This is a genomic window from Flavobacterium sp., assembly GCF_044360715.1.
Classification (GTDB): domain Bacteria; phylum Bacteroidota; class Bacteroidia; order Flavobacteriales; family Flavobacteriaceae; genus Flavobacterium.
The window spans coordinates 57,672-115,342 of the sequence record NZ_JBIKJY010000004.1 but is presented as its reverse complement, the minus strand read 5'-3'; the positions used below and the strand labels follow the sequence as shown (position 1 = coordinate 115,342).

Genomic DNA, 57,671 nt, shown 5'->3' with positions numbered 1-57,671 from the left:
GTTTTTTTAGGTTAATTAAATAAATAGTGTAAAAAAAATTTAATCTATTTTGATTTTAAGATTCTATTGAAAATTATTTTTTCTAATTTTCTGTTCCCAGTTCCAAGCGCTTTCCATTGCCTGATCCAAAGATGATGCTGTTTTCCAGCCCAAGATAGTATTCGCTTTATCTGTACTGGCATAAGCCATGGTAACATCTCCTTCTCTTCTGTCAACAATTTTATAAGGAAATGGTTTTCCGCTTACTTTTTCAAAGCTCGATATCACTTCAAGAACGGAGCTACCAATTCCTGTTCCCAAGTTGAAAATTTCAACTTTATCTTCATTTTTATTTTCTAAAAGACGTTCTAAAGCCACTACGTGTGCCTTCGCCAAATCGACTACGTGAATATAATCTCGAATACAAGTTCCATCAACAGTTGGATAATCGTTTCCATACACCATTAATTCCTTCCGCAACCCAATACCAGTCTGCGTAATGAATGGAACTAAATTCTGTGGAACACCAATTGGTAATTCTCCTATTTCAGCAGACGGGTGCGAACCAATTGGATTAAAATATCGCAATAAAATAGCGTTGATAGAACTCATTTTTGCAACATCACTTATAATTTCTTCACCAATTTGTTTGGTATTTCCATAAGGAGACATTGCGGGTTTGATAGGTGCAGATTCATCAATAGGCATTTCATCCGCCTGACCATAAACCGTACAGGAAGAACTGAAAATAAAGTGGGCTTCTGTTTTTTCTTGTAATTCTTGTAATAAATAAATCAGAGAAGCAATATTGTTTTCATAGTATAACAGTGGATTTTTAACGCTTTCACCTACAGCTTTTGAAGCTGCAAAGTGAATCACACTGCTCACATCATTGTGTTTTTTAAAAAAAGTTTGTACCGATGCTTTTTCCCTTAAATCTAATTTTTCAAATTGGGGTTCTTTACCAGTAATGGCTACAATACCTTTTAAAACAGATTCAGATGAATTGGAAAGATTGTCAATAATTACAACATCAAAACCTTTATTTTGTAATTCTACAACTGTGTGTGAACCGATAAATCCTAAACCTCCTGTTACTAATATTTTCATGTCTTATTTACTTTTATAATGTACATCAGATAAATCTCTTAACATTTTAGCGCTTTTTTCAGCCGTAATGTCTCTTTGAGATTCTCCCATCATTTCATATCCTACCATAAATTTTTTAACTGTTGCCGAACGCAATAAGGGTGGATAAAAGTGCATGTGAAATTGCCATTCTGGGTGAAGTTCCCCATCGGTTGGCGCTTGATGAATACCAGAAGAGTAGGGGAAAGAAGTCTCAAAAAGATTGTCGTATTTTATAGTTAATAATTTAAGAATACTAGCATAATCTTCAATTTCATCAAGAGTAAAATCTGTAATTTTTGTGATAGGACGCTTGCAAATAATCATCGTCTCAAATGGCCAAATGGCCCAAAAAGGAACTAAGGCAACAAAATTATTATTTTCAATGACAACGCGCTCTTTTAGTTTTAATTCTTCATTTAAATAGTCAATTAAAAGATTGCTTTTATTTTTATCAAAATAAGCTTTCAAACTATTTTGTGTTTTCTCTACTTGGGTTGGTATAGATGATTGTGCCCAAATTTGTCCATGTGGATGTGGATTGCTACACCCCATGACACTTCCTTTGTTTTCAAAAATTTGAACATAATTAATATAATCAACATTGCCCAAATCCGTATATTCACGTTGCCAAGTTCGAATAATTTCTTCGATAGTTGACAAATCCATTTCTGGCAAAGTGATATTGTGTTTTGGTGAAAAACAAATCACTCGTGAAATTCCTCTCTCTGGTTTTACTTTAAAGAAAGTAGCTTCCTTGCTTTCTTCAAATTCAATTTCTTCTTTTTTTAAAGCTGCAAAATCATTTTCAAAAACAAATGAACTAAGATACTTTGGATTCACTTCTCCATTAGCACGAACATTGCCCGGACACAGATAACAAGTTGCATCATATGTTGGTCTTTCATCATTAGCAACAGTTTCCTTTTGACCTTGCCAAGGACGTTTTGCTCTGTGTGGAGAAACCAAAACCCATTCGTTTATGAGCGGATTAAACCGTCGGTGCGGATCTTCGTAGATATCAAATTTTTTCATTATAAATTAGTTTTTATATAGTGAAGTTCCGTTAGAAACTTTTACATCGTATGTTATTAAATCTATTTTGAAATGTTCAGCATACAATGTGGTAAATTTCTCTTTTATTTTACTTTCACTTCCCTTTTTTACTAAATTGATGGTGCAACCTCCAAAGCCACCTCCCATTAACCGGGATCCAATTACATCCTCTTCGGCTTTTGCCAAATCTACCAGATAGTCTAATTCCGTGCAGCTTACTTCATAATCTTTAGACAATCCTTGATGGGTTTCAAACATTAATTTACCTAATGTTTCAATATCGCCTTTGTCGAGCGCAGTACAAGCTTGAATGACACGTTTTATTTCTTTTACGGCATATAAACTTCTTCTAAAGACATTATCCGTCATTTTAGATTTCAAACCAATTAATAATTCTTCATTACAATCTCTAAAGCTATTAATTTCAGGATAATTTTCATTTATAATACTTAATCCTTCTTCACATTCTATTCGTCTATTATTATATTCGGATGTAAATAATGAATGTTGCAAGTTACTATCAAATAAAATTAAAGAATAATTGGCAAAATCAGCATCGTGGTAAGTATAATCCAAAGTACGACAATCAATCTTTATTACTTTGTTTTCCAATCCCATAATACTAGAAAACTGATCCATGATGCCGCAATTAATTCCAACCCAGTGCTCAGCACTTTGCCCCATTAAAGCCATATCGATTGGTTTTATATCCAAATTAAACATTTTATTAATCCCAAATAAAAATCCACATTCTAAGGCTGCCGAAGAAGACAAACCAGAACCAATAGGAATATTACTACTAAAGACGCAGTTAAAACCGCCTATTTTGTATCCTTTTAATTTTAATTGAAATAAAACACCCCGTAAATAATTAGTCCAAACGATATCGCTAATTGTTTCTTCTTTTGTAACGTCTATTTTTAGTGATTCATTCAGATCAATCGCATGAATTTTTGCGGTATTTGAATTGTTTTTTTCGAATGCAAAACAAACTATTTTATCAATAGCTGCGGGTAACACATAACCATCATTATAATCAATGTGTTCGCCAATAATATTAATTCTTCCCGGGGAAAGAACTATTTTATCGGGTACATTTCCAAATTTAGCTTTAAAAAAATCAGTTGTGTCTTTAATTAAAATCGCATTCATTATTTATAATTTGTTTTTTTTTATTTAATTTCTTGAAATTTATACCTAGTCTTATGTTGATATACTTCATCTTTTCTCAAAACAGAGTCAGGAAAATGATCGTGATTAGGTGCGTCAGGAAAATTTTGAGTTTCAAAACAAATCCCGCTCAAATTGTGATAATCTGTATTTTCCTTTCCTTTTATTTCATTATTACAATTTCCTCCCACATAAATATGCACAGCCGGTTGATTTGTATAAACCAACATTTCTAAATTATTTTTAGGGCTGAAAAGTGAAGCCGAGAATTTCTCACCATCATTCAAAACAAAAGTGGAATCTATTTTTTGAGGGCATTTTTTAGCTTGGTTAAAATTAAAAGGGTTGTTTTCTAAATTCAGAAATTGACCCGTTGGAATAGTATGTTCATTGGTTTCCAATATTTTATTGGAATTAATTGACAAATCCTGTTCAAGAATAGTGGAATTATGACCATCAAGATTAAAATAACTATGATGTGTCAAGTTTATTATTGTATCCTCCGATGAAGTGGCAACGTACTCAATAATCAATTCATTTTCTTCCGATAAAGTGTAGGTCAAATCTATCGATAAATCACCAGGGTAATTTTCTTCCCCATCGGGACTGAAATAACTTAACGTTATAGATGGATTTTCCCCTTCATTAACATTTTTAATCTCCCATTGTTTTTGGCTAAAGCCAATATTTCCACCATGCAAGGAGTGCCCATTATTATTGTTATTTAAATCAATCGATTTGCCGTTCAATCTAAAAGCACTATTATTAATTCTGCCAGCAAAACGCCCTACCGTGGCTCCAAAATACGGCGCACTATTTATATTAAAGGAATTTAAATAGGCTTCCAAAGTATCGAAACCCAAGACCACGTCAATAAAATTGCCATTTTTCAAGGGTATTTTTAATGAGGTTATCGTAGCACCAAAAGTGATAACATTCAAGTGCATTCCGTTTTTATTGGTTAAATCACAGGATTTGACTGCAGTTCCATCAGGTATATGCCCAAAGAATTTAATTTTAGAACTAGTATTTAAAAATGAATTCATAATGCTCTTCAAAAATTTATATAATTCAAATATAATTTAAATATCATTATTTTACACACTAGTACCTACCAGTTTATGTATATTTGTAAAATTTTTAATTATGAAATTTATTAATATTCAAAATAATCTAGGCATACCTAAGTATAAACAAATTATTTACTCTATTGAAAAAACTATTGTAAAAGGACTTTTGAAAAAAGATGATAAACTTCCATCTATAAATAAAGTATGCCTTGAGTTTTCTATTTCCCGTGATACCGTGCTTCTGGCTTATGAAGAATTAAAAAAGCGAGGTATTATATATTCTATTCTTGGTAAAGGCTACTATATAAAAACCATTGAGGTAAAAGTAAAAAAAAGGATTTTTTTACTTTTTGATGAGCTTAATATTTTTAAGGAAGATCTTTATAATTCTTTTATAGAAAATATTGGAATGAATACTCAGGTTGATATTTTTTTTCATCATTTTAATCTTCAAGTTTTTCAAAAACTAATTAATGACAGCAATGGAAACTACACTAAATATATCATTATGCCAACAAATTTAGATGGGGCGGCTGCGATAATAAAAACCCTACCAGTTGACGATGTTTATATATTAGACCAAACAAATAATGAGTTAAAATCATTTCCTGCGGTATATCAAAATCACAAGAAAGATATTTATAATGGCTTAGAAAGGGGTAAAACTAAATTAAACAAGTACGAAAAACTAAACATGATTTTCCCGGGCTTTAGAGAACCCGTAGGAATGAAAATTGGCTTCAAAAAATTCTGTGAAGACTTCGGATTTAGCTATATGGTTATTACTGAGTTTAAAGACCGTAAAATAATAAAAGGCGAAGTTTATATAATTCCTGACGACAGGGATTTAGTAAAAGTGATTGAAAAATCCAAGTTACAAAATTTAATTCTTGGTGTAGATTTCGGAATCATATCTTATAACGAAACTCCATTAAAAAAAGTGGTCGAAAACGGCATTACAACGATATCTACAGATTTTGTAGCGATGGGAAAAATTCTAGCCCAAATGATTTTGAATGGAAAAAAGGAACAAATAGAAAATAAAAGCAACTTGATTATTCGTCGCTCTTTATAATAATACCTTAAGTTTAACCAATAGAAATTTTATCATCCACAACTAATTCTAAGGCATATTTTTAGCAAAATCAGCTAAGAATTTTAAGATTGGGTTTGAGAATAAGTCAATAGGGTCCATTGTCGTACCAAAAACCTCTAAATTTCTTTAGAGGTTTTTTGGGCTTCATAAAACATCAAAAACTGCTCATAATCTCTTAGCAAATTGTTCGAGATGCTGTCTGAAAGGGCTACTAAGCAAGCCATTCAAAATTGAGTGGCTTTTTTTATGTAATTAATTCAATAATAAATGATTATGTTTTGGTGTTGTTTTGATTTTTCTTGTGAAATTAAAGAATAAATCACTACTTTTGCACTTTTATTTTCAAAATTATATGACTACACAGAAAATTATTGGGTACAGAAAGTTACTTAATGTTACCAGAGATGCAACATTAAAAGAATTAAAAACAATATATAGAAATAGTATGAAGGAAGATCATCCTGATACTATTGCAGATCCAGTTGAACGTTTAGCAGCTGAAGAAAGAAGTAAAAACATTATTGAAGCCTACCACTTTTTAGTAAGTATCGCTCCAGAAACAAGAGAGAAAGTTAAGGCCGAATACTTAGCTACAACTACAACTTCACAAATTGCCGATTTTTATATGGACAAAGGTGTTTTGTATATTAGCTTTGCAGATGGAAGTAAATTCGAATACTTTGGTGTGCCAAGAAACACATATGTGAAAATGGTAAACGCTGAATCACCTGGTCGTTTTGCTCGTCGTCACATTTATAACGAATTCACTTACCGTAGCGCTAGTAAATTAGTTGCGGCAGAATAACTTTCTAACATAATATTGTAAAAAAAGCCATTCCAAAACGAGTGGCTTTTTTATGTACCTTTGTAAAAAATAAAATATATGTCGCATAAAGCAGGTTTTGTAAATATAATCGGAAACCCAAACGTTGGAAAATCTACCTTAATGAATGCTATGGTAGGCGAGAAGTTGTCTATCATCACAAGTAAGGCACAAACCACACGTCACAGAATTTTCGGAATTGTAAATGATGAAGACTATCAAATCGTGTTTTCTGATACACCTGGGATTATTAAACCCGCTTACGATTTACAAACCAGTATGATGGATTTTGTTAAAAGTGCTTTTTCTGATGCCGATATTTTAATCTATATGGTTGAAATTGGAGAAAAAGAATTAAAAGACGAAGACTTTTTCAACAAAATTATCAATGCTAAAATTCCAGTATTACTTTTGTTAAATAAAATTGATAAATCCAATCAAGAATTATTAGAAGAACAGGTACAAACTTGGCAAGCAAAGGTTCCAAATGCAGAAATTTTCCCAATTTCGGCTTTAGAAAACTTTAATGTAAAAGAAGCGTTGAACAGAATTGTAGAATTGTTACCAGTTTCACCACCATATTATCCAAAAGATGCGTTAACTGATAAACCAGAACGTTTTTTTGTAAATGAAACCATTCGTGAGAAAATTTTATTAAACTATGATAAAGAAATTCCGTACGCAGTTGAGGTGGAAACCGAAGAGTTTTTGGAAGACGAAAAAATCATAAGAATTCGTTCTATCATTATGGTAGAACGCGATACACAAAAAGGAATTATTATCGGACATAAAGGTGCAGCCCTAAAAAAAGTAGGAATGCAGGCTCGTGCCGATTTAGAATTGTTTTTCGATAAACAAATACACATTGAAATTTTCGTAAAAGTGAATAAAGATTGGCGAAATAACGCCTTTCAATTACGAAGATTTGGATACAACCAAAAGTAATTACAAATAATTAGTTTACAGAATTTAGTAGTTAGTTTGGAGCAATGCGTTTTGTATTACTTACAAAAACTCCTAACTATTAACCCTAAACTCGCAACTTTTAAACTATCTTTGCACAAAATATAAGAATAATGAATAATATTGTAGCCATAGTAGGAAGACCAAATGTAGGAAAATCTACGCTTTTTAATCGTTTAATCCAACGTAGAGATGCCATTGTCGACTCTGTGAGTGGCGTTACGCGTGATAGAAATTATGGAAAAAGTGAGTGGAATGGAAAAGAATTTTCTGTAATTGATACAGGTGGATACATTAAAGGTTCTGATGATATTTTTGAAGGCGAAATTAGAAAACAAGTAGAATTAGCAATAGATGAGTGCGATGCCATTATTTTTATGGTAGATGTAGAAGAAGGCATTACGCCAATGGATGATGAAGTGGCTAAATTATTACGTAAGGTTACTAAACCAGTTTTATTAGCCGTGAACAAAGTTGATAATTCGAAACGTGTTACTGATGCGTTAGAGTTTTATAATTTAGGATTGGGCGAATATTTCACTATAGGCGCTATGAATGGAAGTGGAACAGGTGAGTTATTAGATAAATTAGTAGAAGTTTTACCTGAAATGCCAGAAGCCGTTGAAGATGAAAATCCATTACCTCGTTTTGCTGTAGTAGGTCGTCCAAATGCTGGAAAATCCTCTATTATTAATGCCTTAATAGGTGAAGATAGATTTGTGGTTACAGACATTGCTGGAACTACTCGTGATGCCATTGATACCACTTATAATCGTTTTGGTTTCGAATTTAACTTGGTAGATACTGCCGGAATTAGAAGAAAAGCGAAAGTAAAAGAAGATTTAGAGTTTTATTCTGTAATGCGTTCGGTACGTGCCATTGAGCATTCTGATGTTTGTATTTTAGTGATTGATGCCACTCGTGGTTTTGAAGGACAAGACCAAAGTATTTTTTGGTTGGCCGAAAAAAACAGAAAAGGAATTGTAATTTTAGTTAACAAATGGGATTTAGTGGAAAAAGATACTATGACCGCAAGAGATTACGAACGTAAAATTCGTGAGCAAATTCAACCGTTTACAGATGTGCCAATTCTATTTGTATCTGCATTAGAAAAACAACGTTTATTAAAAGGATTAGAAACTGCTGTTGAGGTTTTTGAAAATAGAAAACAAAAAGTGCCAACATCAAAATTCAACGATTTAATGTTGCCAATTATTGAAAACCAACCGCCACCAGCACTAAAAGGGAAGTATGTAAAAATTAAATATTGTATGCAATTGCCTACTCCGGTGCCACAATTTGTATTTTTTGCCAACTTACCGCAATATGTAAAAGACCCATACAAACGTTTTATCGAAAATAAATTGCGAGAAAACTACAATTTTAGTGGTGTCCCAATAGATATTTACTTCAGACAGAAATAAAAAAAACCGATAAGTGATTATCGGTTTTTTTGTATTAGAACCTCTCAAGGTTTTATGTTTTTTAAAAGTTTTTAAACTGTACACTAAAAACGGCCAACTGATTACTAAATCTACCAACTTCCACCTGCACCTCCACCAGAAAATCCGCCGCCGCCAAATCCACCACCAAATCCTCCGCCAAATCCACCACCAGATGATGAACCACCGCCAAAACTACCGCCGCTTCGACCCAAACTACTTAATATAATAATATCCATTAAGTCGGGACCGCCAAATCCTCCTGAATTGCCGCCGTTTTTTCCTTTGTTTTTAGAGGCTATGATTAAGAATACTATTACACCAATAATTATAATAAGCATCGGTATACCACTTCCTTTTTCTTTTTTTCGTTCGCCTTTGTATTTTCCTGTTAAAACTTTAAAAATGGCATCAGTACCTTTGTCTAATCCATTATAATAATTTCCTGTTTTAAATTCCGGAATTATAACATTTCTAACAATTTCACCAGTCATACCGGCTACAAGTAGTACTTCGGTTCCATAACCTGGAGAAATCCAAATTTTACGATCGTTTTTTGAAAGCAAAATTACAATTCCATTATCTTTTTCAGCATCTCCAATCCCCCAAGCTTCTCCCCAATTTGGCGTTAAAGTTTGGATATTGTCTCCGTTTAAATCTTCAATAATAATGGCAACAATTTGTGTAGAAGTGGAATCAGAATATCTAACTAATTTTTCTTCTAATTGTGTTTTTTCAACGTCAGATAAAAGTTTTGCATAATCATAAACTGAAGTTTGTAAACTGGGTTTTTCAGGAATTGTAAATTGTCCTAACGAAAATTGAGAAAACAATAAAAAAGCAAAAAAGGCAATACAACTACTACTTTTTAGAATTTGGAATTTAAATTTTCGAATTTCCATATTAACCTTTTGAAATTTCATTAGACAATTCATTTGTGTCGGTTTCATCATCATATGGAAAATGTTTTTTCAATTGTATGCCAGCTTCTAAAATCCCTTTAATTAAACCTTCTTTATATTGTCCAGCTTTGAATTTCTCAATCACTACATCTTTAGTAGAATTCCAAAAATCGGGTGCTACTAAATCATTAATACCTTTATCACCAAGAATTGCAAAACTCTTTGTTTGTGTGCAAATGTAAAAAAGCACCCCGTTTTTCAATTCGGTGGCATCCATTTTAAGGACATGAAAAACCTCTTTTGCTCTTTCCATTGAAGGTTTGGTGCTATTTTCTTCAATATGTACACGAATTTCACCCGAAGTGTTTTTTTCGGCAATTACAATTGCGGCAACAATTTCTTGTTCTTCAGTTTTAGATAAAAAAGCCGTATTTTCTGACATTATTTTGTGTGTTTTACTGAATTAGAATTTTACTTTCGGTGCATTTTCTGCTCCAGCAACAGCTTTAAAGTACGCTTTTTCAGTATAACCTCCTAAAAATATATTTTGTGGCATAGCTAAAACATAACCATTATATGCTAAAACGGATTCGTTAAAACGAGTTCTTGCAGTTAAAATTTGGTTTTCTGTACTTGCTAATTCATCTTGTAATTGCTTGAAATTTTCTGTCGCTCTTAATTGAGGATACGCTTCAACGCTAACTAAAAGTTTCGATAATGAACTCGTAATACCACTTTGTGCTTGATTAAATTGATCTAATTGCGCAGGAGTAATGTTTTTCGGATCGATAGTTACCGATGTAGCTTTTGCTCTTGCTTCTACAACTGCTGTTAAGGTACTTTTTTCAAAATCCGAAGCGCCTTTAACGGTATTGACTAAATTGTCAATTAAATCAAGTCTTCTTTGGTATGCGGTATTTACATTTCCCCATTCTTTTTCTGTAGCTTGACTAAATAGTAAAGCTTTATTTTTTACATTCATAAAGTATAAAAACCCTAAGATAAGAACACCTACGACTACTAATACGGGAGCAAATTTTTTCATAATTTTTTATTATTTTAAGTTAATTTATTTTATTGTTAATTTTTTACTGTTTACTAATCACTGAACACTGAGTACTTAATCAAAGTCCTTTTTTCATTTCTTGCAATTTGTTTTTGATGCCTTCCAATTTATTTATGATTTCAAAATTATCTAAGGTTTTCTTTTTACCTTCTTTCAAATGAATTTTCGCACCTTCTAAGGTAAAACCACGTTCTTTTACTAAATGGTAAATCATTTGCAACACTTTTACATCATCTGGACGGAACATTCGGTCGCCCTTCGCATTTTTTTTAGGATTGATTTCATCAAATTCTTTATCCCAAAAACGAATTAATGAAGCGTTTACATCAAATGCCTTCGCTAATTCGCCAATGCCATAATATCTTTTTTCTGGTAAGTTTACTTGCATTTTTTTCTTTTTTATTATTCACTCATTGATTAGTATCAAATTAACACATAAATCAAAAGCTTAAATTTCCTTATTGGCTAATATAGTAATTAAAACAAATTCTTTTAGAGAAAAGTTGTCTTTTAGAAACTTTTTCTTGTTAGCGATTTCATTAAAATTTACTATTTTTGTGCACGTTACAACAAAGTAACACTTATTATACGAAAGAACTTGAATTTTGTTTCATATTTTGAAATATTTTTTTAGAATTTCAATCAAATTAATTATTCGATTCAATATCATTTAAAATGAAATCACAAGACATAAGAAAAGCGTATTTACAATTTTTTGAAAGCAAAGGACACACCATTGTTCCATCTGCCCCAATTGTATTAAAAGACGACCCAACACTGATGTTTAATAACTCGGGAATGGCACAGTTTAAAGAGTTTTTCTTAGGAAATGGTACGCCAAAAAGTAATCGAATTACGGATACTCAAAAATGTTTACGTGTTTCAGGAAAGCACAACGATTTAGAAGATGTTGGTTTTGATACATATCATCATACTATGTTCGAAATGCTTGGGAATTGGTCTTTTGGCGATTATTTTAAAAAAGAAGCATTGCCTTGGGCTTGGGAATTTCTTACGGAAGTTTTAAAGTTAGAAAAAGATCGATTGTATGTGTCTGTTTTTGAAGGAAGCAAAGAAGATAATGTGCCTTTCGATCAAGACGCTTGGGATATTTGGAAACAATTTGTACCAGAAGACCGAATTATATTAGGAAATAAAAAAGACAATTTTTGGGAAATGGGCGACCAAGGTCCGTGTGGTCCTTGTTCTGAAATTCATATCGATTTACGTTCCGATGCTGAAAGAAATGAAGTGTCTGGAAGAAGTTTAGTCAATGCAGACCACCCACAAGTAGTGGAAATTTGGAATAACGTTTTTATGGAATTTAATCGTAAAGCCGATGGTTCTTTAGAAAAATTACCCGCACAACACGTAGATACCGGAATGGGATTTGAGCGTTTGTGTATGGCGATGCAAAATGTAACTTCTAATTACGATACGGATGTTTTTACGCCGCTTATCGCAAAAGTGGAAGAAATTACAGGATTAAAATACACTTCAAATGAAGTAAAAAACATAACAGAAGAACAAAACAAAACCAACATAGCTATCCGTGTGGTAGTAGACCACGTTCGTGCGGTGGCTTTCGCTATTGCAGATGGACAACTGCCTTCAAATACTGGCGCTGGTTATGTAATTCGTAGAATTTTACGTCGTGCCATTCGTTATGGTTTTACGTTTTTAGATACAAAAGAACCTTTCATCAATAAATTGGTTGAAGTATTAGCCAATCAAATGGGAGAATTTTTTCCAGAAATTAAGACGCAACAACAATTAGTTACCAATGTAATTCGTGAAGAAGAAGCGTCTTTTTTAAGAACTTTAGAGCAAGGCATTCAGTTGTTAGAAAACGTAATGGTAAATACTTCAGGAAAAGAAGTTTCTGGAGAAAAGGCATTCGAATTGTATGATACATTCGGGTTTCCAATCGATTTAACAGCTTTAATTCTTAGAGAAAGAGGATTTAGTTTAGATGAAGCTGGTTTCGAAACAGAATTACAAAAACAAAAAGCACGTTCGCGTGCCGCTTCTGAAGTTTCTACTGAAGATTGGTCGGTTTTAATTCCTGGAAATGTGGAAACGTTTGTTGGTTACGATCAAACGGAAAATGAAGTAAAAATCACCAGAATCCGTAAAGTAGATTCTAAAAAAGACGGAATTTTATACCAAATCGTTTTAGATAACACGCCGTTCTATCCAGAAGGTGGAGGACAGGTAGGAGATAAGGGAATATTGGTTTCGGCAAATGAAACGATTGACATTATCGATACGAAAAAAGAAAATAACTTAATTTTACATTTCGCGAAACAACTTCCAGAGAATGTAAATGCAACTTTTACTGCTAAAGTAAATACCGATTTAAGAGCGTCAACTTCTAAAAATCACTCGGCGACACACTTAATGCATTTGGCCTTGAGAACCATTTTGGGTACACACGTGGAGCAAAAAGGTTCGTTAGTAAACCCAAATTATTTACGTTTCGATTTTTCGCATTTTTCTAAAGTTTCTGATGAAGAATTACGTCAAGTAGAAGCAAGCGTCAATTCACAAATTGAAGTCCAATTGCAATTAGTAGAGCATCGAAATATTCCAATTAAAGAAGCATTAGACAAAGGTGCGATGGCTTTATTTGGTGAAAAATATGGCGATAGTGTTCGTATGATTGAATTTGGAAATAGTAAGGAATTATGTGGCGGAATTCACGTGAAAAATACGGCTGATATTTGGCATTTCAAAATTGTCTCAGAAGGTGCCGTTGCAGCTGGAATTCGTCGTATTGAAGCCATCACTGGTGATGCGGTTAAAGCGTTCTATGCGAATCAAGAAAATACCTTGTCGGAAATTAAGGAAGTATTGAAAAATCCTCAAGATGTTTTAAAATCAGTGTCTTCGTTACAAGACGATAATGCAAAATTGAAAAAACAAATTGAGCAATTAGTAAAAGAAAAAATTGACGGATTAGCAACAAGTTTAGTTTCTGAATTTCAAGATGTTAATGGAATTAATTTCCTAGTAAAACAAGTTGATTTGTCCATGAGTGCTACGAAAGATTTAGCACAAGCTATTGGAACTTCAAAACCAAATACATTTGTAGTTTTAGCTTCAGTAGAAGACGGATTACCAAATATTCATTGTTATATCGCTAAGGAATTAGTGGCTAACAAAGGTTTAAACGCTGGAACTGTAATTCGTGAATTAGGAAAATACATTGATGGAAATGGAGGCGGACAACCGTTTTTCGCTTCAGGAAAAGGTAAAGACACGAAAGGAATTACTGCGGTTTTAGTGAATGCTGTAAATTTCGTAAAATAAATATCCAATTTTATTGAAACACCGATTAAAGAAATTATTATAATTTTTAAAATTTCTTTAAACGGTGTTTTTTTATTTTCTTTCTCCAATTTGTTGGCGCCACATCGCATAATACAACCCCTTTTCAACCAATAAATCTTCATGTTTACCTTGTTCAATAATTTTACCTTGTTCTAATACGAAAATTTTATCGGCGTGCATAATGGTTGATAATCGATGAGCAATTAAAATAGTAATTCTGTTTTCATCAGAAATATTTCTTATCGTACTATTAATTTCTTCTTCGGTAATTGAATCTAAAGCAGAAGTTGCTTCATCGAAAATTAATAAATTTGGCTGTCTCAAAATGGCTCTTGCAATAGATAACCGTTGTTTTTCGCCTCCAGAAATTTTAATTCCACCTTCGCCAATTGTCGAATTTAAACCGTTTTCGGCACGTTCTAAAAGTTTGCCACAACTTGCTTTTTGCAACGCGCTTATTAGTTCTTCATCTGTTGCTTTTGGCTTTACAAACAATAAATTTTCTCTAATTGTTCCAGAAAACAATTGCGCATCTTGTGTTACAAACCCTAATTGTTTTCGCAATTTTAAAATATCAATTTTTTTAGAATCGATACCATTATATAAAACGTGACCAATTGCTGGCGGATACAAACCAACTAATAATTTTACTAAAGTTGTTTTTCCTGAACCAGATGGCCCTACGAATGCAACCGTTTCACCTTGTTTAATAGAAAAGTTTATATTTTCAACTGCAGGCTGTTTGGCAGTTTTATGTTTGAAACTTACATCTGTAAATACTAAAGAACTAATTTTTCCAAAATTTTCTGGCTCTTCTGGACGGTGTTCTGATTTGGCTTTTAATAATTTCTCGAAGTTTTCCATCGATACTTTTGTTTCATTTTTAGCGATAATAAAAGCACTTAATTCTTGCAATGGGTTAAAAATAAAAAAGGTAAAAAATACCATAGTTAGTAAATCGCCAACTACAATTTTCTCGCTAAATAAGAAATAATACAGTCCAAAAATCACACAAGTTCGCATAAAATGCACAGTTGTACCTTGAATAAAACTCAAACTTCTTATAAAACGAATTTTCTGAATTTCAAGTTGTAAAATTTTAAGTGTATTTGAATTTAACCTGTTTTCTTCTTGTTTGGTTAAACCTAAACTTTTAACCAATTCGATATTTCGTAAACTTTCTGTAGTTGAACCTGCTAATGAATTGGTTTGTAAAACGATATTTCTCGATACCGCTTTTATTTTTTTCCCTAAGAAGGAACTAATAAATGCAATAATAGGTGCGGTTAATACAAAAATAAATGCAATTCTGTAATCAATTCGAGATATGTAAACAACTACAAAAATGAATCCAATTATGGTTTGAAAAATTAATGAAATTGAAAGTGTAATTAGCTTTTCAGAATCGGTTCTGGCTTTTTGCAATTTACTTAAAGTTTCGCCACTACTTTGATCTTCAAAATCTTCGTAAGGCAAATCTAATGATTTTTTAATACCATCCGTATACATTTCTGCACCTGTTCTTTGAATGACAATATTGGTAAAGTAATCTTGAAAGTTTTTTGTGATACGAGAAATCATTGCAGCCGTAAGAGAAAGGCCTAACCAAAATCCTACAGATTTTATGAATCCGATTTCATTGCCTTTGTATTTTGCAATTCCAACCCCACAATCTTGCATTAATTTACCCGTAATAATCGAATCAGACAAACTAAAGCAAATGTTTATAGTTGCCATTAACAGTGCGAAAAAAAGCAGTAATTTGTGTTTTTGTAAATACTTATAAAGCAATTTCATTTGAAAAAATTTAAGAGGCAAAAGTAGACAATAAAAAGACTTTATAAATTATTTTACAACTATTTAACTTGTTTTTGTACTTTTGGATGACGATAAATAAAGTTATGAAATTTCAAACCACCATTCCCATAAAAAAATCAGATTTTTTAATTGATTATTCTTCAAAATTAGTTTCTTTAGGTTCTTGTTTTGCTGAAAATATGGGAGAAAAATTTGACTATTATAAATTTTCAACGATTACTAATCCGTTTGGAATTATTTTTAATCCAATTTCATTAGAAAAAATAATTCTTAGAAGTATTCATAAAAAATATTTTACTGAGAATGACATATTTTTTCATAATGAAGCTTGGCATTGTTTTGAAGTACATTCCGAACTTTCTAATCCTAATAAAACGGAATTTCTTACTGCATTAAATCAATTGATTGATACCACAAACGGGCATCTTGAAAAAGCGACACATTGTCTAATTACTTTAGGAACTTCTTGGGTGTACAAGCATATTGAAAGCGATGCGCTTGTTGCGAATTGTCATAAAGTTTCACAAAAACAATTTGTAAAAGAGTTGCTTTCTGTTGCTGATGTAGAAGCGAGTTTGAAAAGAATTGTTTCAGAAATTCAAGTTGTAAATCCAAATTGTAAATTTATTTTTACCATTTCTCCTGTTCGTCATAGTAAAGACGGTTTTGTAGAAAACAATGTAAGTAAATCGCATTTAATTACTGCGCTTTATCAATTTTTATCAAATACTACTTCAAGTATTTATTTTCCGAGTTATGAAATTATGATGGACGAGTTACGTGATTATCGTTTTTATGCGGAAGATATGTTGCACCCAAATCAAACGGCAATTGATTATATTTGGATGAAATTTTCTGAAAATTATATAAATGAAACCGAATTTGAAACGATGCAACACGTTTCAGAAATTCAAAAGTCATTGAGTCATAGACCGTTTAATCCAAATTCTGAAAGCCATTTAAAATTTCAGAATAATTTAAAACAGAAAATTAATGCAATTGTAGCGAATTATCCTGAAATGAAATTTTAAAACAATTTTACAACTTGCTTTGTAAGCTTTGCCAGCTACCGCCATTTATGCATTCAATGCCGTTTCGTTTTAGTATGTTTGTTGCCATTCCGCTTCTGTTTCCACTTCTGCAACAAGCAATTACTGGTTTGTTTATTTTTTTTATGTCGTTAATTTTCGATTCGATAATTTGTAAAGGAATGTTTTTGGAGTTTTGAATGTGTCCTCCAGCAAATTCTTCATATGTTCTGACATCAATGATTATTGCATTTTTTTCTTTAAATTCTGCAATTTGAGCGGATTTATCACCAAATCCTAAAAAATCTAAAATTCCCATATTGTTTTGTTTTTAGCAAATATATGGGAATCTTATAATTTTTATGTAACAAATGTTACTATGTAGTTTGTTTTTCGAAAATTAAATCTAAACCGCCGTCAATTAGGTGAGCAATTTCCGGACGTTTTGTTTTTACTTTTTCTAAATGATTTAAAACTTTATCAATTAAATCCGAATGATTTTCTTTTTTAGCTAATTCGGCTATTTCAACTGAAAGTAACCAATCGTTTTCGTGATTTGCAGTTACGGCTCCAAATGCTTCTTTCAGCGTGATTTCAGCAGATTTTCCTTCTCTTAATTTTCTAATATTTAGGTATAAATTTTCAAGTTCTTCTCGTTTGCTTGATTTTTTTTGTTTTATAGTATGCGATGATGGAACGTGGGTAATCATATCAAAACTTGAAACATCTGCAGGTCCTGAAAAAGCGGATGTTATTTTTTTACCTACAGCCATATCATAAATTCCCCATTCTGGAGCAAATAATACAGTTTCGCCATGAGTAACAGTACAATTTTTGAATTTAATTAGTAAAATTTCACCTTGTAAATTTCGTGTACCTGTAATAATTTCACCTGAAACTTTAATATTTCCTTCAAATTCTAACGTAATTTGTTCGCCTTCATAAATATCGTAGGCACTTAAATCTCTTGGACCCATATCTTCAATGGCCAAGTTAATGCCTTTTAACATTCCAATTGGCGAACCAAATCCATCAGGATGCGATGCTGTTCCGTGTCCTACTAATTCTTTTTCTCTATATGATAAAGCTGTTTTTCCTGTGGTTTGAATGTATACTGGTTTTCCTTCGTTTTCAATTACATTTGTAAAAACACCTGAAATTTGTAAGCCAGTACTTAATTCTGCAGTACCCATAGCTTTTGAAGTAATTAACTTTTGAATTCCAGATAAACCTCCTGTTCGCAATGCCATTTTATTTGCAAATTCTTCTAAAACAGAACTTAATTTGGCAAAATCTGGCGTTACATAAAGTTGTGGTTGCGGTTTAGTGATATCAAAACTTTGGTCTGCTGCTGAAATATCGTAGGGAAGTTTTTTGACTTCATCGGTCATACACCAAGCACTTTCACCAATAGATGAGAGCAAACCTGCACCATATATTTTTGGGTTTTCCACTGTTCCAATTAATCCGTATTCTACTGTCCACCAATGTAAATTTCTAATTTTTGACATTTCAGATAATTCACCCATGTTGTTTTGTAAAAATTCAACTTGGTCTTCCGCAGCTTTAATTTCAGCTTCCGGAGTGTCTTCTGCTTCTTTTACGATAGATAATAATCGAACGGCTTCGTATAATTCGTAATCTCTTGAAGATGAAATGGCCTTGCAACCAATTTCGCCAAAACGACGTAAATATTCTGCATATTCTGGATTGGCGATAATAGGAGCATGACCGGCACCTTCGTGAATAATATCTGGAGCGGGAGTGTATTCAATATGTTCTAATTGTCTAATATCACAAGCAATTACTAAAACATTATAAGCTTGAAATTCCATAAAAGCACTTGGAGGAATAAATCCGTCAACTGCCACAGCAGCCCAACCAATTTCTTTCAAAATTCGGTTCATACCATACATGTTAGGAATATTATCAATTTCTAAGCCCGTTTTTTCTAATCCTTCTAAATAAGAATTATGTGCCACTTTAGATAAATAATTTACGTTTTTACGCATTACATATCTCCAAACCGCTTGGTTTATAGGCGTATAATCAGAATAATCCTGTGGAATTATAAACTGTTTTAAATGTTTTGGTAATCTGTCTATCAGAGGGTTACTTTCAAAATTAAGTTCCATAAAGGTTGTGTGTTATTTGATGTAAAATTACAATAAATTTTAAATCCAATTATGATTTTTATCATGCAAATAAAAATCCTGACAAGAATTAAAAAAACGTATCAGGATTAATATATTTACTTGAACTTTTATTTTATTACAGGTGGATATTTCTCTAAAATTTTTGTAACAAATTCAGCAATTCGTTCGTCTTTCTTTTCAACGTTTGTTGTTAAATATCCTGTTCCTATACCTTGCCAAACTAACTCTTTTGTTTTTGCATCAACAATGTCAATATATAACGTGCCTTCTGGAGTAGTCGTTGTTTGCGTGAAACCCATTCCCATTCCCCAACCTGGACCCCAGCCCCAGCCCCAGCCAAAACCGTAACCCCAGCCCATGTTGTTGTATACATTAACACGTTCACGCTCTTTTGTGAAAATATTGATTAAAACATCGGGATTTTCAGATTTTGAAAATTGTTTAGTAGGCATTACAGCATCAATAGCATATAAAATACGCTTCTTGTCTAAATCTGAAATTTCTAATTTATCTATGCTACTTTTATTATAGGCATAGGTTTTGTAAGCTGCAAAATTTGCTTTTTTGTCATAATCTGTATTTACATACACAGACGAACAAGAAGTAAGGATAAAAAATCCTAAAACCGATAGAAGTTTAATTAATTTCATATTCTAATATTTAATTTAATAATTTTTCGTCAACTAGGTTTGGAAGTGTTACTTTTAATAAAGGTTGTGCTTCCATTGCTCGTTTTATTGCAAATATTGCACCTTCATTTCTGGCCCAATTTCTTCTTGATATTCCATTATTTACATCCCAAAATAACATCATTTCCAAACGTTTAGATGCTTCTTTAGTACCATCAAGAAGCATGCCAAAACCTCCATTAATAACTTCGCCCCAGCCAACGCCGCCGCCATTATGAATAGAAACCCAAGTGGCACCCCGGAAACTGTCGCCAATTACATTTTGAATAGCCATATCGGCTGTAAATCTCGAACCGTCATAAATATTTGATGTTTCTCTGTATGGCGAATCGGTACCAGAAACATCATGATGGTCTCTGCCTAAAATTACCATTCCAATTTCGCCTCGAGCAATTGCTTGATTGAATGCTTCTGCAATTTTAATTCGTCCTTCTGCATCAGCATATAGAATTCGAGCTTGCGATCCTACAACTAATTTATTTTCTTGAGCGCCTTTAATCCACTGAATATTATCGGCCATTTGTTGTTTAATTTCTTCTGGAGAAGTTTTCATCATTTGTTCTAAAACAGCACAAGCAATTGCATCGGTTTTCGCTAAGTCTTCAGGATTTCCTGAGGCACAAACCCATCGAAAAGGTCCAAATCCATAATCAAAACACATGGGACCCATAATGTCTTGTACATAACTATTGTATTTAAAATCGATATGATTTTCTGCAAAAACATCCGCACCCGCTCTAGAAGCTTCTAATAAAAAGGCGTTTCCATAGTCGAAGAAATAGGTACCTTTATCCGTATGTTTATTAATTGCCATGGCATGACGACGCAATGTTTTCTGTACTTCTTCCTTAAATTTTTCTGGATGATTTGCCATCATTTCATTTGACTCATAAAATGTAAATCCAATAGGGTAGTAGCCGCCAGCCCAAGGATTGTGAAGTGACGTTTGGTCAGAACCTAAATCGATATGTAAATTTTCTGCATCAAATCGTTCCCAAACATCTACTACATTTCCTAAATAAGCAATAGAGACTACTTCATTTGTTTCCATTGCTTTTCTAACTCTCGCTACTAAAAGTGTAATGTCTTCAATCACTTCATTTATCCAACCTTGCGAATGGCGAATATGTGTAATTTTAGGATTCACTTCTGCACAAACGGTAACACATCCCGCAATATTTCCTGCTTTTGGCTGTGCCCCAGACATTCCACCTAATCCAGAGGTTACAAATAAACCGCCTTTTGGTGATTTTTTTATTTTTCGAAAACCGTTTAAAACGGTAATTGTAGTGCCATGTACAATGCCTTGAGGTCCAATGTACATATAACTTCCTGCAGTCATTTGTCCATATTGCGACACGCCTAATGCATTCATTTTTTCCCAATCATCTGGTTTAGAGTAGTTTGGAATAACCATTCCGTTGGTAACTACGACTCTTGGTGCTTCTTTATGAGAAGGAAATAATCCCATTGGATGACCAGAATACATCGATAACGTTTGTTCGTCTGTCATTTCAGACAAATATTTCATGGTAAGTAAATACTGTGCCCAATTTTGAAAAACAGCACCATTTCCTCCATAAGTAATTAATTCATGAGGATGTTGTGCAACAGCATAATCTAAATTATTTTGTATCATCAACATAATCGCTTTGGCTTGCTCAGAATTTCCTGGATATTCAGAAATTGGTCTAGCCTTCATTTCGTAATCTGGACGAAATCGATACATATAAATTCGCCCATATTTTTCCAATTCGGCTTTAAATTCAGTAAGCAACGTTGCATGATGTTTGGCATCAAAATAGCGTAAAGCGTTTTTTAAAGCTAATTTTTTTTCTTCATCTGAAAGAATTTCTTTACGTTTTGGGGCATGATTTATTTCGGCATCATACGGTTTATGTTGCGGTAAAACATCTGGAATTCCTTGTTGTATTTGCTCTTTAAAAGTCATTTTTTTAGATTTTGGATTTTTAGATTTTGGATTTTCAGAAATTTATGTATGAAAATCGGTTGTCTAAAACTATTTTTTATTTCTTCCTGTTTTTTTGTCGAAACCATATGGGCAATGTCTACAGCCACTTTTACAGCAATATCCTCGCTTTAAATGATGTTTTTCTGTAAAACATTTATATCCTTCAGGAGTAAAATAAAAATCTTCTCCTTCTTTTAAATTTTTTGGATTTATTTCATTGTTCATAATCGCAAATTTAGGAACTTTGCAGCAAATGATTGTATTAGTTTTTAAATATTTAAGTAGCGAAACAATTATTTCTTTTTTATGAAATCAAAAAACCAGAAAATATCAATTCATTTTCCTAATGGAATTGAACTTTTTATCAAAAGAGAAGATCAATTACATCCAATAATTTCTGGAAATAAATTCAGAAAATTAAAATATAATTTAGCCGAAGCAAAACGATTAGGATATAAAAAATTGCTCACTTTTGGCGGGGCATTTTCTAATCATATTGTTGCTGTTGCAGGTGCTGGAAAAGAATTTGGTTTTGAAACTATTGGAATAATTAGAGGCGAAGAATTAGAAGAAAAGATAAATGAAAACCCAAGTTTAGCAGTTGCACAACAATTTGGAATGAAATTGGTTTTTGTTTCAAGAGATAAATATAGATTAAAAGATACACCTGAATTTTTAGAAGAAATGCAGTCTCAATTTGGAGATTTTTATTTACTACCCGAAGGCGGCACAAATGAATTAGCCATAAAAGGGTGTGAAGAAATTTTAAATGAACTTGATTCGGAATTTTCTTATGTCTGTACTTCTGTAGGAACTGGCGGAACAATTTCTGGAATAATTAATAGTGCTGCTTCTCATCAAAATATTATTGGATTTTCTTCCTTAAAAGGTGATTTTTTACAAAAGGATATTGCTAAATTTGCAAAACAAAAGAATTGGACCATAAATTGTGAGTATCATTTTGGTGGTTATGGAAAAGTAACTAATGAATTAATTGATTTTATAAATTCATTTTACATTCTATATGAAATTCCATTGGATCCAATTTATACCGGAAAAATGATGTTTGGTATTTTAGATTTAATAAAAAATGATTTTTTTCCACCAAATTCAAAAATTTTAGCCATTCATACAGGTGGCTTACAGGGTATTGCAGGTATGAATTTAAAATTAGAAAAATCAGGAAAAACAAAGATAATGATATGATAAATAAAATTTTAATACTATTTTTTGCGCTGCTTTTGACAAGTTGTGGAGGTTCTAAAATCACTACAACTAAAGGAAAAATGTATTCTAAAAGTTATCCTGCTTCAAAAAAGCCTGCTGCAAAACCAACACCAGTAGCAAAATCTCCAACTAAGGAAAATCCTTCTGGTAGCGAAATATTAGTGGCAACATCTAAAGTAAAAGCTACAACAGAAGATGTAAAAAAATACATTGAAAATTTTAAAGAAACGGCAATAAACAATATGAAAGTTCACGGAATTCCTGCAAGTATTACTATGGCACAGGGTATTTTAGAATCGGGTGCGGGATTTGGATCTTTAGCGAAAGAAGCGAACAATCATTTCGGAATTAAATGCCATACAGGATGGACAGGTGAGTCTGTAAAATATGATGACGATGCCGAACAAGAGTGTTTTAGAAAATATAAAGACCCAACCGAATCGTACAAAGACCATTCTGCTTTTTTATCTTCAAGAAAACGATATGAAAGTTTGTTTAAATTAGATAAAGGTGATTACGAATCGTGGGCAAATGGTTTAAAACAAGCAGGATATGCAACAGATACGTTATACCCTTCAAAATTAATTGGTATTATTGAACGTTATGAATTATATAAAATTGACAATGAAGTTTTAGGAAGAAATTTTATTCCTAAACCAAGAGTTGTAACCCAAGTGCAAGTTATAGGAGAGCATATCGTTGAAAAAGGAGATACCTTGTTTTCATTATCAAAAAAATATAATATTCCTGTTGAGGAGTTAAAAAGTTTAAATAATATTTTCGAATCCGGAATTTCAATCGGTCAAAAATTAAAAGTAAAAAAATAATGTTATATCAAAGAAGTAGTCAGTTATTTGTTGAAGCAAATGAAGTAATACCTGGTGGTGTTAACTCTCCAGTTAGAGCGTTTAAAGGCGTAGGCGGTTTTCCGATTTTTATTAAAGAAGCCAAAGGCGCTTATTTATATGATGAAGACGGGAATAAATACATAGACTATATTAATTCTTGGGGTCCTATGATTTTAGGTCACGCCCACGAGCCTGTAGTAAATGCAATAATTGAAAAAGCAAAAAAAGGTACATCTTTTGGAACGCCAACTGAGTTAGAAACTAAAATAGCTCAATTAGCCATTTCAATGGTGCCAAATATTGATAAAATTCGATTTGTTAACTCGGGTACAGAAGCTTGTATGAGCGCAATTCGTTTATCACGAGGCTATACCAAACGTGATAAAATTATTAAGTTTTCAGGATGTTATCACGGTCATTCCGATTCGTTTTTAATTGCTGCAGGAAGTGGATTAAGTACGTTTGGTGTACCGAATAGTCCAGGAGTAACTGAAGGCACGGCTAAAGACACGTTGTTAGCTAAATATAATGATTTAGAGCATGTAAAAGCGCTTTTTGATGCCAATAAAAATGAAATTTCAGCAATTATCGTAGAACCTGTTGCAGGAAATATGGGATGTATACCTCCAAAAGAAGGTTTTTTATCTGGTTTAAAGCAGCTTTGTAAGGAAAACGGCGCATTATTAGTTTTTGATGAAGTAATGACTGGATTTCGTCTTGCAAAAGGTGGCGTTCAAGAATTGTATCAAGTTGCTGCAGATATTGTTTGTTTTGGGAAAGTAATTGGTGGAGGTTTGCCAGTAGGTGCTTTTGCAGCAAGAAATGAAATTATGAATTTGTTATCTCCATTAGGTCCTGTTTATCAAGCAGGAACTTTATCTGGAAATCCATTAGCCATGGCGGCCGGATATCAAATGTTATTGGAGTTAAATTCAGATAAAGAAATATTTAAAAGATTAGAAGAAAAAACAGCCTATTTAGAGAATGGAATTCACAAAGTTCTGTCGGAAAATAATATTGAGTTTACTATAAATAGAGTAGGATCAATGATTTCAGTGCATTTCGATAAAAATGAAGTGTATGATTTTGAAACTGCAAAAAATGGGGATAACGAAAGATTTAAAAAATTCTTTCACGAATTATTGAAACGTGGTATTTATATTGCTCCCTCAGCATATGAAACGTGGTTTATTACTGATGCTTTAAGTTATGAAGATTTAGATTTTACGATTCAGTCAATTCAAGAAGTGGCAAAAATATTATAAAAAAAGCCCGTCTCATGATTTATGAGACGGGCTTTTTTAAAATCCTTTATTTTTAGTTTGTTAATTTTTTCAACAAACCTTGTTTACTTTCAATACTTTCCATTTGTGTTTGAGAAAGTGTCGCTCTTAATTTAGCTTCAATTACTCTAGCCAATTCGATTTTTCTTTCAGCTGAAAGATTTTCATTTAAGTTTCTGAATTTGTATTCAAATAATCTTGTTAAATCTTCGCTTAAAGTTCCTTCTACAGTTACTACTTCAGAAAGAGCAACCATATTATTTTTAGCTTCAATTTTCTCGTCTACTTTTTTAAATGTTTCTTGAGCATTAGCATTTACTGTGAAAGCTAAAAACAAAACAAGAGCGCCTAATAAATTTTTCATTGTTAAATTTTTTAATAGTTTTATCAAAAATAAAAAATATTTTCAATAAAAAGCATTTTTTTGTAATTAATTATTAATTTTTTTTTTTTTAGTAATTATAAGAATTTACTTTTCAGCTTTTTTTATCAATTTTAATTTAAAAAATGCCTTCAATTTATATCTGTATTTTGAATTTTTTGTACCTTTGTATTGTGAAAAAAATAGCTATTTTAATTACTTTTTTATTTTTGGTGAAACCTATATCACCAGTTCTAAGCTATTTTATTAATTATGAGTATATTACAAATGAGCTTTGTGAAAACCAAGACAAACCAGAAATGGAATGTAATGGTAAATGTCATCTTAAAAAAGAATTAGCAAAAGCTTCCTCAGAAGAAAGTTCTACTTCCAAAGATAAAAAATCAGTTAATAAACAAGAAATAGAAGTGCTATATTATCAAAATGCTATTTATTTTGAAATTAAAAAAAGCGTTTATTATGTAGATGTTATTTCTACTTATTATTTTAACAACTATTTTCATTTAAATAGTTCTCAGATTTTTCATCCACCCACTAAATTAGTTTAAATACAAGAGATCTTCCGCTTTTCTAACCGGAAAGGGCACTTATGTCCAAAAAATAATGTTTGAAAGAATTCAAGCCTAAATTATCTATAAATTTAAACTAAAAATAAAATGAAATTTCAATTAAAAAATAGTATAGCTATTATGGCTATGGCTTTCGTATTCAATTCTTGTAATAATGATGACACTCCTGCTGTTGCAGTTGATGAAAAAGGTAATTTAAAAGTAGAATTTGACAATGTATACGGAAGTGCAGATTTAGCATTTGCTACAAACTATACAAATTCTAATGGTGAAGTTATTAAAGTAAGTAAAGTAAAGTATATTGTTAGCAATATAGTTTTAACAAAAACGGATAACTCAACTTTTACAATTCCTAAATCTGAAAGTTACTTTATAATTGATGAAGCAACTGCATCAAGCACGTTATTAAATTTACCAAATATTCCAGCAGGTGATTATAAAAGCATCAAATTTGGAATAGGAGTTGATCAAACGCAATGGGCACTTGGTGCAACAGGACAGGGTAATTTTCTTACTCAAGCACAAACTGCTGGTATGATGTGGAATTGGAGTGCTGGTTATAAATTTGTTGCTTTTGAAGGTACTTTTACTTCGCCTACGGTAACAACTGCAACAGATTATAAAGTTCATACAGGTCAAACAGGTACTGATTATAATTATACTGATGTAACATTAAATTTTCCAAACAATGCTTTGGTTAGAAGCTCAATTACACCACAAGTTCATATTATGTCAGATTTACAACATATAATTGATGGAACAAATAAAATAAGTTTAACTATACAACCTACTATTATGGGAGGAAGTAAATTAGCTTTAGTTACTGCAAATTTAAGTAACATGTTTGAAGTACATCATGTGCATAATGATTAACATTTAATTAAAAAGACTGTCATCTTTTCTTATGACAGTCTTTTTTAATATTTATTCGATATGAAAGCAAAATATTTAATATTGCTTACGTTTTTGTCATTTTTTGGTTGTGAACATTCTGATGATGAGAGTGAATATGTGAATTTGCCTTTGAATCTTGTAGTTCCAAGTAATTTTCCACCTTCAACGTATAACACAATTAATAATCCTATTACTGAAAAAGGTTTCGAATTAGGGAAAAAATTATTTTATGATGGTCGATTGGCTTCAGATGGAATAATTTCTTGCGGATTTTGCCATATTCAGCAAGATGCTTTTACACATCACGGTCATTCATTAAGCCATGGTGTAGGAGATAATATTGGAACGAGAAATACACCTCCGATTCAGAATTTAGCATTTCAATCTACTTTTATGTGGGATGGCGCTGTGTCTCATTTGGATTTACAACCGATTATCCCATTTACCAGTCCGATTGAAATGAATGGTGATTTTTCAACTGCTATTGCTATGATGAAATCTGATCCCGCGTATGTAAAACTTTACAATCAAGCCTTTCCAGATAAACAAATTAATTCTGAAAATATGCTCAAAGCGTTGGGTCAATTTATGGCAATGATGGTTTCTTCAAATTCTCGTTTCGATAAGTATAGAAGAAATGAAACGGGAGGTAATTTATCTGTGCCAGAATTGCAAGGCTATGCTATTTTCAATCAAAAATGTGCCACATGTCATACTACAGATTTGTTTACTGATAATTCATTTAGAAATAATGGTTTGCCAATTAATCCAACTTTTAATGATGTTGGGCGTTATAGGGTAACTCTTTTAGATGCGGATTTGTATAAATTTAAAGTACCCAGTTTAAGAAATATTGAACTTACAGCGCCGTACATGCATGACGGACGATTTATTACTTTAGACGCAGTGTTAAATCATTATTCTTCGGGAATGGTAAATTCAACTACTTTGGATCCAAGTTTAAATTCGAATGGCACTTTAGGAATTCCATTGTCAAATCAAGAAAAAGCAAATCTTATTGCGTTTTTAAAAACGTTAACTGATAACGAGTTTATCACAAATCCAAAATTTGCTGAATATTAATAAATATACATTATGAAAAATATACTACTTGCTTTTTTTGTATCAACCATTTTACATGCTCACGAAAAGCCAAAACCAAATCAAAAATTTAGTTATAAACTTAGTTTACCAACAACTAATTATTTAAAAAAACACACGACTAAAAGTTTGTTTTTAGATGATTGTGATGGTTGTGGTTGTGGCGCAAGCGGAGGAAGTATGGGTTTTGCTTCAATGATTAATTCGAATTTTGTTGGTGTCCGCTATTTTAATCAACAATATAAATCTAATGATGGTTTATATTCAAATTCACCTTGGTTAAATGAAAATTTTAATACCGTTCAGGTTTGGGCCAGAGTACCTGTTTTTAAAAAGTTTCAAGTTTCAGCTTTAATTCCTTATCATAATCATGAGCGTGAAACCCAAAGCGAAAATCAATCTATTAGTGGTATTGGTGATATTACAGTTTTGGCATTAACAACCGTTTTTAAATCAAAAACAGATACGGTTTCGACTTCATTTAAACACAATTTACAAGCAGGTATGGGTGTTAAACTTCCTACGGGCGCTTATAAGCAAGCAAATTCAGGCAGTGTAAATCCAAGTTTTCAATTAGGTACTGGGAGCTGGGATGTACTTTTAACATCTGAATATGTAATAAAGAAAAAGAAATTCGGATTAAATAATATGATTAACTATATCATAAAAAATGAAAACGGAAAATACTATCGTTTTGGAAATCAGTTTAATTATGCATCTACTATTTTTTATTTATTTGAGAATAAAAAATTTGCATTTGCACCGCAAATTGGTCTTGCTGGTGAGTTGTATGAAAGTAATTATCAATACAACCAAAAAGTAAAAAATACTTCAGGCGATGTTCTTTTTAGTAAATTTGGCTTTGAATTAGGGTATAAAAAATGGTCGTTTGGTTCTAATTTACAGTTGCCAATAAATCAAAATTTAGTGGGTGGTTTAGTTGAAGCTACCTCCAGATGGAGTGTAAATGTCAATTTTAAATTATAAAAAAAAGCGGCTAAAAAAATGTAGCCGCTTTTTTTATATGATTAAGATGTTTATTATATTATCTCAATTTTCATTGAATCATCACTATTTTCAGCATCTAAAAAACCTTGTTCTTGCATCCACTCATCACTATAAATTTTACTCATATAACGCGATCCGTGGTCTGGAAAAACAACTACTACATTACTGTCTTCGTTAAATTCTCCTAATGCGGCATATTGCTTTACAGCTTGAAATGCAGCGCCAGATGTGTAACCTACAAATAATCCTTCGGTTTTTGAAATTTCTCTGGCTGTAATAGCACTTTCTTTATCGGTAACTTTCACATATTTATCAATAATATCAAAATCAGTAGCCGTTGGAATTAAATTTTTACCTAAACCTTCAATTTTGTATGAATAAATTTCCTTTTCGTCAAACTCTTTGGTTTCGTGGTATTTTTTTAAAACAGAACCATAAGCATCTACACCTAAAACTTTTATAGATGGATTTTTTTCTTTCAAATACCGTCCAATTCCAGAGATTGTTCCTCCTGTACCACTACATACTACAACGTGAGTAACTGAACCATTTGTTTGATTCCAAATTTCTTTTCCTGTACTGCAATAGTGCGCTTCAATGTTTAAATCATTAAAGTACTGATTGATGTAAATTGAATTTGGTGTTTCTTTATGAATTTTTTTTGCCACTTCATAATAGCTTCTTGGATCATCTGCAGCAACATTTGCCGGACAAACATATACTTTTGCGCCCATACTTTTCAGCATATCAATTTTGTCTGGTGACGATTTATCGCTCACCGCTAAAATACATTTGTATCCTTTAATGATGCTAATCATAGCTAAACTAAATCCTGTATTTCCTGAAGTTGTTTCTACAATAGTTGCACCAGGCTTTAAAATGCCTTTTTCTTCAGCACAATTGATAATATGTAAGGCTATTCTATCTTTTGCAGAATGTCCGGGATTAAAAGCTTCTACTTTGGCATAAAAATTACCGGTTAATCCAGCTGCAATTTTATTCAACTTTATTATTGGCGTATTACCAATTAAATCAATTACTGAATTATGGGCGTTTATTTCGTTTTTCATTTTCATTTTTCTTTTTATCACAAATGTAAAGTGATAATGCAAATTATTTTTTAATAGCTTCTAAATCAAATAAGAATGCAAACTCTTTGGCTAATTCTTTTAAGGCTTCAAATCTTCCAGAAGCTCCACCGTGACCCGCATCCATATTTGTGTCTAAAAATAATTGTTTGTTGTTGGTTTTCAATACTCTTAATTTTGCAACCCATTTTGCAGGTTCAAAATATTGCACTTGCGAATCGTGTAAACCTGTTGAAACATACATATTTGGATACCCTTGTGCTTTTACTTGATCGTATGGTGAATAGGATAGCATATAATCATAATATTTTTTTTCATTCGGATTTCCCCATTCGTCGTATTCCCCAGTTGTTAAAGGTATGGTGTCGTCTAACATTGTGGTAATCACATCAACAAATGGTACTTGTGCTATGACACCATTATACAATTCTGGAGCCATATTTACAATTGCTCCCATTAACAAACCTCCGGCAGATCCACCTTCAGCATATAAATGCTCGGCAGATGTGTATTTTTCGGCTATTAAATACTTACTACAATCGATAAAATCTGTAAACGTATTTTTCTTTTTTAATAATTTTCCATTCTCATACCATTCTCTTCCTAAATCTTCTCCACCACGAATGTGAGCGATAACGTAGATGAATCCTCTATCCATTAAACTTAATCGCGTACTTGAAAAATAAGGATCCATTGAAGAACCGTATGAACCATAAGCATATTGTAATAAAGGATTTTTTCCGTCTTTTTTTATGCCTTTTCGGTATACCACACTCATAGGAATTTTAGTTCCATCAGTTGCAGTAGCCCAAATTCTCTCTTCAATATAGTTGTTTTTATCGAATTTTCCGCCTAAAACAGCTTGTTCTTTTAATACGGTTTTTTCTTTTATTTTCATATTGAAATCAATCACAGAAGACGGCGTAGCCATAGATTGGTAGCCATAACGCAACACATCGGTATCAAAATCTACATTAGAGGTAGTGTAGCACGTATAGGTTTCGCTACTAAATGGCAAATAGTAATCGCCAGAGCCATCCCAAGGCTTAATTTGAATTTTATTTAAACCATTTGAACGTTCTTCCACTACTAAATAGTTTTTAAAAATTTCAATGCCTTCTAATAAAACATCTTTTCTATGCGGAATTAAATCGGTCCAATTTTCTTTTGATGTAGCATTCTCAGGCGTAGTCATTAATTTGAAATTGGTGGCTTTATCAGCATTCGTTAAGATGTAAAATTTATCTTTATAGAAAGAAATCGAATATTCTAAACCGCGTGTTCTTGGTTGAAATACTCTAAATTTTCCATCGGGATTATTCGCTTCTAAGATTTGATATTCGGTTGTAAGTGTACTTCCAGAACCAATTATGATGTATTTTTTCGATTTTTCTTTATAGACATATGTGTTGTACGTATCGTCCTTTTCGTGAAAAACTAAAACATCTTCGGTTGCATTTGTGCCTAATTTATGTTTGAAAATTTTATCAGAACGAAGCGTTTGCGCATCTTTTCCAGTATAAAAAAGCGTTTTATTATCGGTAGACCAGCTTGAACCACCAGTTGTGTTTTCAATTTTATCTGAAAGAATTTCGCCTGTTTCTAAATTTTTAATTTGAATTGTGTATTGTCTTCTTGAAACCAAATCTAAACCAAAAGCTACTAATTTGTTGTCGCCACTTACACTCATTCCGCTTAAATTGAAATAAGATTGTCCTTTTGCCATTTCGTTACAATCGAATAAAATTTCTTCTTTCGCATCTAAACTTCCTTTTTTTCTGGCATAAATTGGATAATCTTTACCCGTTTCGAAGCGAGTGATGTACCAATATTCGTTATAAAAATAAGGCACAGAACTGTCGTCTTCTTTAATTCTGGATTTCATTTCAGCAAACAAATCGTCTTGCAATTGTTTGGTATGCGCAGTATATTTTTGGTAATATTCGTTTTCTTTATTTAAATAGTCAATTACTTCTGGATTTTCTCTTTCGTTTAACCAATAGTAATTATCCGTTCTAACATCTCCGTGTTTTTCTAACTTTTTTGGAATTATTTTTGCAATTGGTGGTTGAATGGTTTTCATTTTTTGATTTTGGTTTTGTGATTGTATTTTTGCGGTAAATATCAGTAAAACTGATGCTAAGATTATTTTTTTCATAGTTTTTGCTGTTTTGATTTGATATTTATTTCAATTTAATTTCAAACATTTTATCCCAATTTTTACCTGTAATAAAAACGGTTTTTGTGGATGGATTGTATGCAATTCCGTTTAAAACTTCATCTCCTTCCGTTAATGCTTTTTTGTTTTTTGTTTTTAAATCTGAAAAATCAATAGCACTTTCTACGGCACCATTTTCTGGATTGATAATAACAATTACATCTTTCAGGTAAATGTTTGCCCAAATTTTTCCATCAATCCATTCTAATTCGTTCAGTTCTGTAATGGCATTTGTATCAGAATATACATTTATAAAGCGTTCCATTTGTTGAGTTTCAGGATTTAGAAAATAAATTTTATTGGTTCCATCGCTCATTATTAAGTGTTTGTCATTATGCGTTAAACCCCAACCTTCAACATCTGAAAAATAATCAAACGTATTTTCTTTCTCTAAAGTTTCTGCATTATAAATAAATCCAACTTTATTTTTCCAAGTCAGTTGATAAATCTTGCCATTAAAAACGGTAATTCCTTCCCCAAAATAATCTGGTGATAAAGGCACGGATTTTGAAACATTTCCAGATTTATAATCTGTTTTTCTTAGTGTAGATTCGCCATTTTGACCCGTTCCTTCATATAAAATACCGTTGTAAAATTCTAAACCTTGTGTGTAAGCATTTACATCGTGATTGTAAGCGTTTAAAATAGTATAATCTTTCGTTTCATATAATTTTGGGGTGATATTCGAAACCAATTCAAAAGATGTTAAACATTCTACTTTTTCACCTTCAGAATGCACAATTGCTTTTATGTCTTGAATACCAAATTGTAGTTTTTCTAATTTTAAATTAAAAACTGCATTTTCAGTTGATTTCCCTAATTTAATATCGTTTGAAAAATAAATTACCGAATCAATTTTAGCATTTTCAACATTTTCAATACTTAAATTCACAGTTTCTGTTGGTTTGTAAACTTGTTTTAAGTCTTTTGTAGCAATAGAAAACAAGTCTTTTGTTTCACTACAATTATATAAAAAAACACTTAATGTTGTGATTATAAGTAAGTTAATTTTTTTCATATTCAATTTTTTTAATATTACAATATTACAATTTATTTTAAACTAATTTTTGATTTGTAGAAATAATAAAAGATTGTATATTTGCACCGGCAAGTCCTACACGACCAGCTCCCTCAAAATCCTCCAGGGTGGGAACGCAGCAAAGGTATGTGGTTGTAGCGGTGCGATGTAGGTCGCTTGCCATTTTTTACTTCTCTTCTTAAAATTCTTATAAAATTTATTGGTATCAAACTTTTTTAATTTAGATTTGTATTGTTTAAAACCAATTCAAATGAAAAAGTTATTACTATTACTTACAACAGCTGCATTTTTGCTTAGTTGTTCTCCAAAAAAAATAATTGTAGCCAGTTCAACAAAAAAAGTTGTAGACATTACAAAATACCTAAATACAATTAACGAAGCCAGTTTGTCTAAAAACCTGCATGTAATTGCTTCCGATGAAATGGAAGGCAGAAATACAGGGGAACCAGGACAGAAAAAAGCGGGTTTATATCTTATTGAGCAATATAAAGCGTTAGGTATTTCAAATCCTCCAGGGTCCAATGATTTTTATCAAAAAGTGCCTGCAGAATTTATGAAAAAAGGTTTTGCACCAAAATTGGCTGATTCGGAAAATATTTGGGCTTTCATTCCTGGTTCTGAAAAACCAGAAGAGGTGCTTGTTATTTCTGCACATTACGACCACGTTGGTATGAAAAATGGTGAGGTTTTTAACGGTGCAGATGATGATGGCTCTGGTACGGTTTCTTTAGTTGAAATTGCCAAAGCTTTTTCAGAAGCAAAAAAAGATGGTTTTTCACCAAAACGTTCTATTTTATTTTTACACGTTACAGGTGAAGAACACGGTTTACATGGCTCTAGATATTATTCCGAAAACCCTTTATTTCCTATAAAAAACACGATAGCAGATATTAATATTGATATGGTGGGACGTAGAGATACACTTGCCAATCATAAAGAAAATGGGAAATACGTTTATGTAATTGGTTCAGATAGATTAAGTTCCGAATTACACACAATAAACGAAGAAATGAATACAAAATATGTGGGCTTAAATTTAGACTATACTTTTAATGCCAGAAACGATCCAAATCAATTTTACAAGCGTTCAGATCATTATAATTTTGCTAGAAAAGGGATTCCTTCAATTTTCTTTTTTAATGGTGTTCATGAAGATTATCACGGGCCAAATGATACTGCTGATAAAATTGAATATGATTTGTTAGCGATGCGTGTTAAATTAGCATTTACTTTAGCATGGGAATTGGCCAATAGAGAAAATAGAATTGTGGTTGACAAAGACGGTAAATAATGCATTTGTTAATTTTAAACGGCCCTAATTTAAATTTATTAGGACAACGTGAACCAGAAGTTTACGGCAATCAAAGTTTTGATTCGTATTTTGATGAATTGAAATTACAGTTTCCTTCAGTTCATTTGGATTATTTTCAATCGAATGTAGAAGGCGAAATTATCAATAAATTGCAAGAAGTTGGTTTTTCATATGATGGAATACTATTAAATGCTGGAGCGTATACACACACTTCTGTAGCCATTTCCGATTGTGTAAAGGCAATAACATCACCAGTAATTGAAGTCCATATTTCAAATACGTTTTCCAGAGAAACATTTCGTCATCAATCTTATATTTCTCCAAACGCAAAAGGCGTAATTATTGGTTTTGGTTTAAAAAGTTACGCATTGGCTATTCAAAGTTTTTTGTAACTTGATACAACTTTTATTTCAAAAAAAACGTCTATACTTTCACATTCTAAATCTATTAAAAAAATGAAAAAAATTACTGTATTTCTATTTGCATTTTTCGCAATGCTTTCAGCTTCTTTCGGACAAGTTAAAGAAACCAGAGGTGTTGGAAACTTCACAGCTATTAAGGCTTCATCAGGTGTTAATGTTGTCTATACTCAAGGACCTGTACAAAATGTTGAGGTGACTTGGGAAAAAGATTTAATGAAATTTTTAAAAGTGGAAACTAAAAATAATATTTTAAAAATTTTTATTGAAAACACCAATTACTATAAAAAAATGGACACCAGTAAATTGCTTGTAACCGTTTCAAATCCAGGTATTGGAAGCGTTACAGTAAGTTCTTCGGCTACGTTTTCAATCAAAAATAATTTAAATGTAAGTTTATTAAAAATTAATACTTCTTCAAGTGCTGATTTTTCAGGAACGGTAACTTGTAATTCTATTTTTATTGATGCTTCTTCAAGTTCAAATGTGGCTTTAAATATGGCGACAGACGATATTGCTGTTAGTTTAAGTAGTAGTTCTAGTGTTGCCTTAAGGGGAAAAACAGATAATTTAGCTATTGACGCATCAAGTTCAGCAGATTGCGATGCTAAAGAGTTAATTTCAAATTTGGCACAGGTTTCTGCAAGTACCTCTTCAGACGTTCACGTTTTAGCCATAAAAGGATTAGATGCCAACGCTTCTACAAGCGGCTCTATAAAATATTATGGAAAATTAGATAAAGTAAAAATAACCGAGAGCACTTCTGGCTCTGTAGAACAAATAAAATAATATTATGAAGCCCCAAACCTCAATCTTACTATTGCTTTTTTCTTGTTTTTCGATAGCGCAAATAAAAGGAAAAGTCACTGATTCAAAAGGAAACGCGTTGCCTTATGCAAGTGTAACTATCGAAAAAACCTACATCGGAACTTCCACAAATGAAAACGGGGAGTACGAATTAAACATCAAAAAAACAGGTAAATACACCTTGGTTTTTAAGATTTTAGGATACAAAACCAAAACCATAACCCAAGAAATTAATTCATTTCCTGTAATAATTAATGCTACACTTCCCGATGAGCAATATTCTATTGAGGAAGTAGTTGTAAAAAGTGGCGAAAATCCAGCCAATGGAATCATCAGAAACGCAATAGCCAATCGTAAAAAAAATACAGAAAAAACCGATAAATATGAAGCCGATTTTTACTCAAGAGGTATCTTTAGAGTAAAAGATGTTCCTAAAAAATTTATGGGTATTGAAATTGGTGATTTAGACGGGAATGTAGATTCTACAGGTGCTGGAATTATTTATCAATCGGAAACCGTTTCTAAAATTAAGTTTGAAAAACCGAACAATTTAAAAGAAGAAATCATTGCAAGTAAAGTGGCTGGAAACGATAACGGATTTAGCTTCAATACTGCTTTAAATACCAATTATGATTTGTATCAAAATACCGTTGATTTTAATATTCCAATGATTTCTCCTATTGCTTCCAATGCTTTTACGTATTATAAATACAAAATAGAAGACTCATTTACAGATAGTTATAATAATTATGTATACAAAATAAAAGTTACTCCAAAACGTGATAAAGAGCCCGTTTTTGAAGGTTATATTTATATTATTGACGATACTTACGCCATTTATGCAGCCGATTTAGATATTAAAGGATATAGAGCACAACAAGAGTTTTTAGAATCGTTTAAAGTGGTGCAAAATTTTAGTTTTAATCCAGACACTAAAATGTGGGTTAAAAGTTTGCAATCATTTGATTTTAAGGCGGGGATTTTTATGATGAAATTCAATGGGAAATTTACACACGTGTTTAGTAATTATAATTTTGTATCTAATTTTGAAAAGAAAACCTTTGGTAGTGAAGTAGTTACGTTTGCCGAAAAATCAAATAAAAAGGAAGATTCGTATTGGTTAGAAAATCGTCCAGTGCCATTAACAGAAGAAGAAACGACTAATTATGTAAAAAAAGATAGTGTTTATAAAATCCGAAATTCTCAAGTGTATATGGATTCCGTTGATGCGGTTTCAAATAAATTTAAGGCAATTAAGTTGATAACAGGATATTAGTTTAAAAATAGTTTCAAAAACAAAAGATTCAATTATCAAGGTTTATTTAATTTGTCTTCTTTTAATTTTAATACCGTACAGGGTTATCATATTGGCTCAGGTTTTTCCTATTCAAGTTATAACGAAGAAAAGCAAAAGCGAACTGTAATTAATACCGATTTTCAATACGGATTTTCAGACAAACGCATCCGACCAACGGCTTCTTTTTATCATAAATTCAATAATACAAACGATGCTTATTTTCGACTGTCTGGTGGAAATAAAGTCAATCAATTTAATAGTTCAGAACCTATTTCTGGAATTGAAAACTCAGTAAGTTCATTGTTTTTTAAAAATAATTTTATGAAATTATACGAAAAAGAATTTATTGAAATAGGAGCTGGTAGGGAAGTAGTAAATGGTTTATTTTTAAACGCGAATGTTACCTATGAAAACAGAAAACCAGTATTTAATACTACAGATTTTGCCATTATCAAAACAGATGATGTATACAGTTCAAATAATCCGTTACAGCCAAATTCTGATTTACTTCCAGCATTTAATGAACACCATATCACTAAGTTTAGTTTGAGTTCTCGTATTGTTTTTGGTCAAAAATACATTACCAGACCCGATGGAAAAATGAATATGAATGAAGGGAAATATCCAACACTAGGGTTTACTTATACTAAAGCATTTTTAGCTACTTCAAAAGCATACGAATATGACTTTTTAGAAGCACGTTTAAAATACAGCAAAACATTAGCCAACAAAGGTGATTTGGAATTGAATATTAAAGCAGGAACGTTTTTTGGTGCCGACAACATTTCATTTGTAGATTACAAACATTTTAACGGAAATCAAACACATGTTCGCATTGATGGGCAATACAATTCAAGCTTTAATTTATTGCCATATTATTCGCAATCTACTAATAACAAGTATTTTGAATTGCATGCAAATTATAACGATAATGGTTACTTTATGAATAAAATTCCATTATTAAATAAATTAGGTTGGAACTTAGTTGGAGGATTTCATCAATTAGCCGTTCCAAATATCAGACCCTACCAAGAAATAACTGTCGGTTTCGACCGAATTGGCTTTGGAAAGTTTAAAATTTTCCGTGTAGATTATGTTAGAAGTTTTCAAGGGAGCAACTTCGGACAAGGATTTATGTTTGGTTTAAGATTTTAAATATAAAATTCCAATATTTAAATTCCAATATACAAAAAACCTCGAAATTTGAAAGTTTCGAGGTTTTTTGTATATTGGAATTTTGTGGTTCTCTGTGTTTTCTTTGCGTTACTTTGTGTAACCTTATTACCCTAAAACCACTAATTTATTTTCTCCGTCAACTACTACCTTAGTTAGGCCGTGTTTGGCTAAACCTTTCATAGCAGCATCCCATTTTTTGCCGCTTAAAGCCGATTTGTCTTTTAAAACACCAATTGGTTGATTGTTTTCTTTTTCTAATAAACTAACAATGAATTTTTCGTCTTCTGTTAATTCATACGTTACTTTTTTCTCAGGACGCATCTGTGGGAAAAACAACACTTCTTGAATTGAGGCGTTATTTGTTAAAAACATAATTAATCGGTCCATTCCAATTCCTAAACCAGAAGTTGGTGGCATTCCGTATTCTAACGCACGTAAAAAGTCTTCATCAATAATTCCGTTGGCTTCATCATCGCCTTTTTCTGCTAAAGCCATTTGTGCTTCAAAACGTTCTCTTTGGTCAATAGGGTCATTTAATTCGGAATACGCATTTGCAATTTCTTTTCCACAAACCATTAATTCAAAACGCTCTGTTAATTCAGGATTGTCTCGGTGTTGTTTACATAAAGGCGACATTTCTTTTGGATAATCCGTAATAAAAGTCGGTTGAATGTAATTTCCTTCGCATTTTGCACCAAAAATTTCATCAATTAATTTTCCCTTACCCATAGTCTCATCCACGTCAATTCCCATTCCTTTAGCTGCTTCAAATAACTCAGCTTCTGTTTTTCCAGAAATATCAAAACCGGTGAAGTCAATGATAGATTGCGTCATAGTTACTCTTGAATAAGGCGCTTTAAAGCTAATTTTATGTTCGCCAAAAGTAGTTTCTGGAGTATCGTTTACTTTTGTAGCACAATATTCCAAAAGGTTTTCGGTAAATTCCATCATCCAATTGTAATCTTTGTACGCTACATAAATTTCCATTGCCGTAAATTCTGGATTGTGTGTTCGGTCCATTCCTTCATTACGGAAATTTTTAGAAAATTCGTACACACCATCAAAACCACCTACAATTAATCTTTTTAAATATAGTTCGTTAGCAATTCGCATATATAAAGGAATGTCTAAACTGTTGTGATGTGTCATAAAAGGACGCGCAGCTGCACCACCTGGAATAGATTGCAAAATGGGTGTTTCAACTTCCATATAACCACTTTCGTTAAAGAAAGTTCGCATCGCAGTAAATAATTTGGTTCTTTTTACAAACACTTCTTTTACTTGCGGATTCACGACCAAATCTACATAACGCATACGGTAACGCAATTCGGCATCATTAAAGGCATCGTATACTTTTCCATCTTCATCCGTTTTTGGAAAAGGTAATGGACGTAGGGTTTTACTTAAAAAAGTAAAATTATCTACTCGTACGCATTTTGCACCTACTTGTGTGGTAAATAATTCGCCTTCAATTCCTAAAAAATCTCCTAAATCGGTTAATTTTTTAAAAACTTGGTTGTATAATGTTTTGTCTTCACCTTGGCAAATAAAATCTCTGTTAAAATAGACTTGTATTCTGCCTTCGCTGTCTTGAATTTCAGCAAATGCCGCTTTTCCTTGATCTCTTACACTCATTAAGCGCCCAGCAATTACTACCTTTTTTCCTTCTTCGAAATTATCCTTTATGGCTTTTGAAGTGTGCTTTACAGGATATAAATCTGCAGGATAAGGATTAATCCCTAAGTTTCTAAGGGCTTGTAATTTCTCTCTTCTAATGATTTCTTGTTCGGAAAGTTGCATAATTTATTTTATTTTTAGAAGGCAAAGGTAAGCAATAGAAATATAGTTTCAAAGTCAGAATTTTTTAGCAAAATGATTTAAAATTGTATCTTTGAAAAATAAATCTATTTTCGTGTATGAAACAAATTCAACTTCTTGATTTAGGGAGTAAAGATTACAAAGAAACTTGGGAATATCAAGAAGAATTGTTTAAAAGAATTGTGGATTTGAAAATTCTGAATAGAAATTCAACTGCACCAATTCCTACACCTAATTTCTTTCTTTATGTTACACACCCTCACGTTTATACTTTAGGTAAAAGCGGCGATATTTCAAATTTATTACTTTCCGAAAAACAATTAACTGAAAAAGGAGCAACTTTTTACAAAATAAATAGAGGAGGGGATATAACCTATCATGGTCCAGGTCAAATTGTAGGCTATCCAATTTTAGATTTAGAAAATTTTTTTACCGATATTCATAAATACCTTCGATTTTTAGAGGAATCCATTATTTTAACGTTAGCAGAATACGGATTGAAAACAGAACGCAGTCCTGGCGAAACAGGTGTGTGGTTTGATGTAGGAACGCCTTTTGCTCGAAAAATTTGTGCTATGGGTGTTCGTGCTTCGCGTTGGGTTACGATGCATGGTTTTGCCTTAAATGTAAATGCCGATTTAGGCTATTTTGATAATATTATTCCTTGTGGTATTCGTGGTAAGGCAGTAACGTCTATGCACGTTGAGTTGGGTAGAGATGTTAACGAAGAAGAAGTCAAAGAAAAAATTCTAAAACATTTTTCCGTTTTATTTGAAAATTCTTTCATTTAGAGTTTATAATTCTAAAAGTAATTGATCTGGAAGTAATCTAAATGTTTTTCTGTGGTATTTAGTAATACCATATTTTCTAATAGCATCTCGGTGTTCTTTTGTGGGGTATCCTTTATTCTTTTTCCAATTATACATAGGAAACTCTTCGTGAATTTTATCCATATAATCATCTCTATATGTTTTTGCTAAAATAGATGCAGCGGCAATACTTAAAAATTTCGCATCACCTTTAATAATAGACGTAGTTGGAATCGATGACAAAATTTCAATTTCTTTAGCGTTAAATATTTTTCCTTCTTTTTGTTTCATACCTAATTTTCCGTTTAAAGGTCTGTTTCCGTCTACAATAATATATTCGGGTATGGTTTTCAATTTCAATATGCTTTCTTGCATGGCTTTCATAGAGGCGTTAAGGATATTTATTTCATCAATTTCTACATTATATATATGTGTAAAAGAAAAATCAAATAAATCTACTATAATAGGTCTGAGTTCAAAACGTTTTTTTTCAGTTAATTGTTTAGAATCATTTATAGCTTGAAATAAAAGTCGCTCTTGTTTTTTTTGGGCTTTCGTAAGTTTAATGTTAGGTGATTGTAAAATAATTGCAGCTGCGGTTACAGGACCTGCCAAACATCCTCTGCCGGCTTCATCCGTTCCGCACTCAATAGTATAATTACTGTAACATTTATTTAACATAAAATATTTTTTACAAAAATAATTAAATTTAAAATAACATTTAACATTTATTCAACGCTATTATATTGTGGGTTCTGCAAAGTTTTTAAATCCGAAAAAAATTTTAACACAAAAAAAATGATAATATTGTGAAGTATTATTTGTTTATTTAAGAAATTATTAAGAAGTTTGCGGAATAACTAACTCAAATAAAATTAATATGAGATCGAAGTTCAAATGGATTTTTACGCTTTTAGTAGCGTTTACAATGCAGTTTTCTTTCGCACAACAGAAAACTGTTACGGGTACAGTAACAAGTGATGGCGCTAAATTGCCAGGTGCTACTGTAAGTATTTCGGGTACAAAACAAGGTACTCAAACGGATGAGAATGGAAAATTCTCTATTAAAGTAGCTCAAGGTGATGTTTTGGAGGTTTCATTCTTAGGAAAAGACACTAAAACAGTAAAAATTGGTGCTGGTAATGTTGTTAATGTTGTTTTATCAACAACAAACAATGTAATACAGGATGTAGTTGTTCAAGGTTATAGAACAGTAACAAAAAAATCTGCTGTAACAGCTGATGCTTCTGTTTCTGCAAAAACTATTGAAAACAGACCAAATGCAAATGCTATGAATACCTTACAAGGTCAATTAGCTGGTGTTAACATTACTGCAAGTACAGGTCAGCCAGGTGCTAAATCTAGTGTAGTAATTAGAGGTATTGGTTCAATCAATGGTAACTCTGATCCATTGTATGTTATTGATGGTTTCCCATCTAACAGTGACTCATTCCGTACGATTAACTCAAATGATATTGAGTCTATTGCGGTATTAAAAGATGCTGCGGCAACTTCTGAATATGGAAATAGAGGTTCAAATGGGGTTATTGTAGTTAAAACTAAAAAAGCTAAATTTGGAGATGCTAAAACTAGTTTCAGATATAGTTCGCAATATGGTGTAGGGTATATGCAATTACCAAAATATACTTATGCTAATGCTAAAGAATTATTAAAAATTGAACAAAATTTTGGTGCTGGTTTAGGAGCAACATTAACGGATGCAGAAATTGCAGCTTATGGAGTTGATACTGATTGGGTTGGTTATTTCTTTAGACCTTCTACTTCAAAATCACATAATTTAAGTGTTGAGAACAGCAATAAAAACATTGCTTCTTTTACGTCATTAGGTTATTTTGACCAAGATGGTATCTTAGAGTCTACAGGAATCAAAAGATTTAACTTGCGTAATAACATAAATGGAAAATCTTCTAATGATAAATTTAAATACCAAATTAATACAGGTATTGGTTTCTCTAAAAATGCTCAAGCAACAAACTTAGGAGAGGGTGCGATTAATAGAAATTATGTAACTGGAGCATTCTTAGGAGCGCCTTATGTTTCTACTGATGTGTATCAAGGTTCACAATCTGCATTAGATTATTACAACAACACACCAGGTTTGTTAGCTACTCCAATTATGTTAATGGATAAGTTGCAAACATATACGAATTTAACAGATGAAATTAGAGTTGATGTAGCAACAGATTTTGCTTACAGCTTAACTAAAAACTTAACGTTCCGTTCAAGATTAAATGGGCAATTGTTAAATACTAGATTTAATCAAGCGGAGTTTCCAAATTCATTTAATGCTTTATTATTTCAAGCTCCAGGACAAACTTTTACAGGTTTTGAAGACATTCAAAGTAGAAGAGAATTCTTATTTAATAATTTATGGCAAGTAGCTTATAACAAACAAATTGGAAATCATACCTTTAATATTTCTGCTAACGCTGAATATAATAATTCTCGTTTTCAATCTAATAACTTTAGACAAAGAGGTTTAATTGCTGGAATTTTTATACCTGATACAGGTGCTGGATATGCAGCTGATACAGCAGCAAATGATTTCTATGTACCACAAATTTCTGCAGGTCAATTAAGAAATGATTTAATTTCTTACTTTGGTTCTGTTGATTATGATTTTAGTAAAAAATATGGTGTTGTAGCTTCTATCAGAAGAGACGGTACTTCAAGATTTATTGATTCTAAACAATGGGGTAACTTCTGGTCTGTTGGTGGAAGATGGAATATTGATGAAGAAGCATTTATGGATAATGCTAAATTTATTGATGTATTGAAATTAAGAGGATCTTATGGAACTGTAGGTAATCAAAGAATTATTGATGGGACTATTTACGCTGGTATAAACCCTCCTGCATTTGCAGATATTTATAGTGTTGCTAATAATACATATAATGGTGGTACAGGATACGGAATTAGTTTTGGATTTCCTGACTTACAGTGGGAAACAACTACACAGTCAAACGTTGGTTTAGATTTTGAAATGTTCAAAACTAGATTAAAAGGATCTTTGGATGTGTATAATAAAGTTACATCTGATTTATTCTTAGCTGCACCAGTATCAGCTACTTCAGGGACAACTTCATTAACTAAAAATACAGACGCATCTCTTACAAATAAAGGTGTTGAGTTAAATTTAGCTTATGATTTAATAAGAAACCAAGAAAAAGAAATTTTGTTAACTATTAAAGCTAACGGTTCTTATAACGATAATACAGTTGATGGTATTAAAGCAAATAATGGTGTTATTTTTACAGGTACAGGACCAACTTATATCACTGAAAACGGTGGTTCTTTAGATGCGCCTTTCGTATATCATTATATTGGTGTTAACCCTGCAAATGGTAACTTATTATTTGAAGATATAAATGGTAACCCAACTGAAACGCCTACAGCAGCAGATAGAAAAAGTACAAATAAAAACTATATGCCTTCTTACCAAGGTGGTTTTGGTTTTGACTTTTCTTACAAAGGATTCTTTACTTCTGCATTATTCACTTATGCATTTGATGTATGGAGATTCGATGTTGATTTAGAAAATTTATACGATCCATCTAATTTAGGTCAGTTTGTGGTAACTAATGACATGTTAAATGCATGGACTCCAACAAATACTAATACACAAGTACCTGCATTAAATGCAGCAAATATTGGATTAGATGATGATTCTGATCGTTTCTTAAGAGACGCATCTTACATTCGTTTAAGAAATGTTCAAGTAGGTTACAGAATGCCTAGTAAATTCTTAAAAGATACTTTCATTAAAGATTTATCTTTTACTTTACAAGCTGAAAACTTATTTAATATCACCAAATGGCAAGGTTTCGATCCTGAAAGTGATAGAACTGCTGATTTTTACCAATACCCAACACCAAGATTGTTTACTTTTGGTTTAGATGTTAAATTTTAATTAATAAAAATATGAAAAAAATATTTGGTTTATTATTTGTTTCATTGTCACTTCTGTTTTCATGTGACAATGATTTATTAGAGCCCTTCACTCCTGGTTCATTAACTGAGGAAGTGGCTATTAAGACAAGTTCGGATTTATCTAGATTGGTGAATTCAGCTATGAATATTATGACAAACAGAACAGAATATGTTTTTAGTTCAGTTTTTACTGACGAAGCAGCTCCTGGTTTTAACAATGGTGGTCAAGGAATTACATCAGATTATATTTTCTTAATGAATATATCAAATGGTTCTGCTAATTCAATTTGGACGTCTAATTATGCAGCTTTAGCTAGAATCAATCGTGCTATTGATTTTTCTTACACTGTTTCTCCTGTAGATGCTGCTGATGCGCAATTAATTGCAAGAACTAGAGCTGAAGCTTTAGTTTTTAGAGCTATTTGTCATTTAAAAATTATGTCTTATTATTCTACTGATCCTAAAAATGATGCAGCTTTAGCTGGAGTTTTAGCAAACAGAGTAATTGAAACTACTGAAACACCTCAAAGAGATTCTAATGGTGCATTTTATGCATCTATTCATGGTGATTTAAATGCTGCAATAACTATTTTTAATGGGAATACAGCTCCAGCTTATGCTAATAAAACGTATTATGCTTCTAAAGTATTAGCTCAAGCTATCAAAGCTCGTGCATATGCACTAAAAGGAGATTATACTAATGCTGAAATTTGGGCAGACACAGTTATTAATACTTCTGGTATTACTTTAGCTAGTACTCAAGCATCATATAATGCTGTATTTCATACTCACAATGAAGCAGCTAATACTGAGGTGATTTTCAGATTGAGAAGAACTGTACAACAGAATTCACAAGGAACTAATTTACATAATGGATGGTGTTCAGTTGCGAATAGAAGAAATGGTTCACCTTTCTATGAAGTTAGTAGAGCATTATATAACAAAATGGTTGCTAATTCTGGAGATATTCGTTTGAATACTATGGTGTTATTAACTGGAGCACAAGGCTCTTTAATTGACGCTAATTATGCAACAGCTACTGATGTCAGAAATTCTGATATTATTGTTTTTCAAAAGCATGGTGGTCAAACTGCTGCTACATCTACAAATGGAGCTAATCCGGACTTTATGGTTTGTAGATTATCTGAAATGTATTTGATCAAAGCTGAGGCAAGAGCTCAAGCTTCTGATTATGCAGGTGTTGCTTCTGCGTTACAAACTATTGTTACTGCAAGATTTACAACTCCATACACTGTTACAGCTCCAACAACAGCTCAAGCTGCTTGGAAAGCTGTTTTAGATGAAAGAAGAAAAGAATTGGCTTTTGAAGGTTTTAGATACATAGATTTAAAACGTATTGGTTCTTTAGCTGCTACTGGCTTAGATAGAGATGCTGCAGAATATGCTTCAGCTTCATGGAATTTCCCAGCAGGAAATCCTTCTAACTTACCTTTAACAAGTTATAAATTTACATTACCAATTCCAACTGCTGAATTAAATGCTAATTCTTCAATTCAACAAAATCCTGGTTATTAATAACCTATTTTATAAATTAAACCCCGATTTTATCGGGGTTTTTTTTTACAACAAATTCTCAGTACATTTGCCCTTTAAATTGTTAAAATGAGAACCCTACTTATTATATTGTTTTTTGCTTTGTCATTTTCTTCGAACGCCCAAGAAAGAGATACTACCAAAGTTGTAGACTTAAAAGCAGATATTAAACTTTATAAAACTTTCAATACTCAAAAAGATACGGTATATATTGATACATCTTTGACGATACAAGATGAATATAAATATAATTACTTAAGAAAAGATAATTTTGGGTTATTCTCCTTTTCAAATGAAGGGTACTTATATAATCAATTAGATTTTTCAAAAAAAACTACTGGTTCTTTGCCTCAATTTGGTTTTAATGCGAAACACGTTTCTTATTTAAATACAAATGATATTTATTATTATTCGGTGCCAACTCCTTTAACGGATATCTATTTCAAAACCGTTATGCGTCAAGGGCAAAGTTTAGATGCCTTATTATCTGTAAATACCAAACCAAATTTAAATTTTACGATTGCTTATAAATCAATTCGTTCGATTGGAGATTATTTTAATAATCTAACAAGTTCTGGTCATTTTAGGTTTATAACAAATTATCATTCATTAAATAAAAAATATTTTTTAAAAGCTAATTTTATTGGTCAAGATATTTTCAACCAAGAAAACGGAGGTGTAAAAACATTAGAACAATTAGATGGTACAAACCCATCTTTTAGTCAAAGAGAACGTGTAGATGTATATTTTACAGATGCTTCTTCTAAATTAAAAGGAAACCGTTATTTTATAAATCAATCATATCAATTTTCTACTGGTAATTCATTAGTGATTAAACATCAGGCCTATTATGAAAATAAATTTTACGAATATATTCAAGCCACAAAAAGTGACCGTCTGGGTACTGCAATTTCATCATCTATAAATAACAAAACCCGTTTTGATGTGTTTTACAATAAAGTTGGTGTTAGTTTTAAAACTAAAACGTTAGGTGAAATTAACTTTTTTCTGGATAATTATTCCTACAATCAGTTTTATGTTATTCCAGAAAATATATTGTACAATTCAAATGACAAATATAATTTACACAATCGCGTAACTTCGGTAGGTGGCCAATATGAGTTTGACAGAAATAAATGGAATTTCAATATTTTATTGCAGAATGCCATTTCCAATCAGCCGGCATCAAATTTTGAAGCTTTTGCCAAGTATAGATTTTCAAACGATAATTTTGTAAAAATATCAGCACAACAAGTTAGTAAAGTTCCAGATAATATTTTTGTATTTCATAAAAGTGATTACAATAATTACAATTGGGACACGCCTTTTAAAAATGAAAAAATCAGCACTATTAAAGTGGAAACTAAAAACAAATGGGTGGATGCAACTGTTCAAATATCAAATTTAAATGACCATTTGTATTTTTATAATACAACACAACGTTTAGATGTTTTACTCATAAAACCATTACAATACAGTAAATCTATTCAATATGCAAGCGCTGAAGTAGCCAAAGAAATTAATTTTAGAAGTTGGGCATTAGATAACAGAGTAAAATTTCAAGAAGTACAGCAAGATGCTAAAATTTTAAATTTGCCAAATATTGTTTTACGAAATACATTGTATTATACTAAATCGGTATTTAAGAAAGCTATGTTATTGCAAACGGGTATTACAGCAAACTACTTTAGTAAGCATTATGCAAATGATTATGTTGGTGTTTTAGGTGAATTTTATGTTCAAGACCAGACAAAAGTCGGAGGTTTCCCTGTTTTAGATTTCTTTGTAAATGCTCGTGTTCAGCAATGTAGAATTTACCTTAAAGCAGAACATTTTAATGCGTTGTTTACTAATAAAGTAGATTATTTTAACACGCCAAATTCGCCATTTCGTGATTTTCACATTCGTTTCGGATTAGAGTGGAATTTCTTTAAATAGAACAAAATCGACCAATTGAAGTTATTTTTTGTAAATCATACAAGAAAATGTAACTTTGTCATCACAAAAAAATGATATGAAATACGCTAAAAATATATTAGAAACTATTGGCAATACACCAATTGTAAAAATAAATAAAATTACAGCAGATTTACCTTGTTTGGTTCTTGGGAAGTTGGAAACATTTAACCCAGGAAATTCTGTTAAAGACAGAATGGCGTTAAAAATGGTGGAGGATGCTGAAGCAGATGGTCGATTAAAACCAGGCGGAACCATCATTGAAGGAACTTCTGGAAATACAGGAATGGGTTTGGCTTTAGCAGCTATTGTTAAAGGATATAAATGTATTTTTGTAATCTCGGACAAGCAGTCAAAAGAGAAGTCAGATATTTTACGTGCTGTAGGCGCGAAAGTTATAGTGTGTCCTACAGATGTAGAACCTACTGATCCACGTTCATATTATTCTGTTTCTAAAAGATTAGGTGATGAAATTCCAAATTCTTGGTATGTAAATCAATATGACAACCCGAGTAATGCAACTGCACACTATGAGCAAACGGGGCCAGAAATTTGGAAACAAACAGAAGGCAAGATTACACATTTTGTGGTTGGAGTAGGAACTGGCGGAACGATTTCTGGTGTGGCTAAATATTTGAAAGAACAAAATCCGAATATAAAAATTTGGGGAATTGATACATATGGATCCGTATTTAAAAAATACCACGAAACAGGTATTTTTGATGAAAATGAAATATATTCGTACATAACAGAAGGAATTGGTGAAGATATTTTACCATTAAATGTAGATTTTTCTTTGATAGACGGATTTACAAAAGTTACTGATAAAGACGCTGCAGTTTATACTCGAAAATTAGCTTTAGAAGAAGGGATGTTTTGTGGAAATTCTGCTGGTGCAGCTGTTAAAGGTGTTTTACAATTGAAAGAACATTTTAAACCAGATGACGTTGTGGTTGTTTTGTTTCACGATTCTGGAAGTCGATATGTTGGTAAAATGTATAATGACGAATGGATGCGAGAACGTGGATTTTTAGAAGAAGACATAACCAAGGCCGAGGATTTAATCAAAGATCATAAAGACAAACCTTTAATTATTGTTAGAACAGAAGAATTGGTTTCTCACGCTATTGAAAGATTAAAAAAATACAAAATTTCTCAAATTCCTGTAATTGATACGACTGGTTTTGTAGGAAGTTTAGATGAATCGGATTTGTTTAGAAGTTATTTTGAAAATAAAGACATTGCAGATTTGCCTATTAAAGAAGTTATGGGTAAGCCCTTTCCAGTTGTTTTGGCCTCGGCTTCTATTGATGAAGTTTCTAAATTAATTAATAAAGACAATCAAGCGGTTTTGGTAGATTTAGGAAACGGAAAACATCATATCATTACAAAACACGATATTATTAGTTCCATTAAATAGAAAATCTAAATAAATATTTTAAAAACGGATAGCAATATGTTATCCGTTTTTTTTATATTTGTTTTATATATAAGCCAAATTAAAAAGTACACGCGATGCAAGAAGAATTTCTCCATTATTTATGGGTAAATAAGAAACTACCATTTACCCAACTCAAAACACATCTTAACGAAAAGTTAGAAATCAATCATTTTGGACAGTATTTACAAAATGCGGGTCCTGACATTTTTAATGCTCAAATTTCTATTAATCAGCAAAAATGGGCTGGAAATATTGAAATTCACGTTAAATCTTCCGATTGGTATTTACACAATCACGAAAAGGACGCTAATTATGACAACGTAATTCTTCACGTAGTCTGGGAAAATGATACGCCCATTTTTAGAAAAGACAATTCTGAAATCCCAACTTTAGAATTAAAAAAGTACGTCCCACTTTCTGAAATAAACAAGTATAAATCGCTAATAACTTCTAAATCTTGGATAAATTGCGAAAATCAAATCGCAGAAATTGATACGTTTGTTTGGGAAAATTGGTTAGAAAGTTTGTTTTTAAATAGATTAGAAAGAAAATCTGAAATTATAGATAAGCGATTACGAGAAACAAATACGAATTGGGAAGCCATTTTTTTTGAATTGTTATCCAAAAATTTTGGTTTGAATACAAATGGCGATTGCTTTTTGCAATTGGCTCAATCTATTCCTTTTTCGATAATTAGAAAAGAAAGTTTTGATGTTGAAAATTTGGAAGCCTTATTTTTCGGTAAATTAAATTTATTAGATGAGCCTATCGAAGATGAATACCACACAAAATTAGCATTGCATTGGAGCTATCTCAAAATAAAATATAATTTAGAATCAGAATTTGGTTTGTATCCGCAATTTTTTAAACTTCGACCAGATAATTTTCCAACAATACGTTTATCGCAATTTGCAAATTTAATAGCGAATAATCACAATCTGTTTGCTCAATTGATTCAAGCAAATTCTTATTCTCAAATCAAACAATTATTAAAAAGTGAAACTTCAGAATATTGGATAAATCATTATAATTTTTCAAAAACAAGTAAAACAAAAAGTAAAGGTTTAACCAATCAATTTATCGATTTGATACTAATTAATACAGTAATTCCTATAAAGTTTTGTTATGCTAAACATCAAGGAAAATTAAATATTGAAGAATTAATATATCTTTTAGAATCAATACCTTCAGAAAAAAATGCTATTCTCGAGAAATTCTCAGCTTATAATGTAAAATCAGTAAATGCTTTTCAATCACAATCATTATTAGAACTTAAAAATGAATATTGTAATAAAAATAAATGCCTTAACTGCGCTGTAGGTTTGCAATTGTTAAAAAACTAAGTATCTTTATACTTTGAATATTTATTCGCATATATGTACAATTTACTACACTTCTTCGAAAAAAACGGATTTTTTGTAGCTTCTCGTCTAGCGGACAGATTAGGAATGCGTGCCACTCAAGTACGTTTGTTTTTTGTATATATATCTTTTATTACTGTAGGATTAGGTTTTGGTTTTTATTTAACTTTAGCTTTTATATATAAACTTAAAGATTTAGTTTACACCAAACGAAGTTCAGTTTTTGATTTATAACAGTAATCTATGTTACGATTTTCTAAAGGACATTATTTCGGAATTGCAATATTAATTTGTAGCATTGGATTGTTACAACTATTTATTTATTGGTATAAAAACCAAAAGGAAACAACATCTTCGGATTTAACTCAAGAAGAGAAAAATTGGCTTTTAGCTCAAAATGAAATTGATAGTATAAAAGTAGTAAATCAAGAAAATTCCAATAAAATTTATCCATTCAATCCAAATTTTATTTCAGACTACAAAGGATATAAGTTAGGTATGTCAGAAACGCAAATTGACAAGTTGCATCACTTTAGAGCGCAAAATAAATATGTAAATTCAAATGCAGAATTTCAGAAACTAACTGGAGTTTCAAATGAATGGATGAAACAATATGCAATATATTTTAAATTTCCAGATTGGGTAACCAATAAAACTTCTAAAAACTATCAGTTGAAATATGAAAACACGTATCAGAAATTTGATAAAAAAGAATCTAAAATTGTTGTACAAGATTTAAATAAAGCTAATCAAGTAGAATTAGAAAAAGTCTATATGATTGGCGAAAAATTAGCGCTTAAAATAATTTCTGAACGAGAACGATTTGGAAATTTTGCTTCTATGGATCAATTAGGTTTTATTTGGGGAATTTCGCCTGAAGCAATTGCAGATTTGAATAAAAAATTCCAAATTAAATCTTCAGAAAACTTAAAAAAGATAAATATTAACACTTCTACCATAAAAGAATTACAACAATTTCCATACTTTAATTACACTATAGCTAAGAATATTGTAACTTTTAGAAGTATGAATGGCGATTTTAAAAGCAGTGAAGATTTAACAAATGTTAAGCAATTTCCACTTGAAAAATTAAAAATAATAGCCTTATATTTGGAATTCTAAAAACAAACCAATAAAATCTAATTAATGAATTCATTATATTTTACAGAAGAACACGAATTGTTCAGAAAAAGTTTACAAGATTTTTTACAAAAAGAAGTTGTGCCTCATATTGAAAAATGGGAAAAAACAGGCACAATTGAACGCTTTATTTGGAAAAAATTTGGTGAAATGGGCTTTTTCGGAATTAATTATCCTGAAGCTTATGGTGGATTAAACTTAGATTTGTTTTATACCGTTGTTTTTTTAGAAGAACTTCAAAAAATTAAGTCTTCTGGTTTTGCTGCAGCTATGTGGGCACACGCTTATTTAGCCATGACGCATTTAAACGCAGAAGGAAGTGAAGCTATCAAACAAAATTATTTAGCGCCAAGTATATTAGGTGACAAAATTGGTGCACTTTGCGTAACCGAACCTTTTGGAGGAAGTGATGTAGCAGGCATGCGAACTACGGCTGTAAAGCAAGGAAATAAATTTATTATAAACGGCTCGAAAACATTTATTACAAATGGTGTGTATGCCGATTATTATATAGTAGCTGCAAAAACAAATCCAGAACTTGGAAATAAAGGAATTAGTATTTTTTTAGTAGATACCAATTTAAAAGGAATTTCTGCAACCAAACTTGATAAATTAGGTTGGAGAGCATCGGATACTGCAGAAATTGCATTTGATAATGTTGAGATTCCTTTAGAAAATTTAATGGGTGAAGAAGGAAAAGGATTTCCATACATTATGCAGCATTTTGCATTTGAAAGATTAATAATGGCAGTTAATGCTCACGCCAGAGCGGAATATGCCATCGATTATACTATAGAATATATGTCGCAACGTGAGGCATTTGGAAGTAAAATTAATAAATTTCAAGCGCTACGTCATACAATGGTGGAACACGCTACTGAAGTTGAACACTGCAAAATCTTCAATTACGCAGCTGTGGCTAGATTAAACAATGGAGAGTATGTAGTAAAAGAGGCTACAATGGCAAAATTGAAATCTACAAAAGTAGCTGATTTAGCTATTTACGATTGCTTACAAATGCTTGGTGGTTATGGATATATGGAAGAATACCCGTTAGCACGATTGTTAAGAGACAGTCGTTTAGGTCCAATTGGCGGTGGTACTTCAGAAATTTTAAAAGAAATTTTATCGAAAATGATTATCGATAATCAAAATTATAAACCAGCCGTTAAATAGTTGTTTTAAAAATAATTCACAATTCGTAATTCATAATTCATAATTTTTATTTAAGTTTGCACCCTTAACGAGAGGAGGTGTCAATATTATGTTAATTATACCAATTAAAGACGGAGAAAATATCGATAGAGCATTAAAGCGCTATAAAAGAAAATTTGATAAAACAGGAACTGTTCGTCAGTTACGTGCACGTCAAGCTTTCATTAAGCCTTCTGTGACAAACAGAATCAAAATTCAAAAAGCGGCTTACATCCAAAACATGAGAGACAACTTAGAAAGTTAATCCATCATTTTTTGATTAAATACTTTAACCGTTAGATTATAAATTATAAATTTGTATCTAACGGTTTTTTTATGCGTAATAATTTACAGTCACATCTAGAATATCTCGAAAAGGAAAAAAAGTATTCTCCACTTACTGTGAATGCGTATCAAAAAGACATTATGTCATTTCAAACTTTTTTAAATGAACATCACGACGCTTGTTTATTAGAAGAAGTAAATTATGCTTTAATTCGAAGTTGGATTGTTAAATTATCCGATGCAAAAATTGCAGCTTCTTCAATTAATAGAAAAATGGCATCCTTAAAATCGTTTTACAAGTTTCTATTAAAAACAAAGCAAATTGAAAACAATCCTTTTGTAAAACACAAATCGTTAAAAACACCCAAACAAGTTCAGATTCCTTTTTCTGAAAAAGAAATTAATACCTTATTTGAATTGCATTTTTTAGAAACCGATTTTGATAGTGTGCGAAATAGATTGGTTGTAGAATTATTATACGCAACTGGAATGCGAAGAGCGGAATTAATTAATTTAGAAACAAATGCAATAGATTTTTATGGCAATACTATAAAGGTATTAGGAAAAAGAAATAAGGAAAGAATTATACCTTTATTAGCATCCACGACTGATGTAATAAAATTATATTTAACAAAACGTAAAGAACTCGATAATATAGGTGCTCCCGAAAAGTTAATTTTATCTAAAAAAGGAAATAAAATAAGCGAAACGTTTGTGTATCGATTAATAAATGATTACTTTAGTACTATATCTGAAAAGGTAAAAAGAAGCCCCCACGTTCTTAGGCATTCCTTTGCAACACATTTGTTAAATAACGGTGCAGATTTAAATTCAGTTAAAGAGTTGCTTGGTCACGCTAGTTTGTCATCTACTCAGATTTACACACACAGTAGTTTGTCAGAGTTAAAAAAAGTATACAGCAATGCACACCCAAGAAACAAGTAATGTTTAATTAAAACCTATAATTATTATGAAAGTGAATGTACATGCAGTTAATTTTAATATCGACAGAAAATTAGTTGATTTTATAGATGAAAGAATGACTAAATTAGAAAAATATTACGATAAGGTAATTTCTTCGGATGCGTTTTTAAAAGTAGAAAATATAAGCGAAAAAGAAAACAAAACAGTTGAATTAAAGGTATTGGTTCCTGGTGATGATTTTATTGTAACCAAACACAGTAAAAGTTTTGAAGAAGCTGCAGATTTAGCAATTGAATCTTTAGAACGATTATTAGTAAAGAGAAAAGAAAAATTAAGAGCGCACAGTTAATTGAAAAAAAGATTTAAAAAAGTTTTGATTAATAAATAAATTACATACATTTGCAGTCCGTTAGAAATAGCGGACTTTTTTTATGTATAAAACGCCGGTGTAGCTCAGCTGGCTAGAGCAGCTGATTTGTAATCAGCAGGTCGTGGGTTCGAGTCCCTCCACTGGCTCTTTGAAATTATGTTAATCAAAATAAATAAGTGCATTTTCTAATGTGTATTTAGAATTTAGTATTTGTTTTTTTGATTTTTTAAGTAAGGTTAGGGGAGATACTCAAGCGGCCAACGAGGGCAGACTGTAAATCTGCTGTGAAAACTTCGCAGGTTCGAATCCTGCTCTCCCCACAAACTTTTTTAAATGAATTTATTTAAAACTATTTTAAGTAAAATCTTTAAAATTGATAAATAGAATAAATAGGATTAAGAGCAAATTTAGGTTTGTTTTTAACTCTGAACTCACAAAAGCCGGTGTAGCTCAGGGGTAGAGTGCTTCCTTGGTAAGGAAGAGGTCTCGGGTTCAATTCCCGACATTGGCTCAAAATAGAAATAATTTTTGAACACTAATAAATAACTAAGATTAAATTTTAAAATCATGGCAAAGGAAACATTCGACCGTTCGAAGCCCCATTTGAATATTGGTACTATCGGACACGTAGATCACGGTAAAACTACGTTAACAGCTGCAATTACAAAAGTATTGTCAGATGCAGGTTTATCAGAAGCAAAATCATTTGATCAAATTGATAATGCTCCAGAAGAAAAAGAAAGAGGTATTACAATTAACACGTCGCACGTTGAGTATTCAACTGCTAACCGTCACTACGCTCACGTAGACTGTCCAGGTCACGCGGATTACGTTAAGAACATGGTTACAGGTGCTGCACAAATGGACGGTGCTATCTTAGTAGTTGCTGCTACAGATGGTCCAATGCCACAAACTCGTGAGCATATCCTTTTAGGTCGCCAAGTAGGTGTGCCAAGAATGGTTGTATTCATGAACAAAGTGGATATGGTTGATGATGCTGAATTATTAGAGTTAGTTGAGATGGAAATCAGAGACTTATTATCTTTCTATCAATATGATGGTGATAATGGTCCAGTTATTCAAGGTTCTGCTTTAGGAGGTTTGAATGGAGATCCAAAATGGGTAGCTACTATTATGGAATTAATGGATGCAGTAGATTCATGGATTGAATTACCAGTTCGTGACGTTGAAAAACCATTCTTAATGCCAGTTGAAGATTCATTTACAATTACTGGTCGTGGAACTGTTGCTACAGGTCGTATCGAAACAGGTATTGCTAATACAGGAGACCCAGTTGAAATTATCGGTATGGGTGCTGAAAAATTAACATCTACTATTACAGGAGTTGAAATGTTCCGTAAAATCTTAGATAGAGGTGAAGCTGGAGATAACGTAGGTTTATTGTTAAGAGGTATTGATAAAGCTGATATCAAAAGAGGTATGGTTATTATTAAGCCAGGTTCAGTAAAACCACACGCAAAATTTAAAGCAGAGGTTTATATCTTGAAAAAAGAAGAAGGTGGACGTCATACTCCATTCCATAATAATTACCGTCCTCAGTTTTATGTACGTACAACTGACGTAACAGGTACTATTATGTTACCACAAGGAAGAGAGATGGTTATGCCAGGTGATAACTTAACAATTGATGTTGAATTATTATCTCCAATTGCATTGTCTTTAGGTTTACGTTTCGCTATCCGTGAAGGTGGTAGAACAGTAGGTGCTGGACAGGTAACTGAAATTTTAGACTAATTTAAAGTCAATAATATTTTTTTAAATCAGTATCGAGCAATCGGTACTGATTTTAACATACGAGCGTAGTTCAAGGGCAGAATAGTGGTCTCCAAAACCATTGATGGGGGTTCGAATCCCTCCGCTCGTGCAAAATAATGTAAATATCATGTTAAAATATTTCTCTGAAGCATTCGAAGAATTAAAATCAAATGTAACTTGGCCAGAATGGGCAGAAGTACAAAAATACACTATCGTTGTAGCATTATTTTCAGTAATATTTGCTTTAGCAACTTGGGGTATTGATTTAACTTTTACAAAAGTATTAAACGGTTTCTTTAATTTGTTAAAAGGTTAATACGAAATGGCTGATAATAACGTAAAGAAATGGTATGTCGTTAGAGCGGTAAGCGGACAAGAAAACAAGATTAAAGCTTATATTGAGCAAGAAGTTAATCGTGTTGGAATGGCTGATTATGTCTCACAAGTTCTTGTGCCTACTGAAAAAGTAGTACAAGTAAAAGACGGCAAAAAAATATCAAAAGAAAGAGTATATTTCCCAGGTTATGTTATGATAGAAGCTAACTTAACAGGTGAAATTCCACATATTATAAAATCTATTACCGGTGTTATCGGTTTTTTAGGTGAAACTAAAGGTGGTGAAGCAGTTCCATTAAGACTGGCTGAAGTAAACAGAATGTTAGGTAAGGTTGACGAATTATCTGTAACAACAGAAAACGTTAACATTCCTTTCTCTATTGATGAAACAGTTAAA

51 protein-coding genes, 4 tRNA genes, 1 other RNA gene and 1 pseudogene (1 of these 57 only partly in view) are annotated in these 57,671 nt (G+C 31.8%); 37 read left to right on the top strand and 20 right to left on the bottom strand.

The features are described 5' to 3' along the window. Positions 1–63: 63 nt before the first annotated feature. From galE to ACIQ16_RS02445, 4 genes are read right to left on the bottom strand one after another with little or no spacing between them, the layout of a single operon-like run. Complete coding sequence (gene galE / locus ACIQ16_RS02460; protein ID WP_396148392.1) at positions 64–1,089, bottom strand: UDP-glucose 4-epimerase GalE; 1,026 nt, start codon at positions 1,087–1,089, stop codon at positions 64–66. A gap of 3 nt (positions 1,090–1,092) precedes the next feature. Continuing rightward, the gene (locus ACIQ16_RS02455; protein ID WP_396148391.1) at positions 1,093–2,142 is read right to left on the bottom strand and encodes a UDP-glucose--hexose-1-phosphate uridylyltransferase; all 1,050 of its coding nucleotides are present in this window, start codon (positions 2,140–2,142) and stop codon (positions 1,093–1,095) included. Positions 2,143–2,148: 6 nt separating this feature from the next. After that, positions 2,149–3,315 (bottom strand): galactokinase, encoded by a 1,167-nt coding sequence (gene galK, locus ACIQ16_RS02450; protein WP_396148390.1) that lies wholly within the window; start codon positions 3,313–3,315, stop codon positions 2,149–2,151. A 20-nt stretch (positions 3,316–3,335) separates the two neighbouring features. Then, complete coding sequence (locus tag ACIQ16_RS02445; protein ID WP_396148389.1) at positions 3,336–4,379, bottom strand: aldose epimerase family protein; 1,044 nt, start codon at positions 4,377–4,379, stop codon at positions 3,336–3,338. Between the two features lie 100 nt (positions 4,380–4,479). Between ACIQ16_RS02445 and ACIQ16_RS02440 the strand changes: the two genes are divergently transcribed. The 4 genes from ACIQ16_RS02440 to der all read left to right on the top strand — a co-directional run bounded on the left by ACIQ16_RS02440 (position 4,480) and on the right by der (position 8,709). Continuing rightward, positions 4,480–5,478 (top strand): GntR family transcriptional regulator, encoded by a 999-nt coding sequence (locus ACIQ16_RS02440; RefSeq protein WP_396148388.1) that lies wholly within the window; start codon positions 4,480–4,482, stop codon positions 5,476–5,478. Between the two features lie 373 nt (positions 5,479–5,851). Continuing rightward, a complete protein-coding gene (locus tag ACIQ16_RS02435; protein ID WP_396148387.1) occupies positions 5,852–6,304 on the top strand; it encodes a KTSC domain-containing protein in 453 nt (150 codons plus the stop codon). Between the two features lie 78 nt (positions 6,305–6,382). Continuing rightward, positions 6,383–7,267, top strand: coding sequence for a GTPase Era (era, locus tag ACIQ16_RS02430; protein ID WP_396148386.1), 885 nt, complete (start codon positions 6,383–6,385; stop codon positions 7,265–7,267). 131 nt (positions 7,268–7,398) lie between these two features. Further along, the gene (gene der / locus ACIQ16_RS02425; protein ID WP_291242820.1) at positions 7,399–8,709 is read left to right on the top strand and encodes a ribosome biogenesis GTPase Der; all 1,311 of its coding nucleotides are present in this window, start codon (positions 7,399–7,401) and stop codon (positions 8,707–8,709) included. 110 nt (positions 8,710–8,819) lie between these two features. On the opposite strand, the gene ACIQ16_RS02420 is transcribed toward der, so the two are convergent. The 4 genes from ACIQ16_RS02420 to ACIQ16_RS02405 form a co-directional block, all read right to left on the bottom strand. Further along, positions 8,820–9,629: a TPM domain-containing protein gene (locus ACIQ16_RS02420; protein ID WP_396148385.1), complete on the bottom strand. Its 810-nt coding sequence runs from the start codon at positions 9,627–9,629 to the stop codon at positions 8,820–8,822. A gap of 1 nt (position 9,630) precedes the next feature. Further along, positions 9,631–10,071, bottom strand: a complete 441-nt coding sequence (locus tag ACIQ16_RS02415) for a TPM domain-containing protein (protein ID WP_396148384.1) — start codon at positions 10,069–10,071, stop codon at positions 9,631–9,633. Positions 10,072–10,092: 21 nt separating this feature from the next. Continuing rightward, on the bottom strand, positions 10,093–10,674 hold the full coding sequence (locus tag ACIQ16_RS02410) for a LemA family protein (RefSeq protein WP_396148383.1): 582 nt from the start codon (positions 10,672–10,674) through the stop codon (positions 10,093–10,095). 79 nt (positions 10,675–10,753) lie between these two features. Next, complete coding sequence (locus tag ACIQ16_RS02405) at positions 10,754–11,083, bottom strand: MerR family transcriptional regulator (protein ID WP_291242825.1); 330 nt, start codon at positions 11,081–11,083, stop codon at positions 10,754–10,756. A 287-nt stretch (positions 11,084–11,370) separates the two neighbouring features. Here ACIQ16_RS02405 and alaS point away from each other — a divergent pair, with 287 nt between their 5' ends. Then, the gene (gene alaS / locus ACIQ16_RS02400) at positions 11,371–14,007 is read left to right on the top strand and encodes an alanine--tRNA ligase (protein ID WP_396148382.1); all 2,637 of its coding nucleotides are present in this window, start codon (positions 11,371–11,373) and stop codon (positions 14,005–14,007) included. 72 nt (positions 14,008–14,079) lie between these two features. On the opposite strand, the gene ACIQ16_RS02395 is transcribed toward alaS, so the two are convergent. Then, the gene (locus ACIQ16_RS02395; protein ID WP_396148381.1) at positions 14,080–15,825 is read right to left on the bottom strand and encodes an ABC transporter ATP-binding protein; all 1,746 of its coding nucleotides are present in this window, start codon (positions 15,823–15,825) and stop codon (positions 14,080–14,082) included. Positions 15,826–15,929: 104 nt separating this feature from the next. Between ACIQ16_RS02395 and ACIQ16_RS02390 the strand changes: the two genes are divergently transcribed. Beyond that, positions 15,930–16,877: a GSCFA domain-containing protein gene (locus tag ACIQ16_RS02390; RefSeq protein ID WP_396148380.1), complete on the top strand. Its 948-nt coding sequence runs from the start codon at positions 15,930–15,932 to the stop codon at positions 16,875–16,877. A gap of 7 nt (positions 16,878–16,884) precedes the next feature. Here ACIQ16_RS02390 and ACIQ16_RS02385 read toward each other — a convergent pair whose 3' ends face one another. From ACIQ16_RS02385 to ACIQ16_RS02365, 5 genes are all read right to left on the bottom strand, one after another. Beyond that, complete coding sequence (locus ACIQ16_RS02385; RefSeq protein WP_396148379.1) at positions 16,885–17,193, bottom strand: rhodanese-like domain-containing protein; 309 nt, start codon at positions 17,191–17,193, stop codon at positions 16,885–16,887. Between the two features lie 58 nt (positions 17,194–17,251). Then, entirely contained in the window at positions 17,252–19,009 is a 1,758-nt protein-coding gene (locus tag ACIQ16_RS02380) for an aromatic amino acid hydroxylase (RefSeq protein ID WP_396148378.1), read from the bottom strand. A gap of 128 nt (positions 19,010–19,137) precedes the next feature. Then, on the bottom strand, positions 19,138–19,680 hold the full coding sequence (locus ACIQ16_RS02375) for a DUF4136 domain-containing protein (RefSeq protein WP_396148377.1): 543 nt from the start codon (positions 19,678–19,680) through the stop codon (positions 19,138–19,140). Between the two features lie 10 nt (positions 19,681–19,690). Next, entirely contained in the window at positions 19,691–21,670 is a 1,980-nt protein-coding gene (locus ACIQ16_RS02370; protein WP_396148376.1) for a urocanate hydratase, read from the bottom strand. 69 nt (positions 21,671–21,739) lie between these two features. Then, positions 21,740–21,916, bottom strand: coding sequence for a DUF5522 domain-containing protein (locus ACIQ16_RS02365; protein ID WP_396148375.1), 177 nt, complete (start codon positions 21,914–21,916; stop codon positions 21,740–21,742). Positions 21,917–21,997: 81 nt separating this feature from the next. Here ACIQ16_RS02365 and ACIQ16_RS02360 point away from each other — a divergent pair, with 81 nt between their 5' ends. From ACIQ16_RS02360 to hemL, 3 genes are read left to right on the top strand one after another with little or no spacing between them, the layout of a single operon-like run. Beyond that, positions 21,998–22,897 (top strand): 1-aminocyclopropane-1-carboxylate deaminase/D-cysteine desulfhydrase, encoded by a 900-nt coding sequence (locus ACIQ16_RS02360; RefSeq protein WP_396148374.1) that lies wholly within the window; start codon positions 21,998–22,000, stop codon positions 22,895–22,897. Next, the gene (locus ACIQ16_RS02355) at positions 22,894–23,745 is read left to right on the top strand and encodes a glucosaminidase domain-containing protein (protein WP_396148373.1); all 852 of its coding nucleotides are present in this window, start codon (positions 22,894–22,896) and stop codon (positions 23,743–23,745) included. Before ACIQ16_RS02360 ends, ACIQ16_RS02355 begins: the two co-directional genes overlap by 4 nt. Next, positions 23,745–25,031, top strand: coding sequence for a glutamate-1-semialdehyde 2,1-aminomutase (hemL, locus tag ACIQ16_RS02350; protein WP_396148372.1), 1,287 nt, complete (start codon positions 23,745–23,747; stop codon positions 25,029–25,031). Before ACIQ16_RS02355 ends, hemL begins: the two co-directional genes overlap by 1 nt. Before the next feature lie 52 nt (positions 25,032–25,083). Here the strand turns inward: hemL and ACIQ16_RS02345 are convergent, their stop codons facing one another. Next, entirely contained in the window at positions 25,084–25,413 is a 330-nt protein-coding gene (locus ACIQ16_RS02345; protein ID WP_396148371.1) for a hypothetical protein, read from the bottom strand. Between the two features lie 191 nt (positions 25,414–25,604). Here ACIQ16_RS02345 and ACIQ16_RS02340 point away from each other — a divergent pair, with 191 nt between their 5' ends. From ACIQ16_RS02340 to ACIQ16_RS02325, 4 genes are all read left to right on the top strand, one after another. Next, a complete protein-coding gene (locus tag ACIQ16_RS02340; RefSeq protein ID WP_396148370.1) occupies positions 25,605–25,979 on the top strand; it encodes a hypothetical protein in 375 nt (124 codons plus the stop codon). A 108-nt stretch (positions 25,980–26,087) separates the two neighbouring features. After that, the gene (locus tag ACIQ16_RS02335; RefSeq protein ID WP_396148369.1) at positions 26,088–26,873 is read left to right on the top strand and encodes an MbnP family protein; all 786 of its coding nucleotides are present in this window, start codon (positions 26,088–26,090) and stop codon (positions 26,871–26,873) included. Positions 26,874–26,933: 60 nt separating this feature from the next. Continuing rightward, a complete protein-coding gene (locus ACIQ16_RS02330) occupies positions 26,934–27,977 on the top strand; it encodes a cytochrome-c peroxidase (protein ID WP_396148368.1) in 1,044 nt (347 codons plus the stop codon). Between the two features lie 12 nt (positions 27,978–27,989). After that, entirely contained in the window at positions 27,990–28,982 is a 993-nt protein-coding gene (locus ACIQ16_RS02325; protein WP_396148367.1) for a transporter, read from the top strand. A 53-nt stretch (positions 28,983–29,035) separates the two neighbouring features. Here the strand turns inward: ACIQ16_RS02325 and ACIQ16_RS02320 are convergent, their stop codons facing one another. From ACIQ16_RS02320 to ACIQ16_RS02310, 3 genes are all read right to left on the bottom strand, one after another. Then, positions 29,036–30,073, bottom strand: coding sequence for a PLP-dependent cysteine synthase family protein (locus tag ACIQ16_RS02320; protein ID WP_396148366.1), 1,038 nt, complete (start codon positions 30,071–30,073; stop codon positions 29,036–29,038). A 43-nt stretch (positions 30,074–30,116) separates the two neighbouring features. Further along, positions 30,117–32,174 carry a S9 family peptidase gene (locus ACIQ16_RS02315; RefSeq protein ID WP_396148395.1) on the bottom strand — a complete coding sequence of 686 codons (2,058 nt, stop codon included), beginning with the start codon at positions 32,172–32,174 and terminating at the stop codon, positions 30,117–30,119. A gap of 100 nt (positions 32,175–32,274) precedes the next feature. After that, a complete protein-coding gene (locus tag ACIQ16_RS02310) occupies positions 32,275–33,327 on the bottom strand; it encodes a glutaminyl-peptide cyclotransferase (RefSeq protein WP_396148365.1) in 1,053 nt (350 codons plus the stop codon). Positions 33,328–33,414: 87 nt separating this feature from the next. On the opposite strand from ACIQ16_RS02310, the gene ffs reads away from it, so the two are divergent. The 5 genes and pseudogenes from ffs (at position 33,415) to ACIQ16_RS02285 (ending at position 38,338) form a co-directional block, all read left to right on the top strand. Beyond that, an RNA gene (gene ffs / locus ACIQ16_RS02305) (signal recognition particle sRNA small type) lies at positions 33,415–33,513 on the top strand. A gap of 85 nt (positions 33,514–33,598) precedes the next feature. After that, positions 33,599–34,639 (top strand): M28 family metallopeptidase, encoded by a 1,041-nt coding sequence (locus ACIQ16_RS02300; protein WP_396148364.1) that lies wholly within the window; start codon positions 33,599–33,601, stop codon positions 34,637–34,639. Continuing rightward, on the top strand, positions 34,639–35,052 hold the full coding sequence (gene aroQ, locus ACIQ16_RS02295; RefSeq protein WP_353169883.1) for a type II 3-dehydroquinate dehydratase: 414 nt from the start codon (positions 34,639–34,641) through the stop codon (positions 35,050–35,052). The genes ACIQ16_RS02300 and aroQ overlap by 1 nt, the downstream gene beginning before the upstream one ends. 63 nt (positions 35,053–35,115) lie before the next feature. Next, positions 35,116–35,868 (top strand): head GIN domain-containing protein, encoded by a 753-nt coding sequence (locus ACIQ16_RS02290; protein ID WP_396148363.1) that lies wholly within the window; start codon positions 35,116–35,118, stop codon positions 35,866–35,868. A gap of 4 nt (positions 35,869–35,872) precedes the next feature. Further along, positions 35,873–38,338: pseudogene (locus tag ACIQ16_RS02285) on the top strand (DUF5686 and carboxypeptidase regulatory-like domain-containing protein). Between the two features lie 126 nt (positions 38,339–38,464). Here ACIQ16_RS02285 and lysS read toward each other — a convergent pair. Further along, a complete protein-coding gene (lysS, locus tag ACIQ16_RS02280) occupies positions 38,465–40,159 on the bottom strand; it encodes a lysine--tRNA ligase (protein WP_396148362.1) in 1,695 nt (564 codons plus the stop codon). A 116-nt stretch (positions 40,160–40,275) separates the two neighbouring features. Here lysS and lipB point away from each other — a divergent pair, with 116 nt between their 5' ends. Continuing rightward, positions 40,276–40,968, top strand: a complete 693-nt coding sequence (lipB, locus tag ACIQ16_RS02275; protein ID WP_396148361.1) for a lipoyl(octanoyl) transferase LipB — start codon at positions 40,276–40,278, stop codon at positions 40,966–40,968. 3 nt (positions 40,969–40,971) lie between these two features. On the opposite strand, the gene ACIQ16_RS02270 is transcribed toward lipB, so the two are convergent. After that, the gene (locus ACIQ16_RS02270) at positions 40,972–41,667 is read right to left on the bottom strand and encodes a ribonuclease HII (protein WP_396148360.1); all 696 of its coding nucleotides are present in this window, start codon (positions 41,665–41,667) and stop codon (positions 40,972–40,974) included. 199 nt (positions 41,668–41,866) lie between these two features. Here ACIQ16_RS02270 and ACIQ16_RS02265 point away from each other — a divergent pair, with 199 nt between their 5' ends. The 18 genes from ACIQ16_RS02265 to nusG all read left to right on the top strand — a co-directional run. Continuing rightward, entirely contained in the window at positions 41,867–44,917 is a 3,051-nt protein-coding gene (locus tag ACIQ16_RS02265) for a SusC/RagA family TonB-linked outer membrane protein (protein ID WP_396148359.1), read from the top strand. Between the two features lie 11 nt (positions 44,918–44,928). Continuing rightward, positions 44,929–46,473 (top strand): RagB/SusD family nutrient uptake outer membrane protein, encoded by a 1,545-nt coding sequence (locus ACIQ16_RS02260; protein ID WP_396148358.1) that lies wholly within the window; start codon positions 44,929–44,931, stop codon positions 46,471–46,473. An 87-nt stretch (positions 46,474–46,560) separates the two neighbouring features. Continuing rightward, a complete protein-coding gene (locus ACIQ16_RS02255; RefSeq protein ID WP_396148357.1) occupies positions 46,561–48,429 on the top strand; it encodes a putative porin in 1,869 nt (622 codons plus the stop codon). A 76-nt stretch (positions 48,430–48,505) separates the two neighbouring features. Then, a complete protein-coding gene (locus ACIQ16_RS02250; protein ID WP_396148356.1) occupies positions 48,506–49,867 on the top strand; it encodes a pyridoxal-phosphate dependent enzyme in 1,362 nt (453 codons plus the stop codon). Positions 49,868–49,962: 95 nt separating this feature from the next. Continuing rightward, the gene (locus ACIQ16_RS02245) at positions 49,963–51,231 is read left to right on the top strand and encodes a DUF2851 family protein (RefSeq protein WP_396148355.1); all 1,269 of its coding nucleotides are present in this window, start codon (positions 49,963–49,965) and stop codon (positions 51,229–51,231) included. 33 nt (positions 51,232–51,264) lie between these two features. Next, positions 51,265–51,483, top strand: coding sequence for a PspC domain-containing protein (locus ACIQ16_RS02240; protein WP_396148354.1), 219 nt, complete (start codon positions 51,265–51,267; stop codon positions 51,481–51,483). Between the two features lie 9 nt (positions 51,484–51,492). Then, positions 51,493–52,371 (top strand): ComEA family DNA-binding protein, encoded by an 879-nt coding sequence (locus ACIQ16_RS02235; protein WP_396148353.1) that lies wholly within the window; start codon positions 51,493–51,495, stop codon positions 52,369–52,371. 24 nt (positions 52,372–52,395) lie between these two features. After that, positions 52,396–53,565 (top strand): acyl-CoA dehydrogenase family protein, encoded by a 1,170-nt coding sequence (locus tag ACIQ16_RS02230; protein WP_396148352.1) that lies wholly within the window; start codon positions 52,396–52,398, stop codon positions 53,563–53,565. 88 nt (positions 53,566–53,653) lie between these two features. Continuing rightward, positions 53,654–53,848 carry a 30S ribosomal protein S21 gene (gene rpsU / locus ACIQ16_RS02225; protein WP_166127146.1) on the top strand — a complete coding sequence of 65 codons (195 nt, stop codon included), beginning with the start codon at positions 53,654–53,656 and terminating at the stop codon, positions 53,846–53,848. A gap of 71 nt (positions 53,849–53,919) precedes the next feature. Continuing rightward, a complete protein-coding gene (locus ACIQ16_RS02220) occupies positions 53,920–54,813 on the top strand; it encodes a tyrosine-type recombinase/integrase (protein ID WP_396148351.1) in 894 nt (297 codons plus the stop codon). Between the two features lie 25 nt (positions 54,814–54,838). Next, positions 54,839–55,141, top strand: a complete 303-nt coding sequence (hpf, locus tag ACIQ16_RS02215) for a ribosome hibernation-promoting factor, HPF/YfiA family (protein ID WP_291241157.1) — start codon at positions 54,839–54,841, stop codon at positions 55,139–55,141. A gap of 93 nt (positions 55,142–55,234) precedes the next feature. Next, a tRNA-Thr gene (locus ACIQ16_RS02210) sits at positions 55,235–55,308 on the top strand. Positions 55,309–55,401: 93 nt separating this feature from the next. Continuing rightward, positions 55,402–55,482, top strand: a tRNA-Tyr gene (locus ACIQ16_RS02205). 119 nt (positions 55,483–55,601) lie between these two features. Next, positions 55,602–55,673: transfer RNA gene (locus ACIQ16_RS02200), tRNA-Thr, on the top strand. Positions 55,674–55,729: 56 nt separating this feature from the next. Then, positions 55,730–56,917 (top strand): elongation factor Tu, encoded by a 1,188-nt coding sequence (gene tuf / locus ACIQ16_RS02195; RefSeq protein WP_291241156.1) that lies wholly within the window; start codon positions 55,730–55,732, stop codon positions 56,915–56,917. A gap of 59 nt (positions 56,918–56,976) precedes the next feature. Next, positions 56,977–57,047, top strand: a tRNA-Trp gene (locus tag ACIQ16_RS02190). An 18-nt stretch (positions 57,048–57,065) separates the two neighbouring features. Continuing rightward, positions 57,066–57,254: a preprotein translocase subunit SecE gene (secE, locus tag ACIQ16_RS02185; protein WP_291241155.1), complete on the top strand. Its 189-nt coding sequence runs from the start codon at positions 57,066–57,068 to the stop codon at positions 57,252–57,254. A 6-nt stretch (positions 57,255–57,260) separates the two neighbouring features. Continuing rightward, on the top strand, positions 57,261–57,671 hold the 5' portion of the coding sequence (nusG, locus tag ACIQ16_RS02180; RefSeq protein ID WP_353150104.1) for a transcription termination/antitermination protein NusG. 141 nt of this gene lie beyond the right edge of the window; only the first 411 of its 552 coding nucleotides appear in the window; the start codon lies at positions 57,261–57,263; its stop codon lies beyond the right edge, outside the window.

What these genes read in the sequence shown, in the direction of transcription:
- galE (WP_396148392.1), bottom strand. Translation starts at nt 1,089, where the DNA reads ATGAAAATATTAGTAACAGGAGGTTTAGGATTTATCGGTTCACACACA.
- ACIQ16_RS02455 (WP_396148391.1), bottom strand. Translation starts at nt 2,142, where the DNA reads ATGAAAAAATTTGATATCTACGAAGATCCGCACCGACGGTTTAATCCG.
- galK (WP_396148390.1), bottom strand. Translation starts at nt 3,315, where the DNA reads ATGAATGCGATTTTAATTAAAGACACAACTGATTTTTTTAAAGCTAAA.
- ACIQ16_RS02445 (WP_396148389.1), bottom strand. Translation starts at nt 4,379, where the DNA reads ATGAATTCATTTTTAAATACTAGTTCTAAAATTAAATTCTTTGGGCAT.
- ACIQ16_RS02440 (WP_396148388.1), top strand. Translation starts at nt 4,480, where the DNA reads ATGAAATTTATTAATATTCAAAATAATCTAGGCATACCTAAGTATAAA.
- ACIQ16_RS02435 (WP_396148387.1), top strand. Translation starts at nt 5,852, where the DNA reads ATGACTACACAGAAAATTATTGGGTACAGAAAGTTACTTAATGTTACC.
- era (WP_396148386.1), top strand. Translation starts at nt 6,383, where the DNA reads ATGTCGCATAAAGCAGGTTTTGTAAATATAATCGGAAACCCAAACGTT.
- der (WP_291242820.1), top strand. Translation starts at nt 7,399, where the DNA reads ATGAATAATATTGTAGCCATAGTAGGAAGACCAAATGTAGGAAAATCT.
- ACIQ16_RS02420 (WP_396148385.1), bottom strand. Translation starts at nt 9,629, where the DNA reads ATGGAAATTCGAAAATTTAAATTCCAAATTCTAAAAAGTAGTAGTTGT.
- ACIQ16_RS02415 (WP_396148384.1), bottom strand. Translation starts at nt 10,071, where the DNA reads ATGTCAGAAAATACGGCTTTTTTATCTAAAACTGAAGAACAAGAAATT.
- ACIQ16_RS02410 (WP_396148383.1), bottom strand. Translation starts at nt 10,674, where the DNA reads ATGAAAAAATTTGCTCCCGTATTAGTAGTCGTAGGTGTTCTTATCTTA.
- ACIQ16_RS02405 (WP_291242825.1), bottom strand. Translation starts at nt 11,083, where the DNA reads ATGCAAGTAAACTTACCAGAAAAAAGATATTATGGCATTGGCGAATTA.
- alaS (WP_396148382.1), top strand. Translation starts at nt 11,371, where the DNA reads ATGAAATCACAAGACATAAGAAAAGCGTATTTACAATTTTTTGAAAGC.
- ACIQ16_RS02395 (WP_396148381.1), bottom strand. Translation starts at nt 15,825, where the DNA reads ATGAAATTGCTTTATAAGTATTTACAAAAACACAAATTACTGCTTTTT.
- ACIQ16_RS02390 (WP_396148380.1), top strand. Translation starts at nt 15,930, where the DNA reads ATGAAATTTCAAACCACCATTCCCATAAAAAAATCAGATTTTTTAATT.
- ACIQ16_RS02385 (WP_396148379.1), bottom strand. Translation starts at nt 17,193, where the DNA reads ATGGGAATTTTAGATTTTTTAGGATTTGGTGATAAATCCGCTCAAATT.
- ACIQ16_RS02380 (WP_396148378.1), bottom strand. Translation starts at nt 19,009, where the DNA reads ATGGAACTTAATTTTGAAAGTAACCCTCTGATAGACAGATTACCAAAA.
- ACIQ16_RS02375 (WP_396148377.1), bottom strand. Translation starts at nt 19,680, where the DNA reads ATGAAATTAATTAAACTTCTATCGGTTTTAGGATTTTTTATCCTTACT.
- ACIQ16_RS02370 (WP_396148376.1), bottom strand. Translation starts at nt 21,670, where the DNA reads ATGACTTTTAAAGAGCAAATACAACAAGGAATTCCAGATGTTTTACCG.
- ACIQ16_RS02365 (WP_396148375.1), bottom strand. Translation starts at nt 21,916, where the DNA reads ATGAACAATGAAATAAATCCAAAAAATTTAAAAGAAGGAGAAGATTTT.
- ACIQ16_RS02360 (WP_396148374.1), top strand. Translation starts at nt 21,998, where the DNA reads ATGAAATCAAAAAACCAGAAAATATCAATTCATTTTCCTAATGGAATT.
- ACIQ16_RS02355 (WP_396148373.1), top strand. Translation starts at nt 22,894, where the DNA reads ATGATAAATAAAATTTTAATACTATTTTTTGCGCTGCTTTTGACAAGT.
- hemL (WP_396148372.1), top strand. Translation starts at nt 23,745, where the DNA reads ATGTTATATCAAAGAAGTAGTCAGTTATTTGTTGAAGCAAATGAAGTA.
- ACIQ16_RS02345 (WP_396148371.1), bottom strand. Translation starts at nt 25,413, where the DNA reads ATGAAAAATTTATTAGGCGCTCTTGTTTTGTTTTTAGCTTTCACAGTA.
- ACIQ16_RS02335 (WP_396148369.1), top strand. Translation starts at nt 26,088, where the DNA reads ATGAAATTTCAATTAAAAAATAGTATAGCTATTATGGCTATGGCTTTC.
- ACIQ16_RS02330 (WP_396148368.1), top strand. Translation starts at nt 26,934, where the DNA reads ATGAAAGCAAAATATTTAATATTGCTTACGTTTTTGTCATTTTTTGGT.
- ACIQ16_RS02325 (WP_396148367.1), top strand. Translation starts at nt 27,990, where the DNA reads ATGAAAAATATACTACTTGCTTTTTTTGTATCAACCATTTTACATGCT.
- ACIQ16_RS02320 (WP_396148366.1), bottom strand. Translation starts at nt 30,073, where the DNA reads ATGAAAAACGAAATAAACGCCCATAATTCAGTAATTGATTTAATTGGT.
- ACIQ16_RS02315 (WP_396148395.1), bottom strand. Translation starts at nt 32,174, where the DNA reads ATGAAAACCATTCAACCACCAATTGCAAAAATAATTCCAAAAAAGTTA.
- ACIQ16_RS02310 (WP_396148365.1), bottom strand. Translation starts at nt 33,327, where the DNA reads ATGAAAAAAATTAACTTACTTATAATCACAACATTAAGTGTTTTTTTA.
- ACIQ16_RS02300 (WP_396148364.1), top strand. Translation starts at nt 33,599, where the DNA reads ATGAAAAAGTTATTACTATTACTTACAACAGCTGCATTTTTGCTTAGT.
- aroQ (WP_353169883.1), top strand. Translation starts at nt 34,639, where the DNA reads ATGCATTTGTTAATTTTAAACGGCCCTAATTTAAATTTATTAGGACAA.
- ACIQ16_RS02290 (WP_396148363.1), top strand. Translation starts at nt 35,116, where the DNA reads ATGAAAAAAATTACTGTATTTCTATTTGCATTTTTCGCAATGCTTTCA.
- lysS (WP_396148362.1), bottom strand. Translation starts at nt 40,159, where the DNA reads ATGCAACTTTCCGAACAAGAAATCATTAGAAGAGAGAAATTACAAGCC.
- lipB (WP_396148361.1), top strand. Translation starts at nt 40,276, where the DNA reads ATGAAACAAATTCAACTTCTTGATTTAGGGAGTAAAGATTACAAAGAA.
- ACIQ16_RS02270 (WP_396148360.1), bottom strand. Translation starts at nt 41,667, where the DNA reads ATGTTAAATAAATGTTACAGTAATTATACTATTGAGTGCGGAACGGAT.
- ACIQ16_RS02265 (WP_396148359.1), top strand. Translation starts at nt 41,867, where the DNA reads ATGAGATCGAAGTTCAAATGGATTTTTACGCTTTTAGTAGCGTTTACA.
- ACIQ16_RS02260 (WP_396148358.1), top strand. Translation starts at nt 44,929, where the DNA reads ATGAAAAAAATATTTGGTTTATTATTTGTTTCATTGTCACTTCTGTTT.
- ACIQ16_RS02255 (WP_396148357.1), top strand. Translation starts at nt 46,561, where the DNA reads ATGAGAACCCTACTTATTATATTGTTTTTTGCTTTGTCATTTTCTTCG.
- ACIQ16_RS02250 (WP_396148356.1), top strand. Translation starts at nt 48,506, where the DNA reads ATGAAATACGCTAAAAATATATTAGAAACTATTGGCAATACACCAATT.
- ACIQ16_RS02245 (WP_396148355.1), top strand. Translation starts at nt 49,963, where the DNA reads ATGCAAGAAGAATTTCTCCATTATTTATGGGTAAATAAGAAACTACCA.
- ACIQ16_RS02240 (WP_396148354.1), top strand. Translation starts at nt 51,265, where the DNA reads ATGTACAATTTACTACACTTCTTCGAAAAAAACGGATTTTTTGTAGCT.
- ACIQ16_RS02235 (WP_396148353.1), top strand. Translation starts at nt 51,493, where the DNA reads ATGTTACGATTTTCTAAAGGACATTATTTCGGAATTGCAATATTAATT.
- ACIQ16_RS02230 (WP_396148352.1), top strand. Translation starts at nt 52,396, where the DNA reads ATGAATTCATTATATTTTACAGAAGAACACGAATTGTTCAGAAAAAGT.
- rpsU (WP_166127146.1), top strand. Translation starts at nt 53,654, where the DNA reads ATGTTAATTATACCAATTAAAGACGGAGAAAATATCGATAGAGCATTA.
- ACIQ16_RS02220 (WP_396148351.1), top strand. Translation starts at nt 53,920, where the DNA reads ATGCGTAATAATTTACAGTCACATCTAGAATATCTCGAAAAGGAAAAA.
- hpf (WP_291241157.1), top strand. Translation starts at nt 54,839, where the DNA reads ATGAAAGTGAATGTACATGCAGTTAATTTTAATATCGACAGAAAATTA.
- tuf (WP_291241156.1), top strand. Translation starts at nt 55,730, where the DNA reads ATGGCAAAGGAAACATTCGACCGTTCGAAGCCCCATTTGAATATTGGT.
- secE (WP_291241155.1), top strand. Translation starts at nt 57,066, where the DNA reads ATGTTAAAATATTTCTCTGAAGCATTCGAAGAATTAAAATCAAATGTA.